Below are 55,952 nucleotides of genomic sequence, written 5' to 3'. Positions count from 1 at the left end.
TCAGGATCGGTAACCGCGAGGTGCCGGTCGCCGTAGAAACGGTGCTCGCCCTGCCCTTCGGCAAGCTGCTGCGTTTTGCCAAGGACATCGACGCCCGCCAGCCGAAGGTCATGGTGGTCGCGCCCCTGTCGGGACATTTCTCGACGCTGCTGCGCGGCACGGTGGAGACGCTGCTCGCCGACCACGAGGTCTATGTCACCGACTGGGCCAATGCCCGCGACGTGCCGCTTTCGGCCGGCAGCTTCGGCGTGGACGACTATGTCGACTACCTCATCCGTTTTCTGGAGGCGATCGGCCCGGGGGCGCATATACTGGCGGTCTGCCAGCCTTGCGTCCAGGCGCTCGCCGCCGTCGCCATCATGTCCGAGGACAGGCATCCAGCGACGCCGCGCTCGATGACGCTGATGGCGGGGCCGATCGACCCGCGCGAAAGCCCGACCGAGGTCAACGAATTCGCCGTCAGCAAGTCGCTGGCCTGGTTCCAGAGCTACGTCATCTCTCATGTGCCCCTCCGCCACCCGGGCGGCGGGCGGCGGGTGTATCCGGGCTTCCTGCAGCTTGCCGCCTTTATGGCTATGAACAGCGACCGCCATGTCACGGCGCATCGCAAGCTCCATGAGCATCTGGCGGCCGGCGAGACCGCCGAAGCCGACAAGATCAAGACTTTCTACGACGAGTATTTCGCGGTGCTCGACCTCACCGAGGAATTCTATCTCGAGACCATCGACCGGGTGTTCCAGAAGGCGGAGCTTGCTACAGGCGCGTTCACCTTCCGCGGCAGCAAGGTCGATCCCGGCGCGATCCGCAACACGGCGCTGCTCACCGTCGAGGGCGGACGCGACGACATATGCGCGCTGGGCCAGACCTCGGCGGCGCATGATCTGTGCCGCTCGCTGCGCCCACATCTGAAGCGGCATCACCTGCAGGCCAATGTCGGCCATTACGGCGTCTTCAACGGCAAGCGCTGGGAACGCGAAATCTATCCCGTGGTGCGCAACCTCATCCTGGCGATGGAATAGCCGGACGAGCGAACCGGCGCCGTGGCCGCCCGCTTCCTCGAGTCAAATCCGTAAACCGGGGATCATGCCGTCGAGCGCGATGCCGCTGCCCATCCGCTTGCAATTCGCAATCGGTCAAGCTATCAGTTGACCACTTGCAAATCACAACTGGGTCAAGAGGCCAACGATGTCCAAGCTGCGCGTCAACGCTTTCACCTTGTCGCTGGACGGTTACGGCGCCGGTCCCGATCAGAGCCTCGCCAACCCGCTCGGCGTGGGCGGCGAAAACCTGCACAAATGGATGACCAAGACCCGCTCGTTTTACCAGATGATCGGCAAGGAAGGCGGGACAACGGATACCGATGACGACTTTGCCGTGCGCAGCTTCGAGAATGTCGGCGCCTGGATCCTCGGCCGCAACATGTTCGCGCCGAGCCGCGGCCCATGGCCGGATGATAACTGGAAAGGCTGGTGGGGCCCCAACCCGCCCTACCACGTGCCGACCTTTATCTTGACGCATCACAAGCGCGCGCCGATCGAGATGGAAGGCGGGACGACGTTCTATTTCGTCACCGACGGTATCCACTCGGCGCTCGAACAGGCGAAGGCGGCCGCGGGCGGCAGGGATGTGCGTGTCGGCGGCGGCGTCTCGACCATCCGGCAGTATCTTCAGGAGAGCTTGATCGACGAGATGCATCTGGCTGTCTCGCCGCTCCTGCTCGGCTCGGGCGAGCATCTGTTCGCCGGTCTCGACATGCTGAAGCTGGGATACCGCTGCACCGGCCAGGTGGCGACCGCTGATGCGACGCATGTGATGATCGGGCGGGTGTGATTACAGCTCTTTCTCCCCGTCACTATACGGGGAGAAATGCCCGGCAGGGCAATGAGGGGCAGCGCTTCCGACCCGAGATTGGCGATAGCCTATCCATGATCTTCGGGCTTACGCTGCGAATTGAAGCTCGATCACCGACGCCGGCGCTGCCCCTCATCCGCCTTTCGGGCACCTTCTCCCCGTGGAACGGGGAGAAGGGAAAGCGTCTCAATACTTCTCCGGCACGTAAAGCTCGCGCGGCAGCACCTGGCGTTCGTAGGAGGGGTTGAAGACGCGCTCCGGCAGCGTGATCTCCTCATGCGGCACCTCTTCATACGGCATCTGCTGCAGCAGGTGGTCGATGCAGTTCAGCCGCGCACGCTTCTTGTCGTTGCCCTCGACGATGAACCAGGGCGCCTCCTTGATGTTGGTGCGGGCGAAGGTCTCTTCCTTGGCCTTGGTGTACTGCTCCCAGCGCACGCGCGACTGCAGGTCCATCGGCGACAGCTTCCACTGCTTCATCGGGTCGTGGATGCGCATCAGGAAGCGCATCTGCTGTTCCTCGTCGGTGATCGAGAACCAGTATTTCACCAGCGTGATGCCGGAGCGGACCAGCATGCGCTCGAATTCCGGCACGTCGCGGAAAAACTCCTCGACCTGATCCGCATTGGCAAACCCCATCACCCGCTCGACGCCGGAGCGGTTGTACCACGAGCGGTCGAAGAGCACGATCTCGCCGCCCGCGGGGAGATGCGGCACGTAGCGCTGGAAATACCATTGCGACTTTTCACGTTCGGTCGGCGCCGGCAACGCCACCACGCGGGCGATGCGGGGGTTGAGCCGCTGCGTGATGCGCTTGATGACGCCGCCCTTTCCGGCGGAGTCGCGCCCCTCGAAGATCACCACCAGCTTCTTCTTGTGGTAGGCGACCCAGGACTGCAGCTTGATCAGCTCGGACTGGAGCCTCAGCAGCTCGCGAAAGTAGGTCATCCGTTCGATGGAAGGCGGATGCGACTTCTTGTAGATCTTGGCGATCTCAAGCGACAGCGCCGGTTCGGAAATCTCGAGTTCGTAGTCCTCGTCGAGCGTGTCCTCAAGCTCGGCTTCCAGCCAGTCCTTCGCCCCGGAATTCGGTTTCACTTCATTCATCGCCCAGCTCCGTCGCCTGTCAGCCATCATCGCTTCGGAATGCGCCGCGGCACCGGCCGGGCACGCCACTCCGTAAGCCGACTGAGATACAGAGGCGCAATGACGGTTTTATTGCAAGGCGACCCCAGCCCGGGATCGATAGAAGATATGTGATCGGGCCGTATCGATAGCGGGGCGACAAGCGACTGGAATTGTCCTACAAATCCCCTCGCCTCTTTCCCGCGCCCGCCACGGCGCCTCCCCAAAACAAATCGCGAGGACCCGACATGGAATACCGCACCCTTGGCCGTTCCGGCCTGAAGGTTTCGACATTGACCCTCGGCACGATGACCTTCGGGGGCACAGGCCCGTTCGCCGCCGTCGGCAACTCCGATCTTTCGGAAGCCAGGCGCATCATCGATACCTGCATCGATGCCGGCATCAACCTCATCGACACCGCCAATGTCTATTCGAGCGGCCTGTCAGAGGAGATCATCGGCGAGGCGCTCGGCGGCAAGCGCAAGAACGATGTGCTGATCGCGTCCAAGGCGCGCATGCGGATCGGCACAGGCCCGAATGACGAGGGCCTGTCGCGGCACCATCTCATTCGTGAGTGCGAAAAGAGCCTGAAGCGGCTCAAGACCGATGTCATCGACATTTATTTCGTCCATCAGTGGGACGGGCTCACCCCGGTTGAGGAGACGATCGCGGCACTCGACACTTTGGTCAACCAGGGCAAGATCCGCTATATCGGCTGCTCCAATTGGTCCGGCTGGCAGGTGATGAAGGCTCTTGCCGTCAGCGACAGCCGACATCAGGCCCGTTTCGTCACCCAGCAGATCCACTACACGCTGGAAGCCCGTGAGGCCGAATACGAATTGCTGCCGATCTCGGTCGACCAGGGACTCGGCGTGCTGGTCTGGAGTCCGCTGGCTGGCGGCCTGCTCTCCGGCAAATATCATCGCGACAGCCCGACCGCGCGCCAGATCGGCGGCTGGACCGAGCCGCCGATCCGCGACGAGGACCGTCTATGGCGCATCGTCGACGTGCTCAACGAGATCGGCAAGGCGCGCGGCATCTCAGGGGCGCAGGTGGCGCTGGCCTGGCTGCTCGCCCGTCCGGCCGTAAGCTCACTGGTGATCGGCGCCCGCAACGAGGCGCAGCTCAAGGACAATCTGGCCGCGGCAAGCCTTTCGCTCACCGAAGACGAGCGGCAGCGCCTCGACGCCGTCAGCCGGCCGCCGGTGCTTTATCCCTACTGGCACCAGCAGTTCACCGCCAGGGACCGTTTCGGGCCGGCCGACAAGGTGCTCGACCGCTCCCACGCCTAGAGCGCGGCGGGACCTAGCCGGCGATAAAGCGCCAGACTTCCGCGTCGGGCTTTATCTGCCCGCTCAGCACGAAATACTTGTAAAGGACGAGCAGCGAGATCGCCTGCTCGTCCTGCTCGTTGTCGAATTTGCGGCAATAGGCATTGGCCGCGGCGGTTATCCGTTCCGCTTCGGCCGGGTGTTTCTCGAAATAAGCCACCTTGTCGACAAGGTCGGAGAAGTCCTGCTCGATCGGCACGTAATGGACGTTGGGCTCGACCTTGGCTTCCGCAAACCAGGTTTCGTAGGTCGGTTTCGGCATCAGGCAGAGCGAATTGGAGCTCATGATCCATTTCAGGTTCGTCGCCACGTCATTGCCTTCGAGCGAGACTATGTAGCGGTAGCGCCGCTGCTGCTCGATGTTCAGGAACGGCTTGCGGTATCCGTCCGGCGCATCGGCCCTGTGGGAGCCGGCATCGCAGATCGGCAGGTTGGCGGCCTTTTCCACGAAGCGGGTGCGGATCGGATTGTTGAGATGACCGCGCCAGACCACCATCGGGCGCTTGGCGGCGAAAGGCAGGTTGTCGGGCGGCATGTAGAAGTGACGGAACTTGTTCAGCTTCATCAGCACGCCATTGGCGTTGTCGTCGCCGATGGGCCGGTCCTTGACGATCCTCGGAATCTCCGGGACGCCGACGACATCGCCGAATTCGAAATCGATCAGCAGGCCGGAATCGAAGTAGCGGGCGAACTCCTTGAGGTCGTAGTAATACATGCTGGAAGCGGTCGGCAGCTTGCCGACGGCCACGGCGTCCGGACTGGGCGCGAACGGCTGTTCCAGCTTGTTGTAGTAGTTCAGCCGCTCGCGAACCGCCTTGCCTGAAAGCCTGGCCTGCTCGAGCCGGCCGGCCAGGCGATCGCGAAACAGCGATTGCGGTGCGCGGTCACGCGCGAAATTGCGCGCATAGTAGAACAGCTTCGAGGCGGTTCGAGAGAGTGTGGCCATGCGTCCGAGAATTCAGCGAAGTGGTCAGTGGTGGTCGGCCTTCATCCCCCTGACCTCCTACAGCATTCTCCCGGCCATGTTGCAAGCCTGCTAATGCGATTGACCACACGACAACTTACGCCGCGACGACAGCGAAGCCTCTGGCGCGCAAGCCGCGCCGGTCGTCATGCAGCGAAGTGACCAGCCGATCGCGACTGCCGGCGATGTGATTGGAAAGCAGCCGCGCCGCTTTTTCGGCATCGCCGCCCTTCACGGCGTCAAGGATGGCGTGATGTTCGGCCCAGGCGCGGCCGAGCGCTGCTTCATCGCGCACTTCCAGCCAGCGTGCCCGCGACAGCCTCGTCATCGCATCGCGCACGGCCCTCAACAGGAACTCATTGCCGGAAAGCCTTGCCAGCTCGATGTGGAAATCCATCCCGACGCGATGCCACTCCTCGCGCGGCGTCTCCGCATCGCAGGAATCAAGCATCGCCGCGATCACATCGATACCGCTGCGGTCTTCAAGCGCCGCCGTCAGGCGGACCGCCGCGACTTCGACCGCCTCGCGGTAGACAGCGATCTGGCCGAGTTCGGCGAGGTTGATCGGCGCCACCGCCCAGCCGCGGCCGTCGCGACCGATCAACCCTTCGGTTTCGAGGCGCAGCAGCGCTGCCCGCACCGGCGTTCGCGAGGCGCCGAAACGGCTCTCGATCCAGCGCTCGGTCAGCCTTTCGCCCGGGCCGATCTCCAGGCCGAGGATCATTTCGCGAAGCTGCCTTTCGACATTTTGCATCTGCGACATTTGTCGTCCCGCTTTTTCAAAGCCGCATTGACAGCGGCAAGCTTGAGGCTCATGACGGATACCAGTTTGGTATACCAAAATGGTATCCACGACAACCCAGACCACCGATAGGCAAGACATGGGCGAGAAATCCTCCGAAAAGGGCGGCTACAACATCCACTGGCGGCGCAACCTTGCCGTCTGCTTCGCCGGCTCGTTCAGCACGCTGATCGCCATGACGTTGCTTCTTCCGTTCCTCCCGCTTTATGTCGAGCAGCTCGGCGCCGAAGGCCACGCGGCAATCGTGCAGTGGTCGGGCATCGCCTATGGCGCCACCTTCCTCGCGGCGGCGCTGGTCGCGCCCTTGTGGGGCCGACTGGGCGACCGCTACGGCCGCAAGCTGATGCTGGTGCGCGCGTCTTTCGGCATGGCGATCTGCATGTCGCTGACCGGCATGGTCCAGAGCGTGTGGCAACTGGTGCTGCTTCGGCTGCTGATCGGCTTTGCCGGCGGCTATTCGTCGGGTTCCACGATCCTGGTGGCGATGCAGACGCCGAAGGAGCGTTCGGGCTGGGCGTTGGGCGTGCTGGCGGCGGGCATCACCGCCGGCTCGCTGGTCGGACCGCTGCTGGGCGGCCTGCTGCCGCCGCTGATCGGCATTCGCGCGACTTTCCTGCTTTCGGGTGCGGTCATCTTCCTGGCGTTCCTGGCGACGACTTTCCTGATCAAGGAGAACCCGCCGGCGCCCAAGCCCGCCTCGGCGGCGAAACCGAAAAGCGGCTGGTCGCAGATCCCCGACAAGCGGCCGATCGTCGCCATGCTGGCCACGGGCATGCTGCTCGCCTTCGCCACCATGTCCATCGAGCCGATCATCACCGTCTACGTGCAGCAGCTCGTCGGGGACCAGAGCAAGGTGACAATGGTCGCCGGCGTCGTCATGTCTGCGGCCGCGCTCGGCACCATCCTGTCTTCGTCATGGCTGGGCAAGCTTGCCGACCGCGTCGGCCACTGGAACGTCGTGGTCGGCGCCCTTGCCGTCTCGGCCTTGCTGCTCATTCCGCAAGCCTTCGTAACCAATGGCTGGCAGTTGATCGGGCTGCGCTTCCTGATGGGTCTTGCGCTCGGCGGCCTCTTGCCCTGCATCACCAGCGTCATCCGCCATAACATCCCGGATGGCGTCGGCGGCAACGTGCTTGGGCTGGCGATCTCGGCACAATATGTCGGCCAGGTCGCGGGGCCGCTGTCGGGCGGTTTCGCCGGCGGCCATTTCGGCATGCGGTCGGTCTTTCTGGGCACAGCGATGCTGATGGCGCTGGGTGCCGCCTACAACTGGATTGTCCAATCGAGGCGCGCGCGGCATATGCTGATGGAGGTCGGCGAATCCTGATCGGACCCTTTCGCCCAACCGCCATGGAGCATTCAAGATGAGCCTCACCAGGCAAGCATCGGACGGCGGGAGCCGCGTCCTCGTGCTGGCAGCAGGCCTCGTCGGCGCGGCGGGCGTGGCGCTGTCGGCCGCCGCCGCGCATCGCGGCGGCGCCTTTACCGGCACTGCCGCCAATTTCCTGCTGATGCATGCGCCGGCTTTTCTTGCCATCGGCCTTGCCGGCGGCAACCGTTGCCTCAGGATCGCCAGCCTTGCGCTGCTTGCCGGCCTGCTGCTGTTCTGCGGCGATCTGCTCGCCCGCGACTTTCTGGGCTCGCGGCTGTTTCCGATGTCGGCGCCGATCGGCGGCACCCTGCTGATCGCAGGCTGGGTGGCGATCGCCGTGTCGGCGCTGTGGCCCCCGCGGCCATAGATTATTCCGGCGACTACTTTCCGTTCGCACGCCGCTTACGCTTGCGCGCGGGCGGTTCGCCGGCGCGGCGCCGTTCGGGCTGCTCGGCTCCGGGCGTGATGCCCCAGTAGTTGCGATAGATGTCCTGAAACAGGTGGCCGATCGGATGCATGGCCGTTTCTCCTTGATTTGAATCGATCCAATCCGTGGATGCAGAAAATGGCTGCGGCTCAGCCGCGTTTACGCTCCACAAGGAAGCGCGGCTCGCGGCGCCAGGGACTCAAACTGCCACGCCGCTTCTCGCGGATCGCGATGGAGGCAATGCCCCAATCGTCGCGGTAGATATCTTCGAACAAGTAGCTCACCGGATGCATGGCACCCTCCTATTGAAAAGCCGCTCCACCGTGAGAATGAAGCTTGGATCGATTCAAATGATAGGACTCAATCGCGTGTCGTCAAGCGAAAATTTGAATCGATCCAACAAAAATGTTAGATGACCGGCAACAATTCAGCGGTCATGGTCTTCCCGTGACCGGATTCGGAGGAACGACATGGCTTCACTCCTCGAAGGCCAGGCAAGGCCGATCAGGCTGGCAGACATCGCCAGGGCCGCCGGCGTCTCGCATGGCACCGCCTCCAATGTTTTCAGCCGTCCCGAGATCGTGCGCGCCGAAGTGCGCGAACGGGTCAAGGCGGTGGCGGAGCAGATGGGCTATGCCGGCCCTGATCCGAAAGGCCGGCTGCTGCGCGCCGGTAAGGTCAACGCCATCGGCGTCGCCACCACCGAGCCCCTCTCCTACTTCTTCGACGATCCGTTCGCGCGCGTCATGATGGCCGGCATTTCCGAAGCCTGCGACGCCACCGGCGCGGGCATCGCGCTGGTGTCGGCCGCCAACCAGGAGAAGCTTGCCTGGAACATCCAGAGCGCGCTTGTCGACGGCTTCATCCTGTTCTGCATCGAAGGCGGGTCGCGCCTTGTCGACCTCACCCGCGAGCGAAGGCTGCCCTTCGTGGCGCTGGAACTCGGCTTCCAGGACGAGACCGTCTCGGCCATCGGCGTCGACAACGTCGCGGGCGCAAGGCTCGCGGCGCGCCATCTCGCCGAGCTCGGCCATCGCCGGTTCGCGGTGCTGTCGCTGGCCTTCGCCGACAACCGCACCGGCTTCGCCACGCCGGAAATCGTGCGCGGCGCGCTCTACACCGGAACACGTGATCGCCTTGCCGGCTATTTCGAGGAGCTTGCCCGCTTCGGCGTCGATACGACGAAAATCCCGGTCTACGAGACCGAGAATGAGGAAAAAAGCACCAGGGCCGGCCTCGAGGCGATCTTCGACAGGGATGAACCGCCGACCGCCATCCTGGCGATGTCGGACCGCATGGCCCTGATCGCGATCGACTGGCTGAAAGCGCGGGGCCTCAAGGTCCCGCAGGACGTCTCTATCGTCGGTTTCGACGGCGTGCCGGACGGCGCGCTGTGCACGCCCGCGCTGACCACGATTGCCCAGCCGATCACCGAGATCGGCCGCCGCGCCGCGCGCATGATCCTCGATCATGACGGTGCGGTGCGGCGTGAGACGATGGGTGTCGAGCTGATCGTCAGAGCCTCGACCGGCCCGGCCGGCAAAAGTTGAGCGAAACTCAATATCCTCCCGCCCTCGCCGTCACCGGCCGCGCACCGAACGACGGGCGTTCCTCGCGCACCGACTTGGCGCGGGACGGGCCGAGACCGGCAAGCCATTCCAGATAGAGCGCGAGCGCGAGTTGCATGGCAATGCCGGCTGAGATCAGCAGCGTGTCGTAGGCCGGGCCGCCAGGATTGATCAGCTTGAGCACCTGCGCCGCCATGGCCAGCAGCGTGCCGGCGATGAACACCGGCAGCGATCGCTTGCCCAGGATCGCCAGCGGATTGTCGGGCCGGACGCGGAAGATATTCGAGACAACCGGCAGCGCGACGATCAGGTAGCTGACCGACAGGATGTGCAACAGCCTTGGCAGCGACAGGAACGTCTTGTCGAAGCCGCCGATCACCACCGGCAGGTTGAACCAGGTGATCTGGCCCCAGAGCGGGCTGTGCACCCAGATCGCCGCACAGACCACGTAGATGCCGGCGGCGCCAAGCAGCCACGGATTGGCCGGGATCCGCCCGCCGCGCTTCACATGCAACATGGCTGCTAGGCCGATGTTGAACAGGAACTGCCAGGACAGCGGATTGAGGAACCAAAGGCCGGGCTCAGGATAGTTCGGCGGCGCGATCTGCCAGATGCCGGCGGCGAGCCACAGCAGGCCGGACACGATCAGCGCCGGCACCGGCCGATAGCTGACGAACAGCACGAAAGCCGGGGCCGCCAGAAGCAGCGCCGCATAGACCGGCAGGATGTTGTTGTAGCCGAGCTGATGGCCGAGCGCGACGATGCCGAGCAGCACCTGCGGCGTGTTCTTCATCAAGGGCTCGATGTTGATCATGGTCAGCATTTCCGGACGGTGCGCGAACACCGCGGCGGCGCAGAACAGCGCGATCACCACCATCGTGACGACGATGTGGGAGATGTAGAGCACGCCGGCGCGCCGCCACATCTTCAGGGTCGCGAGCAATCGACCGCCCGGCTTGAATTTCGTGCCGTAGGCCAGCGCGACCGAGATGCCGGAGATCAGCACGAAGGCTTCGGCCGCGTCGGAAAAGCCGAAATTCTTGTAGGTCCAGTTCTCGAACACCGTGCCCGGCACATGGTCGACGAAGATGGTGAGCAACGCCATCGCGCGCAGCACGTCGATACGCGTGTCACGATCTTTGATAGGCGTATCGCGATTATTGGAAACAGGGGTGGTCATCGACAAAAGGCCTCAAAGCTGGTTGTTCATAGCCAGCAATGCGACCCCCGGGGCGCACCGCTTCGATTCCTCCCAAGCGGAGGTGTATCGGCGCTGAAACGGACTGAAATGCGCCGGGTTCAATCAACTTTCGCGGAGCGCGAAAATATTCCGTTTTGAAGCCGGCAAATCAACAAATCTCTCATGGAATCAAATGGATGTGAGCGTGTCCGAATATAGCGACGAAAACAGTATCCTGCACGACGATCTTGGCTTTCGCTATCGGGTGGTGACGCCGGCGAAGTCGACCGGCAAATGCCTTTTTGTGCTGCACGGATCGGGTGTGGACGAAACGACGCTCATCCCGCTCGCAAGCAAGATCTCGCCTGACGCAACGCTGGTTGCGGCGCGTGGGCGCATCCCCCAGGATGACGGCTTCCGCTGGTTCGAACGAATCACGCCGACAAGTTTCGAGCAGACCAGCATCCGCGAGGAGACCGCCGCCTATGCTGAATTCGCCGTGGAGGCGTCGGAGCGTCATGGCCTCGATCTGCGGCGCGCGACCTTCCTTGGTTATTCGAACGGCGCCAACGTCGTCTCCAGCCTGATGCTGCTCCATCCCGGCCTGACCCGGCAGGCTGCACTTCTACGAGCTATGCCGGTGCTCGACACTTCGCCGATGACCGATCTCGGCGGCAGCCGCGTTCTGATCATCGCCGGCGCCGCCGACCAGACCTATGGCCCGTTCGCGCCGGCTCTGGTGACGCTGTTCAGCGAGCGCCGCGCCGAGGTCGACGCGCGCATCGTTGCCTCGGGCCATGAATTCGGCGATGCGGACGCGGTGATCGCGCGGCAGTGGCTGACAGGTCCTATGCTGGCGGCCTGACCGCGCCCGCCAGCCGTGCTTCGCTGCCCTCGGAAGGCAGGCTCGGCACGTGGGGGCCCAAGGAATTCTACCCCCGTCCCATGCGGTTCCAGGCATCCAGGCCCGCGATCTTGTACGCTTCGGCCAGCGTCGGATAGTTGAAGGTGTTGTTGACAAAGAAGTCGACCGTGCCGCCTAGATTGATGACCGCCTGGCCGATATGAATGAGCTCGGTGGCGCCCTCGCCGACGATGTGGGCGCCAAGCAAACGGCGCGTCTCGACCGAGAACAACAGCTTCAGGAAACCGCTTGAGACGCCCATGATATGGCCGCGCGATGTCTCGCGAAAACGCGCCAAGCCGACCTCATAGGCGGCGCCGCTCTCGCGCACCTGCTCCTCCGACAGGCCGACCGTCGAGATTTCCGGCACGGCATAGATGCCATAGGGAAAGCTCTCCGGCGGCGGCGGCAGGTTGACGCCGAAGGCGTGGCAAGCCGCCACCCGGCCCTGCTCCATCGAGGTCGAGGCGAGGCTCGGGAAGCCAATGACGTCGCCGGAGGCGTAGATGTTCGGCACGCTGGTCTGGAAGGTTTGAGGATCGACCTTGATGCGGCCCCTGGAATCCGCCTCGATGCCAATCTGGTCGAGGCCGAGGCTGGCGACGTTGCCGGTGCGGCCGGCGGCATAGAGCACCATCTCCGAGCGTATGGTGCGGCCGTCGGCCAGCGTTACCTCGGCATGGTCGGGCTTGGAGGCGATCTCCTTCACCGTGCTGCCGAGCCGGATGGTCATGCCGCGGTCGCGCATCTGGTGGATGAAGTCGTCGACGATCTCTCGGTCGATGAAATCGAGAATGGTGTTGCGCGGCTCGACCAGCGTCACCGGCACATCCAGGGCCGAAAAGATGGTGGCGTATTCGACGCCGATGACGCCGGCGCCTATCACCGTTAGCGTGCGCGGCAGATGGTGGAGTTCCAGCATCTCGTCGCTGTCGAAGATCCGCTTCCTGTCGAAGGGCACGTCGGCCGGCCGGTGCGGCCTTGTGCCGACGGCAATCAGCGCATTGGCAAAGCCAACCTCGCTGTAATCGCCATTGTCGGTGGTCAGGCCGGCCTTGTTCGGGGTGAGAAATTTGACCGCAGCGCGCGCACTCTTCACGGTGTTGCGCATGAACTGGTGCTGCAACACCTCGACCTCGTGGTCGAGGGTCTTGTGCAGCCGCTCGACCAGATCGCCGATCGAAATGTCCTGCTTCACCCGGTAGCCGCGGCCGTAGAAGCCGCGCTCGCGCCAGCCCGAGAGATTGAGCACGGTCTCGCGCAACGTCTTCGACGGAATGGTGCCGGTATGCACGGAGACGCCGCCCAGACGCCTGCCCCGGTCGACCACCAGGACAGACTTGCCGAGCTTGGCCGATTGCACGGCGGCGCGGCGCCCCGAAGGGCCGCTGCCGATGACCAACATGTCGTAGTCCATGCTCCCGTCCCCTTGTGCGCCGCAGCAAGCTAAACTGACGGCGGTGTCATGTTCAACTGCCTATCGCGCCCGCCAGTCGCCGAAAATTCGAGAACTTAACCATGTGCGCCGTGAAACTTAACCCGACGGCAACGCTTGCGTGCAATGGTCACAATCGAGGGGAACCATGGGGTGGCTGAGTGTTCATGTCCAAAAGCGATACCTTGCCCGGCACAGCGACTGGATTCCTGTCCGACCTACAGTCCCACCCGGTCTTCCTGGACCTGCGCGAAGGCCTGTTCCGTTTCATCGCGCTCGCGGTCGCGGCAATCTTCATCTATCGCGGCGTGCACAATCTCGTCATCGACAGCGGCCGGCTCAACGTCCTGATGCTGCTGATCTCCGAGACGCTCACCTTTGTCTGGCTGCTCCTGGCGCGCCGGCCGCTGGTGCGTGACTGGAGCCCTTTCACCGTCTTCATCTCGCTGACCGCGGGCTTCGGCTCCGGTCTGGTTTCGCTGCAGGAAGGCGTCGAAATCGTCCCGCTCTACATTGCGGCGCCACTGCAGTTCCTGGCCCTGTGGCTGGTCATCTGGGGCAAGATGTCGCTCGGCCGCTCCTTCGCTATCCTGCCCGCCAATCGCGGCGTCGTCACCGGAGGGGCCTACCGGTTCGTGCGGCACCCGATCTATGCGGGCTACCTGGCGGGGCACATCCTGTTCCTGCTGTCGAGCTTTTCCGTCTACAATTTCACCATCTACGCGATCATCACCCTGTTCCAGGTCCATCGCATCCTGCGCGAGGAACGCATCCTGGCGCTGACGGAGGAATATCGCGACTATCTCGGGCGCGTTCGCTACAGGCTCTGTCCCGGCATTTTCTGAGATCACGCCGGCCGCCGGTGGGCACGTTCCTTGAATTCCGGGCCATTCTCACCATTTGAGAAGGCGGCAGGCATCCTTGAGCGGATGCGGCGATCGAGGAACGGGCATGAACGCACGCGTGTTGGATGGTGAGATCATTACGACCAGGTTCGAGGACACCCGCGCCTATCGCGGAGTGCGGACAAGGCGTATCTTTGCCTTCCTGCTCGACTATTTCTTCGTCGCGCTGCTGACCATTCCCTTTGCCATACTGGTGGCCATTCTCGGGCTTTTGACCTTCGGCCTCGGCTGGGCGCTGTTTTCGGTGCTGGTGCCGATGGTCGCCATCCTCTACATCTGGAACACGCTGGGCAGCCGCGACCAGGCGACGACCGGCATGAAGATCATGGGCATCCGCCTGGAAAAGCTCGACGGCAGCCGCATCGACGGCATGACGGCGGTGGTGCATTCCGTTCTGTTCTGGGCGGGCAACGTCATCCTGACGCCGCTGGTGTTGCTGGTCACGCTGTTTTCCGACCGCAAGCGCACGCTGCATGACCTTTTGCTCGGTACCGTGGTTACCCGCACCGACATCTGACGGTGTCCAGGGTCGCGTCCATCGAACCGTTGCGCCTCCTGTGGCCAAATATGAACAGGCTTGGGCCAGCGCGGCCGCACAATCCTGTTGAATTTTTCGCCGGCCGGGCCAAAGGTAGGGCGATTCGCAGGAGCGTTTCCAAGATTAGATGACGCAGCATCCGACCCAGTCGCCGCAGTTCTTCCTGACCGCGCCGTCACCGTGCCCCTATCTGGAGGGACAGTTCGAGCGCAAGGTGTTCACGCACCTTGTCGGCGACAAGGCGCCGGAGATGAACGACCTGTTGACGCAAGGCGGCTTCCGGCGCTCGCAGAACATCGCCTACCGCCCGGCTTGCGAGTCCTGCCGCGCCTGCGTGTCGGTGCGCATCCTGGCGCAGGAATTCGACCCCAGCCGCAACATGCGCCGCGTCATCCAGCACAATGCCGATCTCGTCGGCGCCATGCATGACGCGCAGCCCTCGACCGAGCAGTACTCGCTCTTCCGCAGCTATCTCGACGCCCGCCATCGCCGTGGCGGCATGTCGGACATGACCGTGCTCGATTATGCGATGATGGTGGAAGACACGCATGTCGACACCAAGATCATCGAATACCGGCGTCGTGGCCCCGATACTTTCATAACCGGCAAAGGCCAGGGCGAATTGATCGCCGTGGCGCTGACCGACAAGATGGCCGACGGCCTGTCGATGGTCTATTCCTACTTCAATCCCGACCTCGAGGACCGCTCGCTCGGCACCTTCATGATCCTCGACCACATTGCCCGCGCCAAGGCGATGGGCCTGCCCCACGTCTATCTCGGCTACTGGGTCAACGGCTCGCGCAAGATGAACTATAAGATGCGTTTCATGCCGCAGGAGCATCTCGGCCCGAAAGGCTGGGAACGCTACGATCACGAAGCGGTCAGTCGCTGAACCGCCCTACGCTTCATCCTTAACAGTTTCAAGGAGGAGGACGCTGTCTTTCGGCCGTCAGGCTGGAACGGCCGCGACACGGCCGCTTTGCGTCCCCTCGAGTTGCTTTGCGAGATCGCCCACGTGTCCACCCATACCGACCACCAAAAAGGTCTCCTGATGACCGCCATCGGCGGCCTGACACTGACCATCGACATACCGCTGATCCGCCTCGCCGACGGCACACCCTGGACGATCATGATGCTGCGCACCGGCACCACCTTGCTGGCGGGGCTGGTGATCTGGGCGATCTGGAGGTCGCTGGACAGGAACGCGCCGAAGCTCATCCCGGGCTGGTCGGGGCTTGCAGTGGCTTTCTGCTACGGTTTGACCGGAATAACCTTCGTCACGGCCGTCTATCACACCTCGACCGCCGACCTTGTCTTCATCCTGGCCTTCAACACGGTGTTCGCGGCGGCGCTGTCGTGGCTCTTCCTCAAGGAAAGACCCCGGCTCGCGACCGTGATCGCAATGCTGGCGATGATCCTCGGCGTTCTGATCATCGTCGGCGGCTCGGTCGGAACCGGGCATCTGTTCGGCGATTTCATGGCGCTTTGCTCGGCCTTCTTCGTTGCTCTCGCCATCACCATCTCACGCGCCAGCGGCAAGGACATGGGCTTCACCGGTCTGGTCGGCGTCATCCTGCCGCTGGCGCTCGCCGCCTTCATGGTCTCGGGCGAAGGTTTTCACGTGAACGCGCCGTGGTGGATCATCCTCAACGGCGCCGTGATCATGCCGATCTCGTTCTTCTGCCTGGCAAACGGACCGAAATACATTTCAGGGCCGGAAGTGGCGATGTTCTACCTGCTGGAAACCGTGTTCGCCCCAATCTGGGTCTGGTTGATCTTCGCCGAGGCGCCCACGCGCAACAGCCTGATCGGCGGCACGATCCTGATCGCGACGCTGGTGGCGCATTCGCTGTGGCAATTGCATGAGGGCCGTAAGCGCCGGGCGGCGCTTGCCGTGGTTCACCCGGCCTGAATCTTCCTCGGCTCGGCAGCCGCCTCTATCTGGGGCTGGGACGGCGCGCCAGTTTCGTCCACGACCGGCGCGGCATCGTCCATAAGTTCGACCTCGCGCAGCCACTCGCGCCAGATGGCAACCAGCAGCGCCATAAGCACCGGGCCGATGAACAGACCGAGGAAGCCCATCGTCTTGACGCCGCCGATCAGGCCGAAAAAGGTCGGCAGGAACGGCAGCTTGATCGGCCCGCCGACGAGCTTGGGCCGCAAGGTCTTGTCGACGATGAAGAGCTCGACCGCGCCCCAGGTGAAGAGCGCCAACCCGGCGAACAGCTTGCCGCTGGCGGCGAGGTAGATCGAGACCAGGGTGAAGGAGAGCGGCGCGCCGCCCGGGATCAGCGCCATGATGCCGGTGAGCGCGCCGAGCGTGACCGGCGACGGCACGCCGGCCAGCCAATAGGCGATGCCCAGCACCAGGCCTTCGCCGATGGCGATGATGGTCATGCCGGTGACGGTCGACGAGATGGTCGCCGGCACGACGCGCGAAATCCGCTCCCAGCGCGTCGGCAGGATGCGTTCGCCGAGGCGATCGACCTGGGCCGCGAAAGACTCGCCGTCGCGATAGGCGAAGAACAGCGCGATCATCATGAACAGAAGCGTCAGCAGCAGGCCGAAGGCGCTGCCGCCGGCGGCCAGCGCGCCGCGATAGATGGTGCCGATGTTGGAGCCGCTGATCAGCTGGATCAACTCACCGATGCCGCCGGGATGGCCGAGATAGGCCGTCCACTGCTCGTCCAGCCACTCGCCGACCACCGGCATGGTGGCGATCCAACCTGGTGTCACCGCGCCGTGCCGGTTGGTCTCGATCGCCCAGACGACCCACTCGCGCAGTTCGTTGATGGCATAGGTGCCGGCAAGCGCGATCGGGACCACCAGGAAGGTGAGGATGAAGACGATGGCCAAAGTCGCACCGATGGTGCGGTTGCCGCCGACGGCGACGAGCAGCCGGCGGTAGAGCGGCCAGCTGGCGAAGGCGATGACGAGGGCCGCCAGAACCGGGAACAGGAAACCGTGGAAGAAATAGACGCCGGCGGCGACAATCAGCACCAGGAGCCAGCGCGCCGCCGACAGCGGCGGAATGACGGCAGCCCTGAGCGGCGTCGACAGGCCGAACAGGCGTTGCCCCGGCTTCTGAATCTCAGCCCGCTTCAAGCGCGCGTTTCTCCCTGCCCTTTGGTTTTCGATGGATGCCTATGCACCATCATAGTGCAGCAATCGTGACGATAGTCCAAATGATTGGGTGTCTCCCGCCTTGAGGGGGAGATGGCCGGCAGGCCAGAGGGGGTCGCCGCGCGTGGAGCGCCAGCGCCCTTCGCCAACAGAGGAGGTTGGCGCTTCACGCGGAGCGACTCTCTGTCGCCTACGGCGACATCTCCCCGTCAAGAGGGGAGATTTGGCGCTACCCGAATTTCCCCGTCCGCGGGAAACCCTTGGGCACCATGCGGCCGGCGGCGGCCCGGGTGCCGATCCACTCGGCCAGATCCTCGCGCGATTTGGTGAAGGTGCGGTCGGCCGAATCCTGCCAGGAGAGACCGGTTTCCAGCGTGAAGGTCTTGAGATCCAGCACGCCGCCATCCTTGTATTTCTGCAGGCGCACGCCCTTGCCGCGCGCCATTTCCGGGATCTCAGAGAGCGGGAAGACCAGCATCTTGCGGTTCTCGCCGACAATGGCGAGGTGGTCGCCCGACACCGGAATGCAGCGCTTGGCTTCATCCGGCGCCTTGACGTTCATCACCTGCTTGCCCTTGCGGGTGTTGGCGACGACCTCTTCCTCCGAAACGACGAAGCCGTTGGCGTCGTATGACACCAGCAGCAGCTTGCGCTTCGGATCATGGACGAAGGCGGTGACGATGTCCTGGTCGTTCTCCATGTCGACGATGATGCGGATCGGTTCGCCATGGCCGCGCCCGCCCGGCAGCCGGTCGGCGCCGATGGTGTAGAACTTACCGCCGGTGGTGAAGACCAGGATCTTGTCCGTGGTCTGGGCATGGAAGGCAAGCTTCAGGCTGTCGCCTTCCTTGAAGGCGAGCTGCGAATAATCGGTCAGGTGGCCCTTCATGGCGCGCAGCCAGCCCTTTTCCGAGACGACGACCGTGACCGGCTCGCGTTCGATCATCGCATGCGCGATGTCGGTCAGGTCATGCTCGGGCGCGTCGGCGAACTGGGTGCGGCGCTTGCCGAGTTCGGTCTCGGGGCCGAACTTTTCACGAAGCTGCGTGACTTCCCACTTGATGGTCGCCCATTGCTTGGCGTCGGACGCGAGCAGCGCCTCGATCTGCTTCTTCTCCGCAGTGAGCCCCTCGAACTCCTTGCGGATCTCGATCTCCTCTAGCTTGCGCAACGCGCGCAGGCGCATGTTGAGGATGGCTTCGGCCTGGTTGTCGGTGAGTGACCAGCGGGCCATCATCACCTGCTTGGGCTCATCCTCCTCGCGGATGATCCTGATGACCTCATCGATGTTGAGATAGGCGATCAGGTAGCCGGCAAGGATTTCCAGCCGCTTCTCGATCTCGCCCAGCCGGTATCTCGAGCGGCGGATCAGAACCTCGCGGCGGTGGTCGAGCCACTCCTTCAGCACGCCTTTCAGCGAGAGCACGTTCGGCACCTTGCCGCGCGACAAGACGTTCATGTTGAGCGGGAAGCGGCTTTCGAGCTCGGTGAGCTTGAACAGCGATTCCATCAGGATGCCAGGATCCACGGTGCGGCTCTTCGGCACCAGCACGATGCGGATATCCTCGGCGCTCTCGTCGCGGATGTCTTCCAGCAGCGGCAGCTTGCGCGCCATCAAGAGCTCGGCGATCTTTTCGATCAGCCTGGCCTTCTGGACGCCGTAGGGGATTTCGGTGACGACGATGCTCCAGGTGCCCCTGCCCTGATCCTCCTGACCCCATTTCGAGCGCACGCGAAAACCGCCGCGGCCCGTCTCATAGGCCTCGAGGATCGAAGCGCGGCTGTCGACGATGATGCCGCCGGTCGGGAAATCCGGTCCCTGGACGAAATCCATCAGCTTCGCCACCGGCGCTTCCGGATGCTCGATCAGATGGAGAGCGGCGTCGCAAAGCTCGGCAGCATTGTGCGGCGGGATCGAGGTCGCCATGCCGACGGCGATGCCGGAGGAGCCGTTGGCGAGCAGGTTCGGGAAGGCGCCCGGCAGGACGGACGGCTCCTCGTCCTCTTCATTGTAGGTCGGGCGGAAGTCGACCGCGTCTTCATTGATGCCGGCAAGCAGCTCGCTCGCCACCTCGGTCATGCGCGCTTCGGTGTAGCGCATGGCGGCGGCGTTATCGCCGTCGATGTTGCCGAAATTGCCCTGCCCGTCGACCAGCGGGTAGCGCATCGAGAAATCCTGCGCGAGGCGCACCAGCGCGTCGTAGATCGACTGGTCGCCATGCGGATGGAACTTGCCCATCACGTCGCCGACAATGCGGGCGCATTTGGCAAAGCCCTGATCGGGGTTGAGCCTGAGCAGCCGCATGGCATGCATGATGCGGCGGTGGACCGGCTTCAGTCCGTCGCGCACATCCGGCAGTGCCCGGTGCATGATGGTCGACAGCGCATAAGCGAGATAGCGTCGCTCGAGCGCTTCCTTCAGATCGACCGGTTCGATTTTGTCGCCGCCGCCATTGTCATCGGGCGGCAAAAGCCTCTTTCCCATGGATTTGGACTAGCCGAGCGGGTGATTCGCGGCAAGCGTCGCGTGAACATCGGCGCATTTCGCCGCGGCCGGCAAGCGCGACCGGCGATGTGAAGGATTTCACGGAAGCGGCAGGGCCGCGGCGGCAATTTGCCACCGATCTGCAACAGGCCGCGGCGGCACCATGACGCCGGCCAACATCAATTCGTTACACGCGGCCTCTATCTGGCATGCAACGCGCTGGCGGAGGAAAGCCGCGATCTTCATGACAAATTCACCGCATCGCACAATGGCTGCCGGCCGGCGTTTGCTTTTCGCCGCCATTTTCGACACATGTGCCGGGAAACGCCTTTTTCCCGTCCCGTTCGTCACGGAATGGTGATGGAGCAGCTTTCAAAACAATTTTCATCATAGCCAAATCAGGACAGGGAACTCGCCATGACAATCCAACGCTCAACGCTCAAGAAACTGGCTTTTTCGACCTTTCTGCTGACGCTGCCTCTCAATGCGGCCTTCGCCGCCGATCCGGCGGTGGCCGAGCGCATCAAGGCAGCCCTTGCCGCCCAGGGCGTCGATATTTCCTGGACCGGCGTCTCCGGTGACGATTCCAACGCCGTGCTGCAGGGTGTTTCCATCAAGCCGGCCGCCGAGACGGAAGCGCTGCCGATCGGCGACGTGAAGCTGGAAGGGGTCACCGAAGCCAATGGCGGCTTCGAGATCGCCACCGTCTCGACCTCGCCTTTCGAACACAGCAAGGACGGCGTGACGCTCGACCTCAGCCCGGTGGTCATCCACGGCATGAAGGTCCCGGCCGAAGGCAGCGCCGACCCGCTCGGCTCGCTGATGATGTACAAGTCGGCGGAACTTTCCAACATGACGGTCAAGGTCGGCGACAAGACGGCCTTCGCGATGGACGGGCTTGCCGTCCAGATCACCCCGCCGGCGGACGGCAAGGCGATGGACTTCACCGCCAACACCGAAAAATTCACCGCCGACCTGTCGCTGATCGACGACCCCAAGTCGAAGGAAGCGATCGAGGCGCTCGGCTACCAGAACATCTCGGGCAACATTGCCATGGCCGGCACATGGCAGCCGAGCGACGGCAAGATGGAGCTGTCCAAATATGACATCTCGGTCGAGAATGCCGGCACGCTCGGCATGACCTTCAACCTTGGCGGCTACACGGTCGACTTCATCAAGTCGATGCAGGCGATGCAGAAGCAGTTGGCCTCGCAGCCGGAAGGCTCCGACAAATCGGCACAGGGCATGGCCATGCTCGGCCTCATGCAGCAGCTTTCCTTCAACGGCGCATCGGTGCGCTTCGAAGACGATTCGCTCACCGGCAAGGTGCTCGACTATGTCGGCAAACAGCAGGGCATGTCGGGCAAGGACGTCGCCAACCAGGCCAAGGCAATCGTGCCGTTCGGCATGGCGCAGCTCAACAATCCCGAACTGACGGCGGAAGTCTCGTCGGCGGTCAACACCTTCCTCGACAATCCGAAGAGCCTGGAAATCTCGGCCGAGCCGCCGTCCTCGGTGCCGTTTGCACTGATCATGGCTGGCGCCATGTCCAACCCGCTCGACCTGCCGAAGACGCTGGGCGTCAAGGTCAAGGCGAACCAGGACTGATCGAACACGTCAGATCCAAACGAAAAAGCCCGGCAGCGATGCCGGGCTTTTTCGTCGAGTCGATTCGTCAAGAAGAAAGAAAGGCTTAGCTCTGATTCCTAGCCTTCCTTCTTCGTCACTGCGACGCGCAGCGACAGCTCGCGCAGCTGCTGCGGGGTTGCTTCCGACGGCGCGTTCATCAAAAGGTCATAGGCCTGCTGATTCATCGGGAACATGGTGATCTCGCGCAGGTTCTTGGCACCGACCAGCAACATGACGATGCGGTCGACGCCGGCCGCCATGCCGCCATGCGGCGGCGCGCCATACTGGAAGGCGCGATAGAGGCCGCCGAAGCGCTCTTCCACCGTCGCGCGGTCGAGACCGACCATCTCGAAGGCCTTGACCATGGTCTCCGGCAGATGGTTGCGGATGCCGCCCGATGCGATCTCGAAGCCGTTGCAGACCATGTCGTACTGGAACGCCTTGATGCCGAGCGGCTCCTGGCCGTTCAGCGCATCGATGCCGCCCTGCGGCATGGAGAACGGGTTGTGGGCGAAGTCGATCTTCTTCTCGTCTTCGTTCCATTCGAAGAACGGGAAGTCGACGATCCAGCACAGCTCGAAACGCTCGCGGTCGACAAGGTTCAGCTCCTCGCCGGCCCGGGTGCGCGCGGCGCCCGCGAAGGTGACGAACTTCTTCGGGTCGCCGGCGACGAAGAAGGCGGCATCGCCATCGGCAAGGCCGAGTTGCTGGCGGATCGCCTCGGTGCGCTCCTCGCCGATGTTCTTGGCGATCGGACCGGCGCCTTCGAGTTTTTCACCCTCCTTGCGCCAGAAGATATAGCCCAACCCCGGCTGTCCCTCGCCCTGCGCCCAGGAATTCATGCGGTCGCAGAACGCGCGGCTGCCGCCGGTCTTGGCGGGAATCGCCCACACCTCTGCCTTCGGATCGTTGGCAAGGATGTTGGCAAAGACCTTGAAGCCGGAGTCGCGGAAATGATCCGAGACTGCCTGCATCTCGATCGGGTTGCGCAGGTCCGGCTTGTCGGAGCCGTAGGTTCGCATCGCCTCGTCATACGGAATGCGGCGGAACTTTTGCGTCACCGGCTTGCCATTGGCAAAGGTCTCGAACACGCCGCGAAGCACCGGCTCCATGGTGGAGAGCACGTCGTCCTGCTCGACGAAACTCATTTCGAGGTCGAGCTGATAGAATTCACCAGGCAGGCGATCGGCGCGCGGGTCCTCGTCGCGGAAGCAGGGCGCGATCTGGAAATAGCGGTCGAAGCCGGAGACCATGATCAGCTGCTTGTACTGCTGCGGCGCCTGCGGCAGGGCGTAGAAGGTGCCGGGGTGGATGCGCGAAGGCACCAGGAAGTCGCGCGCGCCTTCCGGCGACGAGGCGGTCAGGATCGGCGTCGAGAATTCTGTGAAGCCGACCTCGCCCATGCGCTTGCGCATCTCGGCGATGATTTTTGTCCGCGCCACGATATTCCGGTGCAGCGTCTCGCGGCGCAGGTCGAGGAAGCGGTATTTGAGGCGGATGTCCTCGGGGTACTCCGGCTCGCCGAAAACCGGCAGCGGCAGTTCCTTGGCGGCCGACAGCACCTCGATCTCGCGCGCGAAAATCTCGATCTCGCCGGTCGGCAGGTTGGCGTTCACCGTCTCCGGCAGCCGCGCCTTGACCTCGCCGTCGACGCGGATCACCCATTCGCCGCGCACGGTCTCGGCGACCTTGAAGGCCGGCGAATCCGGATCGGCGACGATCTGGGTCAGACCATAGTGGTCGCGCAAATCGATGAAGAGCAGCCCGCCATGGTCGCGCACGCGATGCACCCAGCCCGACAGGCGGACGGAATTGCCGACGTCGCTCTTTCTCAACTGGGCACAGGTATGGCTGCGGTAACGATGCGTGGTCATGGGTAAAGTCCGGAAATTGCGGGCACCAGCCCGGCTCGAAATTGGCGCGAAAAGCGCATGAGAGGCCGGCTTTGTCAAGGCAAGCGGTCACACAAGCGCGCTTCGGCTGCCCAGGCAAAGTGGATTTGCGCGCCCTGGCTTTGGAAATCGGCGAGCGTGGCGGGAGGCGCGGTCTTTTCCATCGCGAGATGACGGTCGCATCCGCACGCGCCATGCGATAGGGCGCCGTGGTCGAGGCGTCGGCTGGCTAGGCCCGAACCGCCCTGCCCGGGTCATCGGGAATTGCGCCTTCGCGAAAGTTAGCGGTGCGCGGCGGCGTTGCGGCGCTTGACGAAAGCGCGCGCGGCTGAAATTGAAAGAGGCCTAATATTGTGCCAAAGCGATTTGATGCGCGTCATCACCACACAAGAAGAACTCGAGAGCGTTATCGCGGCGTTCGAAAAGTCGGAATTCGTTACCGTCGATACCGAATTCATCCGCGAGACGACCTTCTGGCCGATCCTTTGCCTGATCCAGATCGCCGCGCCTGGGATCGAGGCGCTTATCGATCCGCTGGCGCCCGGCATCGACCTGAAGCCGTTTTTCCGGCTGATGTCCAACGAAGCGGTGCTGAAGGTCTTCCACGCGGCGCGCCAGGACATTGAAATCATCGTCCATCTCGGCAATCTCGTGCCGCATCCGGTGTTCGACACCCAGGTGGCGGCCATGGTCTGCGGCTTTGGCGACAGCGTTTCCTACGATCAGCTGGTGCAGAAGGTCACGGGAGCCCGGCTGGACAAATCCTCGCGCTTCACCGACTGGCGGCATAGGCCGCTCTCCGACAAGCAGCTCGAATACGCGCTGGCCGACGTCACCCATCTGATCAAGGTCTACCAGCATCTCAGCGCCGAGCTGAAGCGCGAGGATCGCGGCCATTGGCTCAACGAGGAGATGGATATCCTCACCTCGCGCGATACCTACGATCCGCATCCCGAGGATGCCTGGAAACGGCTGAAGATGCGGTTGCGCAAGCCGCAGGAGCTGGCGATCGTGCAGGCGGTGGCCGCCTGGCGCGAGCGCGAGGCGCGCGAGCGCGATGTGCCGCGCGGCCGCGTGCTGAAGGACGACGCGATCTACGAGATCGCGCAGCAGGCGCCGCGCGACGCGGCGGCGCTCGGCAAGCTGCGCACCATCCCGAAAGGCTGGGAACGGTCCGCCACGGCGAGCGCGCTGCTCGGCGCGGTCAACACCGCCCTTGCCTTGCCCAAGGACGCGATGCCGAAACTGCCGAAAAGCGTGCAGCCGCCGGAGGGATCGAGCGCGGCGGCGGAACTGCTCAAGGTGCTTCTCAGGATCGTCGCCGAAAAGGAAGGCGTCGCTACCAAGGTGCTCGCTTCCAGCGACGATATCGACCGTATCGCGGCGGAAGGCGACGAAGCGGACGTGCCGGCGCTGCAGGGCTGGCGGCGCGCCGTTTTCGGCGATCAGGCGCTGAGGCTGGTGCGCGGCGAGATCGGCATCAAATTCGACAAGCGCAGGATCGCGGTGTTCGATCTCTAAATCAGACCACCCCGAGCAGGTGCAGCGCGAACCAGATCCAGGCGACGAGAAGTATTCCCGCGCCGAGAAAGAAGAGGCCGGTGCGGTGCGGCACATAGTTTCTGTTGAGATGCACCCAGGCGTGGACATAGCGCGTGACGATGAACAGCCACATCAGCGCCAGCGTGAGATAGTTCACGCCGTTGGTGACGAACAGCGCCAGGCAGAGCACGTGGAACAGAACCGGCAGCTCGAACTGGTTAATCAGATTGTTGGCAACAGTGACGCTCGAGGCCGGCTCGGTTGAGCGGAGCTTGTACTGGCTGACCCTGGCCTCGCCCGATCTCACGGCACCGTAGCGCCGCATCAGCATCACCAGATAGACGATATAGACGAGGAGCACATGCGCCAGCATCGGCCAGAAAATGGCGGTCTGGCGCATTGTTCCCTCCTCTTTTCTAACGCAATTCCGGACGGAAAACCGCTTTACACTTTTCCTGGAATTGCTTTAGCGCCGTCGCTGTCCGGCCAGCGCGAAGACGGCGATAACGAAGACCGGGATCGCCAGCAAGGCGAATTTGGTGACGGTCAGCGAGGAAGCGAAGGCGAGCGAATCGGGATTGGCCGACTGGAAATCGGACAACAGCCGCGCCACGGCAAGATTCTGGGCGTAGTCGGCCGCCGCGTAGGGAAGCACCAGCACCAGCGAGAACAGTGCCTGCAACTGCGCCGACATGGCGCGGAAAGTACTGAGGCGCCGTCCGAAAACGAGGATGAGGCTGACCAGCGTCAGCGACAGCAGTGCCGGGAACAGGAGATCGAAGGTCAAATAGTGCCAGACGATGATGATCTCGCCGCCGCGCCGGCCGAGCGCCGTGAGCCAGGCCATGCCTTCGTCGGGGGTGAAGCCGGCGACGCGGATGTCGAGCGAGGCCAGGCCGCCGCTCAAGCGCTGGAAGTAGAGAAACTCCAGCGCGGTCATGGCGAGGAAGAGCGCAATCGATGCGACGGAGAGCGCCGCCGCGTGCCGCGACAGCCGCAGCACCGCCACGCTCACGCCATGCCACAGCCCCTGGCGGTCGGACCGGCCGGCCTCCCGATCAAATTCCGCCCGGGTAATTGGGGCTTTCGCGGGTGATCGTGACGTCATGGGCGTGGCTTTCACGAAGTCCGGCATTGGATATGCGCACGAAGGTGGCGCGCTCGCGGAAGTCTGCAAGGTCACGTCCACCCACATAACCCATAGCGGCTTTCAGGCCGCCCGCAAGCTGGTGCAGCACGCCAGCCACAGGTCCTTTATAGGGAACCTGCCCTTCAATGCCTTCCGGAACCAGTTTCAGCGTATCGCGGACCTCCGCCTGGAAGTAGCGATCGGCCGAGCCGCGCGCCATTGCGCCGACCGAGCCCATGCCGCGGTAAGCCTTGAAGGAGCGGCCCTGGTGCAGATAGACCTCGCCCGGGCTCTCGTCCGTGCCGGCAAGCAGCGAGCCGATCATGGCGGCACTCGCGCCCGCGGCCAGTGCCTTGGCCAGATCGCCCGAATATTTGATGCCGCCATCGGCAATCACGCTCACGCCGGCCTTGCTGGCCGTCTCGACCGCCGACATGATCGCCGAAAGCTGCGGCACGCCGACACCGGCAACGATTCGGGTGGTGCAGATCGAGCCCGGGCCGATGCCGACCTTGACGGCGTCGGCGCCGGCATCGATCAGCGCCTGCGTGCCGTCGGCGGTGGCGACATTGCCGGCCAGGATGCGCACCGAGTTGGAGAGCTTCTTCGCCCGCGCCACTGCATCCAGCACGCGCTGCGAGTGGCCGTGCGCGGTGTCGATGACAAGCAGGTCGACGCCGGCGTCGATCAGGCGCTCGGCGCGCTCGAAACCATCGTCGCCGACGCTGGTGGCGGCGGCGGCGCGCAGCCTCCCCTGCGCGTCCTTGGTGGCATGCGGGTTGAGCTGCGACTTCTCAATGTCCTTGACGGTGATCAGGCCGACGCAATTGCCGTTCCTGTCGACCACCACCAGCTTCTCGATGCGGTGCTTGTGCAGCAGGCGCTTGGCCTCGTCCTGGTCGACATTCTCCTTGACCGTGATGAGGTTCTCACGGGTCATCAGCTCGTAGACCTTCTGCGCCGGATCGGAGGCGAAGCGCACATCACGGTTGGTGAGGATGCCAACCAGGCGGCCGACCGTGTGGCCGCCGGTGCCGCCATTCTCCACCACCGGAATGCCGGAAATGCCGTTGGAGCGCATCAGCGCCAGCGCGTCGGCAAGCGTGGCGTCCGGACCGATGGTGACCGGGTTCACCACCATGCCGGATTCGAATTTTTTCACCTGCCGCACCTGCTCGGCCTGCTCGGCCGGCGTCAGGTTGCGGTGAATGACGCCGATGCCGCCGGCCTGCGCCATGGCGATCGCCAGCCGCGCCTCGGTGACGGTGTCCATGGCCGCCGACAGGATCGGCACGTTGAGGTCGATGTCGCCTGCGATGCGGGTGCGGATGTCGGTTTCGCCGGGCATGACCTCGGAATGGCCGGGCTGCAAGAGCACGTCGTCGAAGGTTAGCGCCAGGGCGCCGGTGGACGTTTCGATGATTTTTCCCATGGCCAGTCCTTTTGAATGCGGAAAAGGCGCTGGACCGATTGGCCAGCGCCGACTCTCATCTTCCCTTTCAGGATTGGCGCTGGCTGGTAACACGTCCTGGGAAGGAAGAAAAGCCGGTCGTTGCGCCGATCGCAAAGTGTTGCGCTCGGCCACTTTTTAGCCACCAGTGGTTGCGGTCGCACAAAAGTGACAGCAATTTAATGCGACACCCGGGCCAATGCGTGATAACCGCCGGGGCGTGCCGGCTCGCCCCCAGCCTGGCTCCAGATTGGTGAAGACAAGTCAGGGCACTCTCTTGAACCGCATCATCCCGCTTATCCTGGCGGTCGCTCTTTTCATGGAGAACATGGATTCGACCGTGATCGCGACGTCGCTGCCGGCCATCGCCGTCGACATCCACACCAGTCCGATCGCGCTGAAGCTGGCGCTGACGGCCTATCTGGTTTCGCTGGCGATCTTCATTCCGATCAGCGGCTGGATGGCGGACCGGTTCGGCGCCAAGACCGTTTTTCGCGCGGCGATCGGCGTCTTCATCGCCGGCTCGGTCGCCTGCGCCTTTTCCAACTCGCTGCCGGCTTTCGTGGTGTCGCGCTTCCTGCAAGGCATCGGCGGCGCGATGATGACGCCGGTCGGCCGCCTGGTGCTGGTGCGCGCCACGCCGAAGAGCGAGCTGGTCGCGGCAATGTCCTGGCTGACCGTGCCGGCGCTGGTCGGCCCGCTTGTCGGCCCGCCGATCGGCGGCTTCATCACCACCTATCTGACCTGGCACTGGATCTTCCTGATCAACGTGCCGATCGGATTGCTGGGCATATGGCTTGCCACGCGGTTCCTGCCGGAAACCGAGCCTGCGGAGACACCGCCGCTCGATTTCCCGGGATTTGTGCTCAGCGGTCTCGCAGCGTCCGGCGTAGTCTTCGGCCTTTCCGTCGTCAGCCTGCCGGCGCTGCCGCCGATGGCCGGCTTCATCACGGTGACCGTCGGGGTGATCTCCGGCGTGCTCTATCTGATCCACGCCCGCCGCGCCAAGAACCCGCTGCTGGCGCTGGAGCTGTTCCGCAACCAGGTGTTCCGATCCTCGGTGCTCGGCGGCTCGCTGTTTCGCATCGGCATCGGCGCGGTGCCGTTCCTTCTGCCGCTGATGTTCCAGATCGGTTTCGGGCTGACACCCTTCCAGTCGGGCATGATCACCTTCGTCTCGGCGATCGGCGCCATCGGCATGAAGTTCGTCACCGCGCTGCTCTTTCGGCTCGCCGGCTTCCGGCGTGTGCTGATCTGGGGCTCGCTGGTCGCGGCCGCCTCGATCGCCATCTACGGCCTGTTCACGCCCGACACGCCCTATGTGCTGATGCTGGCGATCCTTCTGGTCGGCGGCTTCATCCGCTCGATGTTCTTCACCGGCGTCAATGCGCTCTCCTATGCCGAGATCACGCCCGCCGACACCAGCAAGGCGACGCCGATCACCGCGGTCTTCCAGCAATTGTCGATCGCGCTCGGCGTGGCGCTGGCCGGCGGCATCCTCGAAGTCTCGACCTCGATCCATGGCGGGCCGCTGACGCTCAGCGACTTCCACATCGCCTTCTTCATCGTGGCGGCCGTCTCGGCGGCGGCATCGATCACCTTCATGCGGCTCGCGCCGGAAGCCGGCAGTGCAGTCTCCGGCCATGGCCGGCTGACCACGCCGAAAACGCTGGAATCAGTGGGGACCGCGGGGAAGTGAGCGCGGCTTCTCCTTCTCCCCCTGTGGGAGAAGGAGAAGCGCTACCCCTTAAACTCCTTCGCCAGCAAATAAAGCTCCACCGATTCATCGCGCGAGGCTGGCGGCTTCACATGATGGACGGACCGAAAATTCTGCTTCAGCAGCGACAAGAGCTCGTTTTCGGCGCCGCCCTGAAAGGTCTTGGCGAGGAAATGCCCGCCGGGCTTGAGCACGTGCAGCGCGAAATCGGCCGCGACTTCGCACAGATGCATGGTGCGCAGATGATCCGTGCGGCGGTGGCCCGTGGTCGGCGCGGCCATGTCGGACAGCACCACGTCCGGCTGGCCGCCCAGCGCCTCGGCAAGCTTGTGCGGCGCATCGGGGTCGAGGAAATCCATCTGCAGGATGACGGCGCCCGGAACCGCGTCCATTTCGAGATAGTCGATGCCGACGACATGCGGATTTTCCGCCGTCGACTTCGTCCGCGCAGCCGCCACCTGGCACCAGCCGCCAGGCGCGGCGCCCAGGTCGATCACCTTCATGCCGGGCTTCAGCAAATGGTGCTTGTCGTCGATCTCGATCAGCTTGTAGGCGGCGCGGGAACGATAGCCGTCGGCCTTGGAGCGCTGCACATAAGGATCGTTCATGTGGCGCTCGAGCCAGCGGCGCGACGATTCCTTGAGGCCGCTCTTCTTCTTGATGCGGGTCTTGAGCACGCGCAGGCTGGCCGAGCCCGGCTTTTCGGGTTTCTTCGTCATCGGCGCCCGCCGTCGCGCCAGACGCCGTCATCGGCCATCAGCTCGCTCAGGATTCCCTCGCGCAGGCCGCGGTCGGCGACACGCAGCCGCTCCGATGGCCACACGCCGCGGATCGCTTCCAGGATGGCGCAGCCGGCGAGCACGAGGTCGGCGCGGTCGGCGCCGATGCAGGGGTTGGCGCAACGCTGCTGGAAATCCCAGCCGATCAGCCGCTCGATCATGCGATCGACGCTGTCGCGGTCCATCCACAGCCCATCGACGCGGCGGCGGTCATAGCGCTCGAGATCGAGATGCACGCCGGCGAGCGTCGTTACCGTGCCGGACGTGCCAAGCAAATGGAAGTTGGGGCTGGCCAGCACATGCGCGAGCCGGTCGCGGCCGTCGAAGGCCTTCAGCCGCGCGGCCACGTCGTCGACCATGGCGGCAAAGGTCTCGCGCGTGACAGTGCGGCCGCCGAAGCGTTCGGCAAGCGAGACGACGCCGACGGGCAGCGACGTCCAGGAGACGATGTGATTGGCCAGACGCGGCGAACGCCGTCCGGTCAGGTCGATCAGCGCGATTTCCGACGAGCCGCCGCCGATATCGAAAAGCACCACGCCCTGCGTGTCGCGCTCGACCAGCGAGCCGCAGCCGGAAACGGCAAGGCGGGCTTCGGTCTGGCGGTCGATGATCTCGAGTTTCAGCCCGGCCTCGCGCTCGACGCGATCCAGAAACTCGACGCCGTTGGCGGCAGAGCGGCAGGCCTCGGTGGCGATCAGCCTGGCTTTCCTGATCTTGCGGTTGCGCAGCTTATCGCCGCAGACCTTCAGCGCTTCTACAGCACGGTCCATCGCGGCCTGGCCCAGCCGGCCGCTCGCCGTCAGCCCCTCGCCCAGCCTGACGATACGCGAGAAAGCGTCGATGACGCGGAATTGACCGTGACGGCCCGGCACCGCGACCAGCAGCCGGCAATTGTTGGTGCCGAGGTCGAGCGCGGCGAAGACAGGCAATTCCTGCTGGGGCGGACGTGGCGGAGACTGGAGCGGCGGCCTTCGCTCGGCCTGCACGGGCGGGGTCGGACGCTGGCTTGCCGTCGTGCTGGCAGGCGCGGGCTGCGGCACGGCGCCGTTCTCGTCGCGCGCGAACACTTTGCGACCGCGCTTGCGCTTGCGACGTTTGCGCGTCTTGCCTTTCGGCTGATCGCCATGCTGATCGGCCTGACCGGCGCCATTCTGTCTCTGGCCGGCATGTTTGGGGCCGGCATGTCTGGGGTCAGCATGCCTTTGGTGCGCACCCGCGTGGCGGCTGAACCGCGCCGGCTGCGGGCTCGCCGACTGCGTCGGCGATGCCCCGGACATGCCCACTGCCGACGCGCCCGCGCCGGTATCGTGGTCTTCCACTTCAGTTCCTTCCGGCGCCGCGCGAACCGAGAACGGACGCAGCAGGCACCTCGATTTGTTTCAAGTTGGCAGCAGAGTAGCAGTGCCGTTCGCAATCACCAAGAGCGCGGGGCTCGAATTTTGGCAGGGTCACGTTGAGGCAATGTCTTGCCGGTTGAATAGCCGGCTTCAATCAGGCATGTCTCAAATGCGGGTTCGAAGAGGTTGGGCACCATCAAACAATGAGCTGCAACGCGTGATGACGACGCCATGAATTGGAGGCGCTATTTCTGGCCGGTCATAGGCATCGCGGCCGTCGCGTTCTCGCTGTGGCTGCTCATCCACGAACTGCGCGGCGTATCGCTCGACGATGTCTGGGCCGGCATCGCCGCCATCCCGCCGCGCGGCTGGGTGCTGGCGGCGCTAAGCTCGGTCGTCGCCTATGCCTCGCTCGCCGGCTACGACCACATTGCGCTCTTGCATATCGGCAAGAAAGTATCGTGGCTGTTCGTCACGCTGTGCTCCTTCACCACCTACGCGGTGTCGCACAATATCGGCGGGTCAGTGTTTTCCGGCGCGGTGATCCGCTATCGCGCCTATGGTACAAGGGGGCTGACCGGCCAGGAGATCGGCGTGCTGGTGGCGATCTGCTGGTTCACCTTCATCCTGTCCAGCGTCTTCCTCGGCGGCCTCGTTCTGCTGTTCGAGCCACAGATCATCGACCGTTTCACCGGCGCGCCGCATCATGGCGCCGCCTTCGCCGCGGGGCTCGCCATGTTCATCCTCGTCGGCGCCTATGCCTTCGGCAGTTGGCTGGGGCTGAGACCGTTGAAGATCGGCAGTTTCCAGCTGCACTACCCGGCGCTGCCGATCGTGGCGCGACAGTTGTTGATCGGGCCTGTCGAGCTGCTGGCAGCCGCCGCGATCATCTACTTTGCTCTGCCCGAGGCGGGCAACCCCGGCTATTTCGTGGTGCTCGGCGTGTTCATGGTGTCGTTCTCGATCGGGCTCCTGTCGCACGCGCCGGGCGCGCTCGGCGTGTTCGAGGTCGTCTTCCTCACCGGCCTGTCCGACATGGACCCTGTGGGCGTGCTTGCCGCGCTTCTGGTGTTCCGCCTGTTCTATCTCATCATTCCGCTTCTGATCGGCCTTTGCATGGTGCTCTATTTCGAGCATTCGCAATACAGCAAAGGCGGCAGTTGAACCCTCCTGCCCGACTCCGCGGGGGGCATCCGCAAAAAGGCTGCAATTGATCTCAGTTGCGGGCTTGACTATTTTCCGATGGCGGCTACAAGGCAGCGCTCGCGGCACATGAGCCGCTTGGCCAGCGCGATACCAGACGCGCGTGCTGGGGAATAGGTTAACGGTAGACCCACGGACTCTGACTCCGTTAGTCCTGGTTCGAATCCAGGTTCCCCAGCCAAGCCTTTTCAAGCACTTAGCAGGAAATACCCAAGCCAGATCGGCTTCCATGTCGCGTTTTTGTCGCGTCACGCTCCCAAGAGCGCCTTTTCGGCCGCTGCCAAAGCCTCTTGATCGTTGGTGCTCGGCAACAGATGGCCATAGGTATCGGCCGTCATCACAATGCTCGAATGCCCCATGAGCGCCTGCACGGTCTTGATGTCCTTCCCGCCCGCTTCCTTCGGATTGATCAGCCCGCTTGCATAGAAATGCCGCAGGGCATGGAGGCCTGTGTATTTCGCCACCAGCATCGGCTTGCCTTCTTTGTCGAGCTTCGGGTTGCCGCTCCTATCCACCGCTGGCACGGTGAGACCCGCCGCGATTTGTGGAGGCTGCAGGCCACGCGTAACGATGTTGGCGACTTTGGAGGTTCGCTTTGGAAAAAAAGAGGTTCTGCGGTATTCAGCCAAGCCATTTTGGGCTCTACAGCCCAAGCGTCCAGCCGAGCCTTGTCGGTCTGATCGGCCGGTCAGGCTCGACCAGTGCGGCCTCAACCAACTCTGCCGCAGCCTTCAGGACAAGCTCGGCCCTGTCGTCGATTTGGTCGAGCCGTTTGATGACGCGATGGTGCAAGAGCAAAAGGCGCGCGGCTCGGTGAACAGCCGCTCGCCTTTCGCCGTCGCTATCCAACTGTGCAAATCGCATAGCATCCACTCAAAATGCGATAATGCTGACGGCCACTGTCGCTCAAACGGCCCGTGTCAACGAGATCGCCATACGGCTGTTGGCCGCCTACCAAAGGCGTACGGCATCCCCATCGTTCGCGGTAAAGTTGTTCCGGCTGGGGTGCTGCCATTGAGCACCGCGCGGCAATGCCAAAAGTGCGGCAGGAGCCATCAGGGCAAGAGGAGCGACGCTCGCTTTTGCTCGGCTTCGTGCAGGGTGAATGCCCATCGTCACGAAGTCGGCCGGATCGAGGCCATCAGTTCCGGTTTCATTATCGACAAGACAATGCGTGACGCCTTGATCGAGGACGATCGGCTTAACCCGCAAGACGAGCATGATCCCGTCAAAGTGCGCGCGGCCTTCGCTGAGGTGTGCCGGTAGTTCGCAGAGAAATTCGCCCAAGCGGCAGCCTGTGATGCTTCCCGGTAACACTTCCGGGCGCCGGCTAGAATGCATGCAGTTCGAATTTCGTTGTCGACCGTCACGGTGTCATCGTCGACGCGTGTGACCTCGCCGGTCAGCTCGATCTTCTGCCCGCTGCTGATGTGTGGCGTCCGATCAACGATCGAATGTGGCTGGCTGTAGGTAGGGATCAATACGCTGACCCTGTGCTCAGTCACGCGCTTGCGCACGGTCGCGGTGATGGCGACCGTATCGCCTACCTTAATGCTGCCCTTCGGAGACCGGGAGCGGCCCGGCAGGCTGGCGGGGTAGGCCAGCAAGCGCCGGGCCTAGCCGGCGCGGACTCGGAAACGAAACATGGCGCCGGCTGGCGTAAAAATACGCCTTTGCCGAGATGATCGGCACGCATCCTTTGGTGGTAGGAGCGGCCCGGCGGTTTCCGTTGGGTAGCGTTGCCTGGATGACCGCCGGGCCTAACCGGCATTGGGTGTCGGGGACGAACGCCGCGCCGGCTAGTGGAACAATACGCTCGTGCCGAAATAGTAGGCACGTATCCAAAAGGACGAACGTGGGAGTAACCGCTTTCGAGCAACCCTCGATCTCGATTCTCGGTCATGCCGCGCAGCGTCTGGTGTGGAAACGCGCGCTAGCGAGCTTCCTAGAAGCCGGTGACGTAGATGGATATGCTGGCGCCGATTGGCGGCAATGCCGACAATGATCGACAGGCCGAACCAAAAAAGAATTATCATTTGCCCCTCGGGAATTCCCGCCGAATTCTTGCGATAACGGCTCTCACTTGGCGGCGTGGCGCCCAGTGCCGGCGTCCAAATGTATCTTCAAAACCAACGTCAGCGATGTCGTCGTCTCTCAAGCTCTCATGCCGGAAGCCGAGCCGAGCGCTGAAAGTCTCCCCCACTTCCAATTTCTTCGGTAGCCCTCCGCTAAATGGCGCTTCGGTGAAGTCCAGTTGGTTTGGAAAGTTTGCGAGGGATTTAGGAGTCCATAGCGGCTGCCAATTCCAAGTAGCAAGCGCTGCAGCACAGGACCGTGACGGAAGTCACATGCAGAGGTTGCACCCACCAGCAACGTTCCCGCCGGGCCAACTCCCTATGTCGGCCAAATATATTAGCAATCAACGATATATTAATGCCTGGGGTGCAGGCTGTTCGGATCGGGAGTTTCCCGATCGGCGATCCAGCACCAGGTGTGCCGAGACGCTCGACCGATGCGGAGCAAACGCATGAGTGTCGAAACAGCATTGGCGCAGCTATTGCGCATGATCCACCGTCGCGCGCTGAATTTGGCGGCACTGCCGGACGATGAGAGAGATCCATATTACGACAGCATCCGCCGATCCTGCTGCGGAGCGGCCGAGCACATCGGTCAATCCCCCGACAACGCCGCCATCACCGCAAACAGCATGGTGGAATTTACCCGGGCGATGGTCGGTATCATCGAGGCGGGGCGCGGGTAAGCCGCAACCTCGATAGGCTCGCGACGCGCTCGGAAGGCGCCGAGAAGCGGGGTAACCACGTATTGCAGGAAGCTCGCGAGGTGATTGCCAGCCGGGCAGTTGGACGATCAAGCTTCTTGCGATGGTTATCTCGGACCATCACACATATTCGACGACAGATGCCTGGTTATCGGCATCACCGGGAAACCAACATCCATACGCGCGCCGGACGGCAGCCCCTTCAGCGCCCCCGATGTCCTGCGGCCGTCCTGCGCGTATTTCAAGGCCATACCCATGCGATTCAATGTCTTCAATATCGACATAGACCTTATCCCTGGTTCGCAAAGGCTATGGCGGAGACAATCCCCGCAGCCTTCATTGTGGCGGTCTAAATGATCGATCATTGTTTCCGTCGCATTGCACCGAAGCGAGAGGCCGGTAACATCTGCATGCAAACGAACTCGTCGCTGTCTGCAGAGTGCCGGCCGGCTTGGCCAGTTGCCGGGATAACAGTTTCCATTTCGAAACAAATACACGCTCAAGCGCCATCAAGTCGAAACAAAATCGCAGGAAAACCGTCATCGACCGGCACGACCGGAGTTCAAATAAAGGAACATCGAGATGACCAAGATCCTTCGCAATGCAGTTATCGCAGTTGTTGCTTTCGCCGGCCTGGCGACTTCGGCTTACGCCCAGCAGACGACCATCTATTCGTGCAGCAACCACAACGATTACTATAGCGTGTGCCTGGGTGCCAACAACGGCGGCCACCATGACAGCCGCGGCGATCGCCGCTAATCGGAAAGCAGCGCCCAAAAAGGCCTCGCGGGCATCTCGCCGGCGAGGCCTTTTGTGTTTCGAGGTGGCGCGGCGGCTGCCGCTCGCCCTCGTACACTCTTCCCACAAGCGGCACCAGCCACCTGGATTCGAGCCCCTGCCGCCTAGTTCCTCTGTGACGCCGCCGTGCACGGGATTGTCTCCAGGCCAAAGCGGCATCGACCGAAATGAGAAAGGCGCGGCCGAGACCGCGCCCCTATCCAAGTTGCTTCTGAGTCGTCGTTTTCTGGCTGCGGACCCGCGAGCCCCCTACTCTGCAGCCTCGTACCCCGCGATGCCCTTGATCTCGAGGAAATCCTCCAGGCCGTATTCGGCATATTCGCGGCCATTGCCGGACTGCTTGTAGCCGCCGAAGGGCAGGCCTGCGTCCCAGGTGGGGTAGTTAATGTAGACATTGCCGGAGCGCATGCGCGCAGCGACGTCGCGCGCCTTCTCAATGTCCTTGGCCTGGATGTAGGACGCAAGGCCATAAACCGTGTCGTTGGCCTGCTCGACCGCCTGCTCGACCGTGTCGTAAGGCATGATCGACAGCACCGGCCCGAAGATCTCCTCCCTGGCGATGCGCATGTCATGCGTGACGTTGGCGAAAACGGTCGGGCGGACGTAGTAGCCGCGGTTAAGCTCGGCCGGACGGCCGGGGCCGCCGGCGACCAGCGTGGCGCCTTCGTCGATGCCGCTCTGGATCAAACCTTGAATCTTGTCGAACTGGATCTGGCTGACCACCGGGCCGAGTTTGGACGCGGGCGCGTCGGCCGGGCCGACGGTGAACTTCTCCGCCGCCTTCTTCGCATAGCCGGCCGCCTCGTCATGCCGGTCGCGCGGCACGAACATGCGGGTCGGCGCGTTGCATGACTGGCCGCTGTTGCCGAAGCAGCCGGCGACGCCCTTGGTGACGGCCCGCTCCAGATCGACATCGGGGAACAGGATGTTGGCCGACTTGCCGCCGAGTTCCTGGTGCACGCGCTTGACCGTATCGGCGGCCGCCTTGGCGACCAGGATGCCGGCGCGGGTCGAGCCGGTGAAGGACATCATGTCGACATCGGGATGGCTGGCCAGAGCCTGGCCGACGCCCGGACCGTCGCCGTTGACGAGGTTGAACACGCCCTTTGGCACGCCGGCCTCGTCGATGATCTCGGCGAAGATGATGGCGTCGAGCGGCGCGATCTCGGACGGCTTGAGCACCATGGTGCAGCCGGCGGCAAGCGCCGGGCCGACCTTGCAGGTGATCTGGTTGAGCGGCCAGTTCCATGGTGTGATCAGGCCGACGACACCGATCGGCTCTTTCACGATCAGGGACGATCCCTTGATGTGGCGGAATTGGAAGCTCTTCAGCACCTCGGCCATCTTTTCCAGATGCGCCTGGCCGACGCCAACCTGGCTGTCCAGCGCCATCTGGCGCGGCGCGCCCATCTCGCGCGAGACGGCGAGCGCAAGGTCCTTGCTGCGCTTCTTGTAGATATCGATGACGCGGTTGAGGATATCGAGCCGCTCCTCGACCGAGGTGAAGCCGAACGTGGCGAAGGCGCGTTTGGCGGCGGCCACGGCCTTGTCGACATCGGCCTTGGAACCCAGCGAAATCTGCGCGAAAGCGTCTTCGTTCGACGGGTCGATGACGTCGAGCGTCTTCGGCACGACCGGATCGACCCAGGCGCCGTCGATATAGAACTGCAGATTATGGGACATGATTTTCCTCTTCGGCCAGCCGTGGGTGCTCGATTGTGGTGGATTGGGTCGTCGTATACCGCCAGAGATAACGATGCCGCAAGCGCCCTGTCAAACGCAAGCGCGGGCGATTGAGCCAGTCGTCCGTTGAGCCTGAGGGATTGGCCGAAGCCGACCGGGACGGACTATAGCAGCGTATGTCCAGCGTCACCCAGCAGCCGCACCGCCGCAGCCTGATCAGTAGCCTTCACCAGCAGGTGGTCGCCATCGAAGGTGGACACCACGAAGATGCCCAGGCCGTTCTCCGACAGTGGCCGAATGACCGACAGCACGATGCCGGTTTCGCCAAACGCGAAAGGCCCTTCGAATTTGAAGGCAACCCAGTCGCGATCCTGCCTGACGGTATCCGCAACGCGGTCCTGCAGGCAGGTGATCGAAAGCTCGTCCTCGGTTCTGGTGATGCTGACGAAGCCCGGCCCGTCCGCCCAATCGGGAATGCCGTGTCCGGCTTCCAGCCGCGCAATCGCGTATAGGCCGTGTAGCTGCTTCAGCCTGATCCTGGCAGCGATTGTCACACTTCGATTGCCGGTCATCCCGCGATCCTCTTGCTCATATAAACGGTCGTGCCGTTCATGAACGGCTCTTCCCGGTCGACCGAATAGCCCTGTCTCTTGTAGAGCGACACATTCGCCTCGAACGCGCCGTTGGTCAGCAGGCGAAGCTCATGGCGCCCGGCCTCGCGCGCCTTGCCCTCCGCCCGCTGCAGCAACAGCCGGCCGATCCCTTTGCCCTGCGCCTCCGGCGCGACGCAGACATTCTCGATCCAGAGATGGTCGTCATGCGCGATGGTTTCGATCAGGCCGACGATGCGTTTGTCCTCGATGGCGAGGTCGAATGGATGCTCGGCGACAGCCTTGTCGTAGTCGGCGCGCATCGGCAGCGGCTCGCGGCCGATCACCGGCACCCACTTGGCATAGGCGGCGCGCACGATGTCGCGGATGGCGGCGGCATCCGCCGCATCGGCCGCCCGAAACCGGATGGAAGAATCTATGGTCATTGCAAGGCTCCAGACATGAAAAATCCCGCCGGCTGAAGTCGCGGGCGGGGCAGGAAACGAACGAACCGGATCTATCGTGTCGGGTTTTATCGTCGCGCTATCAGCCTGCCGCTCCGCACTCGGCGAAGGCGGCGTCGCTTGGCACTGGCGAGCGCGAAGGTGGACATCGCGGCAAGCTGGAGGAGGAACCGGCAAGCGTCAAGTCTCGGCCGGTGTCGGTCATTAGGCCAACGCATTGGCTGGCCAACCCGTTGGCACATCGCTGATCGTTCGTAAAAATCGATCATTATAACTTGAATAATTCGTTGGAAAGATTGGTTCTGGAATGGCATTCCGGCGACAGAATTGCCTGGAGAATTCGATTGTCTTTCCTGCCTGCCACCGCGAACGATCTTCCAAGTCGCCTGAACTCGATTGCAGCAGAGCGCAAGCGCCCTGCCCTGACCGCGATCCCGGCCGGCATCATGCCGGGAATCGTGCTGGTGGCGATGATCACCAGCGTCGCCTACTCGGCGCGCGGCTTCTCCGGCCTCACCTTGTTCAGCCCGATGATCCTCGCCGTCGTGGCCGGCATGATCTATTCCAACGTGCTCGGCATGCCGGCCCATGCCAAGGCCGGCATCGCCTTCTCGCAAAAGCGCCTGCTGCGCTTCGCCATCGTGCTGCTCGGCTTCCAGCTCACGCTCGGCCAGGTGGCGGGCATCGGCCTTGGCGGCGTCGGCATCGTCGCCGGCACGCTCGGCGCCACCTTCCTTTTCACCGTCACGCTCGGCCGGCTGATCGGCGTGGACGCCAAGCTCGCGCAACTCATCGCCGCCGGCACCTCGATCTGCGGCGCCTCGGCAATCGTCGCCACCAACATCGTCACCGACGCGCGCGACGAGGACGTCACCTATGCGGTTGCCGCGATCACGCTGTTCGGCACCATCGCCATGCTCGGCTTCCCGCTGCTGGCACCCGTGTTTGCGCTCGACCAGCATGCTTTCGGCCTGTGGGCAGGCGCCTCGATCCACGAGGTGGCGCAGGTGATCGGCGCCGGCTTCCAGAACGGCACGCTCTCCGGCGAGACCGCCACGGTCGCCAAGCTGACCCGCGTCGCCATGCTGGCGCCGATGGTGGTCGCGCTCGGCCTGATGGCGCGCCGCGGCGGCGCCGATGCTTCCGGCGCAAAGCCGCCGATGCCCTGGTTCGTCGCGGCCTTTGTGGCCGTCGTGGCGCTGAACAGCCTGGTCGCGATCCCGGCACAGATCCATTCGGCAATCGCTTTGGCCGCGCAGATCATGTTGACCATGGGCCTCGCCGCCATGGGCCTGCAGGCCGATATTTCGGAGCTTCGCTCGCGCGGCCTGCGGCCTCTGCTACTGGCCTTCTCGGCCTTCATCTTCATCGGCTGCTTCAGCCTGATGCTGGTGAAGTTCGCATAAGCCAGGCCGGGTCGGCCTCACATCTCAGTGCCCGTCGTCGTCCTCGAACTCGCACGCCGCGACATAGATCGCGGCGAGCTTCTCGATACCGGCCTGGTCCTCCTTGTCAAAGCGGCCGGGCAGCGGGCTGTCGAGGTCGAGCACGCCGAAGGCGCCTTCGGCATCGCGCAACAGCACCACCAGTTCCGAACGTGAATCGGCATCGCAGGCGATGTGGCCGGGAAATTCGTTGACGTCCTTGACCAGCATCGACATGTCGAGTTCGATGGCCTTGCCGCAGACGCCCTTGCCGACGGCGATGCGCACGCAGGCCGGCTTGCCCTGGAAGGGGCCTAGCACCAGCTCGTCCTCGGAGGCGAGGAAATAAAAGCCCGCCCAGTTGAGGTCGGGCACCATCTGGTAGATCAGCGCCGCCGTGTTGGCGGCATTGGCGACGGAATCGCCCTCGCCTTCCAACAGCGCTTTCAGTTGCGCTGCCAACTCCTTGTAGAAGGCCGGCTTGTCCTTGGTGTCGATGGCGGTTGCCGCGAACATCGTATTGTCTCTCCGTTGCAAGCCGGCGGCGCGGCCAGCTACAGTTCATCTCTCTCTGCCACCAAAACCGCCGCCGGGAAACAGCCTATCGTGACTTGCAGCCATTCCAGAACAGTGACGGCCAGGACGATCCGTATCGCCGCCGCCATCATCCGCGACGACGGCGGCAGGTTGCTGCTGGTGCGCAAGCGCGGCACAAAAGCCTTCATGCAGGCCGGCGGCAAGATCGAGCCGGGTGAGTTGCCGGCCGCAGCCCTGGCGCGCGAATTGCGCGAGGAGTTGGGCATCGTCGTTGACGCGGGCGCTGCCTCGCATCTCGGCTCGTTTTCCGCGCCCGCCGCCAACGAGCCGGACGCCCATGTCGAGGCCGAACTGTTCGAACTCTCCATCACCGGCGAGCCGATCCCGGCGGCCGAGATCGAGGAGATGATCTGGTTCAACCCGGAGACGGAGGCCGGCATCGAACTCGCGCCGCTGACCGCAACTTTCGTCTTGCCGCGTTACGGCCGCCAGCCATGAATTCACGCAACGTGGAAAAACAGGCGGCGGGCGGAGCGCCCCTCACCTTCGCCGTGCTGGTCTTTCCCGGCTTTCCGATGATGGCGTTTTCCTCCGTCATCGAACCATTGCGCGCCGTCAACATCCTTGCGAAGCGCGAGTGCTATCGCTGGGTGATCGTCGGCGCCAATCCGGGCACGGTCGAAGCTTCGAACGGCGTCTTCATCCAGCCAGGCTTTTCCGCGGCGGACGCGCCGAAGGTCGACCGCATCGTGGTGTGCTCCGGCGGCGATGCCGATCATGTCGTGGCCGATGAGGCGATGAGCTGGATCCGCAGAAGCCTGCGCGCCGGCGCGCATATCGGCGCTGTCGCGGACGCCGCCTTCTTCCTCGCCCGCGCGGGCTTGCTCGACGGCCATGCCTGCACCTTGCATTGGACCAGCCAGGCCGCCTTCACCGAGGCTTTTCCCGATATCGAGCTTCGGCGCGATCTCTTCGTCATCGACCGCAAGCGGTTCACCTCCGCGGGCGGCGTTGGCAGTCTCGACATGATGCTGGAGATCATCACGCGCGACTACGGCGCCGAACTCGCGGCGGGGGTGGCGGAATGGTTCGTGCACTCGCCGCTGCGGTCGAGCGTCGACCGCAAGCTGATGCCGCTCAGGCTGCGCACCGGCGTTCAAAACGAACTGGTGCTGTCGGCCATCGCCATCATGGAGGACGCGGTCGAGGAAAGGCTCGGCATGACCGAACTGGCGGAACAGCTCGGTGTGTCGCCCGACAAGCTCGAGCGCAATTTCCGCGCCGAGCTGGATATCTCACCCAACGGCTACTACCGGCGGCTCAGGCTCAAGCGCGCCGCCGACCTCTTGGCGCATTCGACGCTGATGGTGCGCGATGTCGCGCTCGCTTGCGGCTTTGCCTCGATGTCGAGCTTTGCCCGGGCGTTTCGCGAGGAGCATGGGCACGCGCCGAAGGCGATGAGGAGGCATTAGGTAATGGAATCGCACAGGCCCCTCTCCTTCGTCATCCCAGGGCGTAGCGACGCGCGATGCAGAACTGGCAGCGGCCACGCCAGCGAGGATCTTCTGCACCGCTGCGTTCTCTGGCCGACATAACGGCATAGATTCTAGCGTCTGCGCGCGTCGCTTCGCTCGTTGCTCCGCCCTAGAATGACGAAGTCGTTAGTGCGGTGCCCAGCATAACATCTGCGGAATTCCGCACAGCGATCCTGCGGCGCCCGGCTATGTTCTCCGCAACAGGAGATCCCCATGAGCATCGTGGTATTCGACCCGGACAGCACCGAGGATGTGGACTTCAAGGACCGGATGCGCCATCCGGCCGCGGCCGATCCTGCCGGCGGCATGTGGTTGTCCGACACCGAGCCGTCCTTCATCGATGCGGATGCGCTGCGTAAGGGGCGCCTTACCAAGCTGCGCTCCTGGATGCGCGAGGCGGGCTATGGCGGCGTCGTGCTGTTCGATCCCTACAACCAGCGCTACGCCACCGGCTCGCGCAATATGTTCGGCTATTTCCTGCGCAACTCGACCCGCTATTTCTTCATCCCGACCGAAGGGCCGATCGTGCTGTTCGAATATCCGCAGAGCTACCATGTCTCGATGGTGCTCGACACGATCGACGAGGCGCGGCCGTCGAAGCTGGTCTGGTCATCGGTCTCCGGCCGCGACGACGAGACCGCCGGGCCGTTCGCCGATGAGATCACCGAGCTTCTGAAAAAACATGGCGGCGGGTCGATGAAGCTTGGGCTCGACCGCTGCAGCCACCTGCAGGCGCTGGCGCTCGAAAAGCGCGGCTGCGAGGTGAAGGACTGCCAAGGCGAGATCCTGGCCGTGCGCGCGGTGAAGACGCCCGAGGAAGTGAAATGCCTGCAGGCTTCGATGGCCGGCGCCGAGGCCGCTGTGGCGGCGGTGCGTGAGGCCATCAAGCCGGGCGTTTCCGAAAACGAGCTCTTCGCCATCATGTATCACGAGGTGATCCGCCAAGGCGGCGAGTTTATCGAGACCCGGCTGCTCACCTCCGGACAGCGCACCAATCCGTGGTTCAACGAGGCGAGCGGACGCAAGATCAGGCCGGGCGAGTTGGTCGCGCTCGATACCGATACGATCGGCTGCTACGGCTACTATTCCGACTTCTCGCGCACCTTCCGCTGCGGGCCGGGCAAACCGACGCCCTACCAGAAGTCGCTCTACCGCATGGCGCATGACCAGGTGCAGCACAATATCGGCATCGTGAAGCCCGGCATGGCTTTCCGTGAGATCGCCGAGAAGGCGTGGAAAATCCCGGACCGTTTTGTGGACCAGCGCTACACCTCGGTCATGCACGGCGTCGGCATGCATGGCGAGACGCCCTTCATCGCCCACTCGATGGACTACGAGACCTATGGCCGCGACGGCATCATCGTGCCCGGCATGGTGGTGAGCGTGGAGAGTTATATCGGCGAGAAGGGCGGCCGCGAGGGCGTCAAGCTGGAGGACGAGATTCTGATCACCGAGACCGGGACGGAGCTGCTTTCGCGGTTTCCGTATGAGGACGAGTTTCTTGACAAGTAGCGCCCACGTACCGACAGCACATTCCGCATGAAAACGCCTATCTCCATCCGGCGCGGCACCGTTGCCGCGGTGTTCATCGATCTCCAGGAGGAGCATCGCAAGGACAGACGCTATCTGGTCGAAGGCTTTGGCGACATCCTCGCCAACGTCCAGCGCCTGCAGGAGGCGGCGCGGCGCAATTTCGTGCCGCTTTACCACTGGGCCTATATCGTCGATCTCGCGGCGGCGCGGCCGTTCCATCCCGTCGATAGGAGCGGCAAGTCGGCTTTCTCCGACAAGGACGATCCGCTGACGGCGATCTGCCATGAGGTGGCGCCGCAAACCGGCGAAGCCACCCTGGTCAAGCAGGAAGCCAGCGCCTTCGGCAAGAACGATTTTGCCGACAAGCTCAAGGCGTCCGGCATCGAATGGCTGGTGATTGCCGGCGTCTGGACCGAGGCCTGCATCGACGCCACGGTGAAGGATGCGGTGGCGCTTGGGTTTCGCGTGCTTTTGGTCAAGGATGCCTGCGGCAGCGCCAGTGCAGCCATGCACCAGACCGGCATCCTCAACCTCGCCAACCGGCTCTATGGCGGCGCAGTCACCAACACGCTCGACGCCTGCCGGCTGATGGCCGGCGACACGGTCAGTGTCTGGCAGGTCGAGGGTTCGGTGCCGCTGCGCTTCACCTTCGAGAACGCGGCGCAGCTCTACGCCGAGCTCTGACGGCGATGACCAGCGCCCCAGCCGATCTGGCGGCGAGCCGCGGCAAATATGCCGACCGGCTCGACCCGGAGCTCTGGGACTATATCGACAAGGTCAACAGCTGGTACCCGCCGGAGATCGTTGCCGCACCCATACCCGAGCAGCGCGCCGTCTATGACCGGATGTGCGTGGCGTTTCACCAGGGCCGTCCTGAAGGTGTGACCACCAGCGACGGCATCGTCGCCACGGCGCATCCGATTCCGGTCCGCCGCTATCGGATGGCGCGCAAGGCGGTGGCGGTCGTCGTCTACTATCACGGCGGCGGCTTCGTCCTCGGCGACCTCGACAGCCATGACGACATCTGCGCCGAAATCTGCGCCGGCACCGGTTTCGAAGTGGTCTCGGCCGACTACCGTCTGGCGCCGGAGTATCTGCATCCGGCCTCCTTCAACGATGCGCTGGCCGTGTTCGAATGGGTCGCTGCGACCAGCGCGTTGCCGATCGTGCTTTGCGGCGAAAGCGCCGGCGGCAACCTGGCCGCGGCGGTGGCGCAGGCGACCCGCCGCCATCCCCGGCACGCGAACGGGCAGATGTTGATCTACCCCGGCCTCGGCGGCGACGAGAGCGGGCGCTCTTATGTTGAGCATGCCGATGCGCCGCTGCTCAGCGTAAGCGACATCGAGTTCTACCGGCATATCCGCTCCTCGTCCGGGCAGTCGCCTGACGATCCCACCTTTTTGCCGCTCAGAGATCGCGACTTTTCTGGTCTGCCACCAACGATCATCGTCACCGCCGAATGCGACCCGCTGTCGTCGGACGGGGAGGCCTATCGCGACCGCATCCTTGCCGCCGGCGGACAAGCGTGGTGGCGCGAGGAGAGGCGGCTGGTGCACTCCTTCCTGCGCGCCCGCGCGGCGGTGCCGCGAGCGGCGGAGGCGTTTGCGAGGATCATCGAAGACATCAAAAGGCTGGGCGCCATCTCCCCTTTGGTGGGGGAGAAAGCGATTTCAACATCTTAGCAAAGCTAAGTGTTGGAAATCGCAAGAGAGGGGGCACTGCGCCCCACGAGGAAAGGCTGGGGCCCTATGAAAAGGCGGCTTCTGCGCCCTACGAAATCCCCTCTCTTGGATTTTCTATGACTTAGCCTTCGCAAGAGCTCCGGCTAAGACCGTGAAAATTCATTCTCCCCCACAGGGGGGGAGACAGGCGCGCTGCGCCCTGCGGAACGGCGCACAAGAACTGCGGAAAACCAAACATTTCACTGCCGAAAGCAGACCTATCATCGCCCAGCAGGCAATGGCGCCCCGGCGGTCGCATCCGCCCCCGCGCCTGGCGATCCCGGGGCGCCCAACAACAGAGGGAACGACGATGAAATTCATGCTGACCGATAGGAAACTGCACCCGCGTGCCAAGCCGGTCGCCGACGACTTCAAGAAGGGCGAAATCAGCCGGCGCGAATATCTGGCGCTGATGGCCGGCTTTGGCGTCAGCGCCGCCGGCGCGATGGCGCTGGGCGGCATTACCCCCTCGCCTGCCCGGGCCGCCGAGCCGAAAAAGGGCGGCGTGCTGCGCGTCGCCATGAACGTCAAAGGTTTCAAGGATCCGCGCACCTTCGACGGCGTCGAGATGTCGAATGTCGCCCGCCAGTGCAACGAATATCTGGTGCGCTGGAACACCGACTTCTCCTTCGAGCCGTGGCTGCTGGAAAGCTGGGAAACCAGCGACGACGCCAAGACGATCACGCTGCATGTGCGCAAGGGCATCACCTGGTCGAATGGCGACACATTCAACGCCGACGACGTGATCCACAACCTCAACCGCTGGTGCGATGCCTCGGTCGCCGGCAATTCGGTCGCGGCGCGCATGGGCGCGCTGGTCAATGCCGACACCAAGAAGCCGGTCGATGGCGGCATCCAGAAGGTTGACGATTACACCGTCAAGCTCAACCTGCCCAAGCCAGACATCTCGCTGATTGCCGGCATGGCGGACTATCCGGCGCTGATCATGCACCGCTCGTATGAGGGCGATGCCGACCCGAAGAAGGCTTTGGCCATCACCACCGGCCCGTGCGAGCTGGTGAGCTGGGACGCCGAGACGGGCGCGGAGGTGAAGCGCAAGGACAAGCCCTGGTGGAAGGGCGAGTTCCATCTCGACGGCATCAAATGGGTCGACTACGGCTCCGATCCCAACGCCATGCTGTCGGCCTTCGAATCCGGCGAGATCGACACCGACCATGAGACCGCGTCGGACGCCGTCTCGCAGACCGAAAAAATGGGCCTGCAGAATTCCGAGATCGCCACCGGCTCGACCATCGTGGCGCGCTTCAATGTCTCCAACGCGCCCTATGACGACGTCAAGGTGCGTCGCGCGGCCCAACTTGCCGTCGACAATGCGGCGGTGCTGAAGCTCGGTCTCGACGGTCGCGGCAAGCCCGCGGACAACCACCATGTCGGCCCCATGCATCCGGAATTCGCCGATATCGGCCCGGCCAAGCGCGATGTCGAACAGGCCAAGAAGCTGATCGCGGAAGCCGGCAAAGCCGATCATGAATATGAGCTGATCTCGGTCGACATCGAATGGCAGAAGAGCACCGCCGACGCGATCGCGGCGCAGATCCGGGAGGCGGGCCTCAAGATCAAGCGCACCGTGCTGCCGGCCGCGACCTTCTGGAATGACTGGAGCAAATTCCCCTATTCCTGCACCGAATGGCTCGGCCGCCCCCTCGGCGTCCAGGTGCTGGCGTTGGCCTATAAGTCGGGCGCGGCCTGGAACGAAAGCGCCTATGCGAACAAGGAGTTCGACGAGCTTCTCGACAAGGCGCTGGCAATGCCGAACGCCGCGCAGCGCAAGGAGATCATGGCCAAGATCGAGACCAATTTGCGCGATAGCGGCATCATCATCCAGCCCTACTGGCGCTCGGTCTACCGCACCTATCGCAAGGGCGTGCAGGGCTGCGAACAGCACCAGGCGCTCGAGCAGCATTTCGAAAAGGTTTGGCTGGAGAGCTGATCTTCCCAGGACCGAGCGGCCGGCGCGGCGCTCAAAGCCGCGCCGGCCGCCGCTTTTCAGCGCTCAAGCCTCTGACGGGCCGACCGACATCCGTTCGATGATCGTCGTGGGCAGCACGATCCTTTCGGGCGGACGGTCGTCGCCTTTCAGGCGGCGTATCAGCAGTTCAGCGACAGACTTTCCCAGCGCATAGACCGGCTGGTCGATGACGGTGATCGGCGGCGTGGTCACGCTTGTCCAGTCGGCATCGTGGAAGGTGATCAGCGATATGTCTTGAGGGATGCGGAGGCCGCATTCGCGGATCGCCTTGAACAACTCCAGCGCCACGACGCTGTCGGAGGCGAGGATCGCCGTCGGCCGCTCCGCACTTTTGAGCAGGCGCTGCATGAGGGCGTGCGCGCTTTCCGATCGCCCGCTGCCGAAATGGATATTGCGCTCCGCCCCTTCGATGTCCGCCTCGCGGCAACCCTCGATAAAGCCGAGGATGCGCTCGCGCACCGTGGAGGTGTTAATCCTGGACGCAGCGCCGCGAAAGTCCCCCGACAACACCGCCGCGGTGACATAGGCGATCCTTCGATGCCCGGCCTCAGTTAGGATGCGCGTGGCCCGCAGCGCCGCATTGCGGTCGTCGACCGTGACTGTGTCGACGGCAAGCTCCGGCAGGGCGCGGTCGAGCAGCGCCAGCGGGCAAGCGATCTCCTTGAGATGCGCGATCTCGCTGGATTGGGCCGGCGTCACGATCAAGCCGTCGACCTGCTTTGCCAGGAGGACGCGGATCGCATTCTTCTCCGCCTCGACGTCTTCGCCTGAATTGGCGAGTATGACGTTGATGCCCGACAAGCGCGCCACGTCGCTGATGCCGCGCACGGCAAGCGAGAAGAACGGGTTCTCGATATCGCCGACGACCACACCGATGCTGCCGGAACGCCCCGTCGTCATGCTGCGCGCGAGCTCGTTCGGCCGGTAGTCGAGCGCCCTGGCGGCTTCCAGCACGGCCGCGCGGACCATCTCGCTCACGGTGCCGTAACCGCCCAGCACGCGCGCCGCCGTCGCCTTCGAAACCTTGGCTTCGCGGGCGACGTCGCTGACGGTGACGGAGGGAGCCTTGGATGGGCGCTTCATTTCTTGGAAATCGCTTTCAAATTCGTTGACGGATGGTCGTCGCTGTGCCTACAAATGTCAAGAGACCGGTCTCATCCACAATTGAGACCGGTCTCATATGAAAAAGAGCGCCAAGAGGCGCCGCATCGGAAACCGTGTCGAATTGACCGCCGGGCCTTCTCGAAAGCCAGGCTTGAACCGATCTTCGGAGTGGAGAACAACCGATGAGCATAAGAGGTCTTTTTACAGTGAGCTGCCGGCAGCGCATCGGCTCGGTCTTCTTCGCCATCGCGCTGGCTGCGCTTTCGCTCGCCAAGGCCTGGGCAGCGGACAATCCCTACAATCTCATCGACCCAAAGACGATCAGCGTGGGCACGATGGGCGACGCCAAGCCCTATGCCTTCACCACCGCCGACGGCAAGTTCACTGGGTTCGATCTCGAATTCTTCCTCAACGTGGTGGGCCGGATGGGCTTCAAGCCGGACCAGGTGACCTTCACTGGCCAGGAGTTCTCGGCGCTGATGCCGTCCGTCGCCAACCAGCGCTTCGATGTGGCCGTCGCGGCGATCGGGACGACCGAGAAGCGCAAGCAAACGGTCGACTTTTCCGACGGCTATCTTGCCGGGTATCTGTCCGTGCTGACGTCCGACCCCAAGATCACCAGCGCCGAAGGCCTTGCCGGCAAGCGCCTCGGCGTCGTCCAGGGCACGCTGCAGGAAATCTACGCCACCAAGAACTTTACCCATACCGACCTGGTGAAATTCCCCGACAACAACTCGGCTATCGCCGCGCTCAACAACGGCACGATCGACGGACACTTCCTCGATTATGAGGCGGCCAAACAATATGGCGAGCGCTATCCTTCGCTTAAGATCGCCATCAACATTCCGTCTTTCGACGCGCCGGCTGGTTTCGTTATCCGCAAGGGCAACGACGCTTTTCGCGAGGCGCTGAACAAGGGCATCCACGAAGCCATGCAGGACGGCACCTGGCGCGAGCTCTACCAGAAATGGTTCCCCGGATCGCCCATGCCGGAGCAATATCTCCCCAAGAAGAACTGACCTGCAAACTGCCGCCGGCGCGAATGCCGACGGCCTTCCAGGCAGGCCATGAGCGATCGCGCGACGGGCGATTCCGTCGCCGAGCAAGGCAGGTTGGCGAATGAATTGGTTAGAGAACCTTCAGCGCAGCTTCTTCGATTGGGACGCGATGGCATCGGTGCTGCCGTCGTTGCTCATGGTCGGCTTGAAGAACACGCTGATCCTGGCCGCGGCTTCGACCGTGCTCGGCATCGTCATAGGCATGATCCTTGCGGTCATGGGCATCTCGCGCTCTGCCTGGCTGCGGATTCCGGCGCGCGTCTATACCGACATCTTTCGCGGGCTGCCGGCGATCCTCACCATCCTTTTGATCGGCCAGGGTTTTGCCCGCATCGGCCGCGAGCTGTTCGGCCCCTCGCCTTACCCGCTCGGCGTCGTGGCGCTGAGCCTGATTGCCGGTGCCTATATCGGCGAGATTTTTCGCTCGGGGATCCAGAGCGTCGAGAGCGGTCAGATGGAAGCGTGCCGCGCGCTCTCCATGAGCTATGGCCAGGGCATGCGGCTGATCGTCATTCCGCAGGGCATACGTCGCGTGCTTCCCGCTTTGGTCAATCAGTTCATCGGCAACGTCAAGGATTCCAGCCTCGTCTATTTCCTCGGCCTGCTTGCCTCCGAGCGTGAGATTTTCCGCATCGGCCAAGACCAGGCAGTGGTCACCGGCAATCTGTCGCCGCTGCTTCTGGCCGGCATGTTCTATCTGATCATCACGGTGCCGCTGACCCACGTGGTCAACCACATCGACAACCGTCTGCGGCTAGGCAGGCAGAAACCGGGCGCCGCCGTCAGCGGCCTGGTCGAGGTCGGCGAGTTGAGGGACATGTCGGGCAAGGCCCCGGCAACGGCACGGCCGGCCATCAAGGCCGGCAGCCTCGAGGTGCGCGACCTCGACATGGCCTATGGCGAACTGCAGGTGCTGAAAGAAATAAGGCTCAAGGTCGAGCCGGGGACGGTCACCTGCGTGATCGGTCCATCGGGATCAGGGAAATCGACACTGCTGCGCTGCCTCAACCGGCTGGTCGAGCCCAAGGCCGGTGACGTCCTGCTCGACGGCGAAAGCATTCTGGCGATGCAACCGGAGCAGCTTCGCCGCCGCGTCGGCATGGTGTTCCAGCATTTCAACCTGTTCCCGAACCACACGGCGATCGAGAACGTCATGCTTGCGCTGACCAAGATCAAGGGCATGGCGGGAAGCCAGGCACGGCGTTTGGCCGAAGCGCAGCTTGCCGAAGTGGGCCTTGCCGCCCGCGCGGACTACCGGCCGAGCCGTCTCTCCGGCGGCCAGCAGCAGCGCGTGGCGATCGCCCGCGCGCTGGCCATGGACCCCGAAGTCATCCTCTTCGACGAGGTGACCAGCGCGCTCGACCCCGAACTGGTCAAAGGCGTGCTCAACCTTATGGCCGACCTCGGCCGGCGCGGCATGACGATGATCGTCGTCACCCATGAGATGGGGTTCGCGCGCAAGGTGGCCGACCAGGTCGCCTTCATGGACGAGGGTCGCATCGTCGAGGTCGGCCCGCCGGCGGAGATATTCGACCGGCCGAAAAGCCCAAGACTCCGGCAATTTCTCGCCGAGGTGCTGTGAGCGATGCCGCCTCGCCCTCTCCCAAGCCAAAGCCCGATCATCGAAAGCTGCAGTCATGACTGAAAAATCCGCCCTCAAGGTCGCCGTCATCGGCGCCGGCATCTTCGGCGTCTCAACCGCCGTTCATCTCGCCCGGCTCGGCGCGCAAGTGACGATCGTTAGCGACGGGCCGGTCGCCAGCGGCGCGTCGTCGCGCTCACTCGCCTGGCTCAACTCCGCGCGAAAACGCTCGGCCGCCTACCATGCGCTGCGCATCGCGGGCCTCGACCGCTACCGGAAGTTCGCGGCCGGGCAGGATTGCCGCGCCTGGCTGCGGCTTGACGGCGGGCTCACCTGGGACGCCGACAATGCGGCCAACCAGATCGAGGAAATCTTCCGCCACGAACAGGCGATCGGTTACGAGACGCGGCTGCTCGCACCCGCCGAGATCGCCGCCGTCACGCCAGGCATCGACGCAAAGGCTGTTTCTCGCCAAGGCGCCATCTTCAATGCCGGCGAAGGCTGGGTCGATCTGCCATCGCTCATCGGCCTGCTGCTGCGGGAGTTCGGCGAACGCGGCGGGCGGATTGTCACCGATGCCGGCGCTGCCGATGTTGTTCTTGCCAATGGCCGGGCGACCGGCGTGAGGACCTCCTCCGGCCTGGCTATCGATGCCGACGCCGTCGTGGTCGCGACCGGCCCGGCGGTGCCGGCCATGGCGGCAAAAGCAGGCCGGCGCATTGGTGACGGCACGACGCGCGCGCTGCTCCTCTTCAGCAAGCCAGTCCGCCATCCGCTGCGCGCCGTGCTCAACACGCCGCGTGTCGCCATCCGGCCGACCCCCAACGGCGGTTTCGCGCTCGACTCGGCCTGGTCCGAGGAAGAAGTCATTGTGCGCGGCGACGGCAGCTACGAGGCCAAGCCATCGACGATCGCGGGCCTGCTCGAAGAGGCCTCCAAGGTGCTGGAAGGCAATCCGAAACTGGCGCTGGAAAGCCATCACATGGGACCGAAGCCGATACCGGCCGATGGCGAACCGGTGATCGGCCAGCTGGCCGGCATTCCCGGCTACAACGTCGTCTTCAGCCATAGCGGCGCCACGCTCGGTCTCATCGCGGGCGAATTGCTGGCGGACGAGATCGTCAGCGGCGAGCCCAGTCCGTTGCTTGAGCCGTTTCGTCCCGCGCGGTTCGACGGTTGAGAAGCCGTTTGCCAAGCCCGCGTCTTTCGGCACAGATTGTGCGTGGCCGGTTTTCGCCGGCTCGAATGCGAGAAACGATCGGGCATGGATCACTTCGACCTCGGCACCTATCGCCGTCCCATCTCCACCTCCTCGCCCGAAACGCAGCGCTGGTTCGATATCGGGCTGAACTGGTGCTACGGCTTCAACCATGAGGAAGGCGTCAAATGCTTCGAGAAGGCGCTGGAGAGCGATCCGGGCTGCGCTTTCGTCCATTGGGGCATCGCCTATGCCGCCGGGCCTTTCTACAATCTGACCTGGAAGGAGCATGGCAAGGCCGAAGCCGACCGTGTCGCCAGGCGCTGTTTCGAGCATGTGCGGCTGGCGCAAGCCAATGCGGCGAGCGCGAGCCCTATCGAGCGGCGGCTGATCGAGGCGCTCAGCGCCCGCTTCCAGCAGCCGCAGGGCGTGAGCGCCGCCGAGTTCGAAAAATGGGACGACGCCTATGCCGCCGCCATGCGCGAGGTTTATCGCGACCATCCCGACGACCATGACGTGATGGCGCTGACGGTCGAGGCGCTGATGATGCGAACGGTGCGGCGGCTGTGGAACCTCAAGACCGGCGCGCCGGCGCCGAACTCCGATGTGCTCGAAGCGCTGGAGATCTGCGAGCGCTCGATCCGGCTTTCGGACGAAGCCGGCACTGCGCCACACCCGGCGGCGCTGCATCTCCACATCCATCTGCTTGAAATGTCGACACAGCCCGAGCGCGGCATGCGCTCGGCGGAGCGGCTGGGCACGATGTGCCCGGATGCCGGCCATATGAACCATATGCCTGGGCATATTTACGTGCTGTGTGGCAAGTATGAGAAGGCCAGGATTGCCAGCGAGAAGGCGGTGCGCGCCAACGACCTCTACCTCGCCTATGCGGGCGAGCCGACCTATTACCTGCTCGGCTGCTGCCACGACCTGCATCTGATGATGTTCACCTGCATGTTCCTTGGCCAATATCGTCCGGCGCTGTGGGCGGCCGACAAGGTGCGCAGCCTGGTGACGCGCGAGGTCGTCAGCATTCCTGAGCGGCCGAAGCTGACGCAGACGGTCGAGGGCTATCATGCGATGAAATCGCATGTTCAGGTGCGCTTCGGACGCTGGCGCGAGATTATCGACGAGCCGATGAACGGCGAACCCGACCTCTATGTGGTGACCACCGCGCTCCAGCACTACGCCAAGGGCGTGGCGCATGCGACGCTGCGCGAATTCGCGTCCGCTGAGCGCGAACGCGAGTTGTTTAGCCGGCAAATGGAAAACATTCCGCCGGAGCGCCGCTTCCTCAGCAACCCCACAAAAGCCTCGCTCGCGGTGGGGGCGGGCCTGCTCGACGGTGAGCTCGCCTATCATCAGGGGCGGCATGACGAGGCCTACGGGCATCTGCGCCGCGCGGTCGAGCTCGACGACAATCTCTCCTACACCGAGCCATGGGCCTGGATGCATCCGCCGCGCCACGCGCTGGCCGCGCTCCTGCTCGATCAGGGCCACGCGGCCGAGGCCGAGCAGGTCTATCGCGACGATCTGGGCTTGAGCGGCGCCGTGCAGCGTTGCGCCCAGCACCCGGACAATGTCTGGGCGCTGCATGGGCTGGTCGAATGCCTGAGGCGGCGCGGCGAGAAAGACGAGCTGCCAGGGTTGCAGGCGAAGCTGGCGGCAGCGCTTGTCAAGGCGGATGTGGCGATCACCTCGTCATGCCTGTGCCGGACGAGCGTGACGGCGGACCATTGCTGTTGTCATTAGGCGAGGCCTCCCTCCTCCCATGGCGACGGCGGGGCACCTACGCAAAGATTTTCGCCAAGTCCTCGACGCTTGTGCCTTCCTTGACTCGCCGTAGTTCGACGTAGCAGACGGCGGGCGCAATTGCCGTCAGCGTGTAGACGAGCGCGCTGACCACCGCGTCCAGCGCGATGGCCGCGACGGCCCCGAGATGCGGGATGATGGCGACCAGGGCCAGTTGAATGGCCATGGCGGCAACGATCAGGATTATCCACAGCCAAAACAGTGACCAACGGCTGCCTTTGGTCAGGTCGCGGCTGCGCGCCATGGAACCCAACACGCCACGCCGTTCCTGCACCAGCACCGGAACCGCCACCGACCAGCGCAGGAACAGGATCACGCCCGGCACGATCAGCAGCAGCAAAGCCAAGGCTGCGCCGAAAGTGGCCAGGAGCGCGATGCCAATCGTCGGCAGCAAAAGCAGGAAGGCGGTGCCCATGCAATCGCCGAAGGCCGGCTTCTTGCCGTTGAGGTCCTCAATCGCGACGCGCACCAGAGCGGCCTGCAGGACGGACGCCAATATCATCGCGACCAATCCGGCCGTAACCGCGAAGGCAATGTGCTGGGACGAATAACGCGTGAACCTGACGATCGACTTCAGCACCAGGAACTGGATGGCGAAGCGCGGCAAGGCGGAAAAAAGCAGGGCCAGCCCGGCACAGAGCACGAAATTGCGGCCGATGACCGCGAAGCTGTCATGAAACACACGGCCGATCCGGAATCGATCGGCCGTGTTCAACCCAACCGAGGCCATGGGCGTCCTTTCAAAGCCGCGACCGGCCTACGAGAAGATCTCAGCCAATTCGTCGACGCTGGCGCCTTCCTTGACCTGGCGCAATTCGACATAGGTGACCGCGATGGCCACCGAGATCAGCGTTGAGAAGATGCTCGAAACCAGGCTGCTCGCGATGGCTCCGGCTGCCACCCCGGAGGATGAGATGCCGCCGGCGGAGGCGACCATGAACCCGATCACCAAGGAGAAGCCGCCCTGGATGACGACCGCCATGATGCCGATGATCAGGAACAGCCCAAAGATCGACCAGCGGCTTCCCTTGGTCAGATGCCGGCTGCGCGAAATCGAGCCGAACACGCCCTCCCTTTCCTGAACCACCACCGGGATCGCGACGGAAATGCTCAGCACCCACATCGCGGTGGCGACGACTATCGCGAGCGCGATCAGCCATCCGAGAAACGGTATGAGCGCAGCTATGAAGGCCGCTATGAGGCCTGCCACCACCATGGCCAGAAAGACCACGATGCCGATGCCGAAGGTCGGCAAGAGACTGCGCAAGGCTATTTGTACACAGTCCCCGATCGTCGGATGCTTGCCGTTCATACTCTCGACCGTTGCCCGAACCAGCGCCGCCTGGGCAAGGAAAGCCAGCACGAAAATCACCAGGGCGGCGATCATCGAGACAAATCCGTAGTTCGCCAGGGCTGCCTGCTCCATGCCGGCGACGCCCTCTGGTCCGAAGCTGGC

General features: G+C 63.7%; 52 protein-coding genes and 1 tRNA gene (2 of these 53 running past the window's edge). 29 read left to right on the top strand and 24 right to left on the bottom strand.

From position 1 onward, the window contains the following. Positions 1–1,019, top strand: the 3' portion of a protein-coding gene (locus DPM35_RS25150) for a polyhydroxyalkanoate depolymerase (RefSeq protein WP_112129907.1). It extends 190 nt beyond the left edge of the window; 1,019 of the gene's 1,209 nt are visible here — the last part of the coding sequence; its start codon lies off the left edge, out of view; its stop codon occupies positions 1,017–1,019. A gap of 166 nt (positions 1,020–1,185) precedes the next feature. Beyond that, entirely contained in the window at positions 1,186–1,830 is a 645-nt protein-coding gene (locus DPM35_RS25145; RefSeq protein ID WP_112129906.1) for a dihydrofolate reductase family protein, read from the top strand. Between the two features lie 207 nt (positions 1,831–2,037). Here the strand turns inward: DPM35_RS25145 and ppk2 are convergent, their stop codons facing one another. Next, the gene (gene ppk2 / locus DPM35_RS25140) at positions 2,038–2,958 is read right to left on the bottom strand and encodes a polyphosphate kinase 2 (protein WP_112129905.1); all 921 of its coding nucleotides are present in this window, start codon (positions 2,956–2,958) and stop codon (positions 2,038–2,040) included. A gap of 266 nt (positions 2,959–3,224) precedes the next feature. Here ppk2 and DPM35_RS25135 point away from each other — a divergent pair, with 266 nt between their 5' ends. Further along, positions 3,225–4,268, top strand: coding sequence for an aldo/keto reductase (locus DPM35_RS25135; RefSeq protein WP_112129904.1), 1,044 nt, complete (start codon positions 3,225–3,227; stop codon positions 4,266–4,268). Between the two features lie 13 nt (positions 4,269–4,281). Here DPM35_RS25135 and DPM35_RS25130 read toward each other — a convergent pair whose 3' ends face one another. Then, the gene (locus DPM35_RS25130; RefSeq protein WP_112129903.1) at positions 4,282–5,253 is read right to left on the bottom strand and encodes a glycosyl transferase family 90; all 972 of its coding nucleotides are present in this window, start codon (positions 5,251–5,253) and stop codon (positions 4,282–4,284) included. Between the two features lie 115 nt (positions 5,254–5,368). Continuing rightward, positions 5,369–6,034 (bottom strand): GntR family transcriptional regulator, encoded by a 666-nt coding sequence (locus tag DPM35_RS25125; RefSeq protein WP_112129902.1) that lies wholly within the window; start codon positions 6,032–6,034, stop codon positions 5,369–5,371. Between the two features lie 118 nt (positions 6,035–6,152). Between DPM35_RS25125 and DPM35_RS25120 the strand changes: the two genes are divergently transcribed. Both DPM35_RS25120 and DPM35_RS25115 read left to right on the top strand, forming a co-directional pair. Continuing rightward, positions 6,153–7,400: an MFS transporter gene (locus tag DPM35_RS25120; protein WP_112129901.1), complete on the top strand. Its 1,248-nt coding sequence runs from the start codon at positions 6,153–6,155 to the stop codon at positions 7,398–7,400. A gap of 37 nt (positions 7,401–7,437) precedes the next feature. Next, the gene (locus tag DPM35_RS25115; protein ID WP_112129900.1) at positions 7,438–7,812 is read left to right on the top strand and encodes a DUF423 domain-containing protein; all 375 of its coding nucleotides are present in this window, start codon (positions 7,438–7,440) and stop codon (positions 7,810–7,812) included. A gap of 13 nt (positions 7,813–7,825) precedes the next feature. Here the strand turns inward: DPM35_RS25115 and DPM35_RS32550 are convergent, their stop codons facing one another. Continuing rightward, positions 7,826–7,963 carry a hypothetical protein gene (locus DPM35_RS32550; protein WP_181592131.1) on the bottom strand — a complete coding sequence of 46 codons (138 nt, stop codon included), beginning with the start codon at positions 7,961–7,963 and terminating at the stop codon, positions 7,826–7,828. Positions 7,964–8,021: 58 nt separating this feature from the next. Further along, positions 8,022–8,165 carry a hypothetical protein gene (locus DPM35_RS32545; protein WP_181592130.1) on the bottom strand — a complete coding sequence of 48 codons (144 nt, stop codon included), beginning with the start codon at positions 8,163–8,165 and terminating at the stop codon, positions 8,022–8,024. 177 nt (positions 8,166–8,342) lie between these two features. Here DPM35_RS32545 and DPM35_RS25110 point away from each other — a divergent pair, with 177 nt between their 5' ends. Next, a complete protein-coding gene (locus tag DPM35_RS25110; protein ID WP_112129899.1) occupies positions 8,343–9,422 on the top strand; it encodes a LacI family DNA-binding transcriptional regulator in 1,080 nt (359 codons plus the stop codon). A 7-nt stretch (positions 9,423–9,429) separates the two neighbouring features. Here DPM35_RS25110 and DPM35_RS25105 read toward each other — a convergent pair whose 3' ends face one another. Continuing rightward, complete coding sequence (locus DPM35_RS25105; RefSeq protein ID WP_112130028.1) at positions 9,430–10,620, bottom strand: OpgC family protein; 1,191 nt, start codon at positions 10,618–10,620, stop codon at positions 9,430–9,432. A gap of 205 nt (positions 10,621–10,825) precedes the next feature. Between DPM35_RS25105 and DPM35_RS25100 the strand changes: the two genes are divergently transcribed. After that, the gene (locus DPM35_RS25100; RefSeq protein ID WP_245431633.1) at positions 10,826–11,485 is read left to right on the top strand and encodes an alpha/beta hydrolase; all 660 of its coding nucleotides are present in this window, start codon (positions 10,826–10,828) and stop codon (positions 11,483–11,485) included. Between the two features lie 67 nt (positions 11,486–11,552). On the opposite strand, the gene sthA is transcribed toward DPM35_RS25100, so the two are convergent. Next, positions 11,553–12,941 carry a Si-specific NAD(P)(+) transhydrogenase gene (sthA, locus tag DPM35_RS25095; RefSeq protein ID WP_112129897.1) on the bottom strand — a complete coding sequence of 463 codons (1,389 nt, stop codon included), beginning with the start codon at positions 12,939–12,941 and terminating at the stop codon, positions 11,553–11,555. 185 nt (positions 12,942–13,126) lie between these two features. Here sthA and DPM35_RS25090 point away from each other — a divergent pair, with 185 nt between their 5' ends. The 4 genes from DPM35_RS25090 to DPM35_RS25075 all read left to right on the top strand — a co-directional run bounded on the left by DPM35_RS25090 (position 13,127) and on the right by DPM35_RS25075 (position 16,314). Then, on the top strand, positions 13,127–13,804 hold the full coding sequence (locus DPM35_RS25090) for a methyltransferase family protein (RefSeq protein ID WP_112129896.1): 678 nt from the start codon (positions 13,127–13,129) through the stop codon (positions 13,802–13,804). Between the two features lie 106 nt (positions 13,805–13,910). Continuing rightward, entirely contained in the window at positions 13,911–14,381 is a 471-nt protein-coding gene (locus tag DPM35_RS25085) for an RDD family protein (protein ID WP_073989170.1), read from the top strand. Positions 14,382–14,529: 148 nt separating this feature from the next. Then, positions 14,530–15,294, top strand: a complete 765-nt coding sequence (locus DPM35_RS25080; protein WP_042640082.1) for an arginyltransferase — start codon at positions 14,530–14,532, stop codon at positions 15,292–15,294. A 123-nt stretch (positions 15,295–15,417) separates the two neighbouring features. Continuing rightward, positions 15,418–16,314 carry a DMT family transporter gene (locus tag DPM35_RS25075; protein ID WP_112130027.1) on the top strand — a complete coding sequence of 299 codons (897 nt, stop codon included), beginning with the start codon at positions 15,418–15,420 and terminating at the stop codon, positions 16,312–16,314. Here DPM35_RS25075 and DPM35_RS25070 read toward each other — a convergent pair. Together DPM35_RS25070 and parC are read right to left on the bottom strand one after the other, a co-directional pair. Then, entirely contained in the window at positions 16,302–17,507 is a 1,206-nt protein-coding gene (locus DPM35_RS25070; RefSeq protein ID WP_112129895.1) for an AI-2E family transporter, read from the bottom strand. The genes DPM35_RS25075 and DPM35_RS25070 overlap by 13 nt on opposite strands. Positions 17,508–17,754: 247 nt before the next feature. Continuing rightward, positions 17,755–20,010 (bottom strand): DNA topoisomerase IV subunit A, encoded by a 2,256-nt coding sequence (parC, locus tag DPM35_RS25065; protein ID WP_112129894.1) that lies wholly within the window; start codon positions 20,008–20,010, stop codon positions 17,755–17,757. Positions 20,011–20,427: 417 nt separating this feature from the next. Here parC and DPM35_RS25055 point away from each other — a divergent pair, with 417 nt between their 5' ends. Then, positions 20,428–21,618: a hypothetical protein gene (locus DPM35_RS25055; RefSeq protein WP_112129892.1), complete on the top strand. Its 1,191-nt coding sequence runs from the start codon at positions 20,428–20,430 to the stop codon at positions 21,616–21,618. A 98-nt stretch (positions 21,619–21,716) separates the two neighbouring features. Here DPM35_RS25055 and aspS read toward each other — a convergent pair whose 3' ends face one another. Continuing rightward, the gene (gene aspS, locus DPM35_RS25050) at positions 21,717–23,513 is read right to left on the bottom strand and encodes an aspartate--tRNA ligase (RefSeq protein ID WP_112129891.1); all 1,797 of its coding nucleotides are present in this window, start codon (positions 23,511–23,513) and stop codon (positions 21,717–21,719) included. A 387-nt stretch (positions 23,514–23,900) separates the two neighbouring features. Here aspS and rnd point away from each other — a divergent pair, with 387 nt between their 5' ends. Then, positions 23,901–25,052, top strand: coding sequence for a ribonuclease D (rnd, locus tag DPM35_RS25045; protein ID WP_112129890.1), 1,152 nt, complete (start codon positions 23,901–23,903; stop codon positions 25,050–25,052). 1 nt (position 25,053) lies between these two features. On the opposite strand, the gene DPM35_RS25040 is transcribed toward rnd, so the two are convergent. The 3 genes from DPM35_RS25040 to guaB form a co-directional block, all read right to left on the bottom strand. Further along, positions 25,054–25,473, bottom strand: coding sequence for an MAPEG family protein (locus DPM35_RS25040; RefSeq protein WP_112129889.1), 420 nt, complete (start codon positions 25,471–25,473; stop codon positions 25,054–25,056). A gap of 66 nt (positions 25,474–25,539) precedes the next feature. Next, a complete protein-coding gene (locus DPM35_RS25035) occupies positions 25,540–26,088 on the bottom strand; it encodes a hypothetical protein (RefSeq protein WP_245431632.1) in 549 nt (182 codons plus the stop codon). A 43-nt stretch (positions 26,089–26,131) separates the two neighbouring features. Continuing rightward, a complete protein-coding gene (guaB, locus tag DPM35_RS25030; RefSeq protein ID WP_112129888.1) occupies positions 26,132–27,634 on the bottom strand; it encodes an IMP dehydrogenase in 1,503 nt (500 codons plus the stop codon). A gap of 295 nt (positions 27,635–27,929) precedes the next feature. On the opposite strand from guaB, the gene DPM35_RS25025 reads away from it, so the two are divergent. Continuing rightward, positions 27,930–29,351 (top strand): MFS transporter, encoded by a 1,422-nt coding sequence (locus DPM35_RS25025; RefSeq protein WP_112129887.1) that lies wholly within the window; start codon positions 27,930–27,932, stop codon positions 29,349–29,351. Positions 29,352–29,392: 41 nt separating this feature from the next. Here DPM35_RS25025 and DPM35_RS25020 read toward each other — a convergent pair whose 3' ends face one another. Together DPM35_RS25020 and DPM35_RS25015 are read right to left on the bottom strand one after the other, a co-directional pair. Continuing rightward, the gene (locus DPM35_RS25020) at positions 29,393–30,088 is read right to left on the bottom strand and encodes an RlmE family RNA methyltransferase (protein ID WP_112129886.1); all 696 of its coding nucleotides are present in this window, start codon (positions 30,086–30,088) and stop codon (positions 29,393–29,395) included. After that, entirely contained in the window at positions 30,085–31,425 is a 1,341-nt protein-coding gene (locus DPM35_RS25015) for a Ppx/GppA phosphatase family protein (protein ID WP_483466552.1), read from the bottom strand. The genes DPM35_RS25020 and DPM35_RS25015 overlap by 4 nt, the downstream gene beginning before the upstream one ends. Positions 31,426–31,716: 291 nt before the next feature. On the opposite strand from DPM35_RS25015, the gene DPM35_RS25010 reads away from it, so the two are divergent. Both DPM35_RS25010 and DPM35_RS25005 read left to right on the top strand, forming a co-directional pair. Then, positions 31,717–32,649, top strand: coding sequence for a lysylphosphatidylglycerol synthase transmembrane domain-containing protein (locus DPM35_RS25010; protein ID WP_112129884.1), 933 nt, complete (start codon positions 31,717–31,719; stop codon positions 32,647–32,649). Between the two features lie 146 nt (positions 32,650–32,795). Further along, positions 32,796–32,869 (top strand) — tRNA-Gln (locus DPM35_RS25005). Positions 32,870–32,936: 67 nt separating this feature from the next. Here DPM35_RS25005 and DPM35_RS25000 read toward each other — a convergent pair. Continuing rightward, on the bottom strand, positions 32,937–33,317 hold the full coding sequence (locus tag DPM35_RS25000; RefSeq protein ID WP_245431631.1) for a site-specific integrase: 381 nt from the start codon (positions 33,315–33,317) through the stop codon (positions 32,937–32,939). A 322-nt stretch (positions 33,318–33,639) separates the two neighbouring features. Beyond that, positions 33,640–33,975, bottom strand: a complete 336-nt coding sequence (locus DPM35_RS32540) for a hypothetical protein (RefSeq protein ID WP_181592129.1) — start codon at positions 33,973–33,975, stop codon at positions 33,640–33,642. Between the two features lie 1,240 nt (positions 33,976–35,215). Here DPM35_RS32540 and DPM35_RS24990 point away from each other — a divergent pair. Together DPM35_RS24990 and DPM35_RS32535 are read left to right on the top strand one after the other, a co-directional pair. Continuing rightward, a complete protein-coding gene (locus tag DPM35_RS24990) occupies positions 35,216–35,449 on the top strand; it encodes a hypothetical protein (protein WP_140633997.1) in 234 nt (77 codons plus the stop codon). Positions 35,450–36,049: 600 nt separating this feature from the next. After that, positions 36,050–36,226, top strand: a complete 177-nt coding sequence (locus DPM35_RS32535; protein ID WP_181592128.1) for a hypothetical protein — start codon at positions 36,050–36,052, stop codon at positions 36,224–36,226. A gap of 288 nt (positions 36,227–36,514) precedes the next feature. Here the strand turns inward: DPM35_RS32535 and DPM35_RS24985 are convergent, their stop codons facing one another. The 3 genes from DPM35_RS24985 to DPM35_RS24975 all read right to left on the bottom strand — a co-directional run bounded on the left by DPM35_RS24985 (position 36,515) and on the right by DPM35_RS24975 (position 38,984). Continuing rightward, positions 36,515–37,948: an aldehyde dehydrogenase family protein gene (locus tag DPM35_RS24985; protein WP_112129881.1), complete on the bottom strand. Its 1,434-nt coding sequence runs from the start codon at positions 37,946–37,948 to the stop codon at positions 36,515–36,517. Between the two features lie 164 nt (positions 37,949–38,112). Further along, complete coding sequence (locus tag DPM35_RS24980; RefSeq protein WP_112130025.1) at positions 38,113–38,496, bottom strand: ACT domain-containing protein; 384 nt, start codon at positions 38,494–38,496, stop codon at positions 38,113–38,115. Positions 38,497–38,516: 20 nt separating this feature from the next. After that, positions 38,517–38,984 (bottom strand): GNAT family N-acetyltransferase, encoded by a 468-nt coding sequence (locus tag DPM35_RS24975; protein ID WP_112129880.1) that lies wholly within the window; start codon positions 38,982–38,984, stop codon positions 38,517–38,519. A 464-nt stretch (positions 38,985–39,448) separates the two neighbouring features. Between DPM35_RS24975 and DPM35_RS24970 the strand changes: the two genes are divergently transcribed. Next, positions 39,449–40,408 carry a YeiH family protein gene (locus DPM35_RS24970; RefSeq protein WP_112130024.1) on the top strand — a complete coding sequence of 320 codons (960 nt, stop codon included), beginning with the start codon at positions 39,449–39,451 and terminating at the stop codon, positions 40,406–40,408. Between the two features lie 24 nt (positions 40,409–40,432). Here DPM35_RS24970 and DPM35_RS24965 read toward each other — a convergent pair whose 3' ends face one another. Continuing rightward, the gene (locus DPM35_RS24965; protein ID WP_112129879.1) at positions 40,433–40,942 is read right to left on the bottom strand and encodes a GAF domain-containing protein; all 510 of its coding nucleotides are present in this window, start codon (positions 40,940–40,942) and stop codon (positions 40,433–40,435) included. Between the two features lie 90 nt (positions 40,943–41,032). Here DPM35_RS24965 and DPM35_RS24960 point away from each other — a divergent pair, with 90 nt between their 5' ends. From DPM35_RS24960 to DPM35_RS24935, 6 genes are all read left to right on the top strand, one after another. Continuing rightward, positions 41,033–41,461 carry an NUDIX hydrolase gene (locus tag DPM35_RS24960; RefSeq protein WP_112130023.1) on the top strand — a complete coding sequence of 143 codons (429 nt, stop codon included), beginning with the start codon at positions 41,033–41,035 and terminating at the stop codon, positions 41,459–41,461. Next, on the top strand, positions 41,458–42,435 hold the full coding sequence (locus tag DPM35_RS24955; protein WP_112129878.1) for a GlxA family transcriptional regulator: 978 nt from the start codon (positions 41,458–41,460) through the stop codon (positions 42,433–42,435). The genes DPM35_RS24960 and DPM35_RS24955 overlap by 4 nt, the downstream gene beginning before the upstream one ends. Before the next feature lie 276 nt (positions 42,436–42,711). Further along, a complete protein-coding gene (locus DPM35_RS24950; RefSeq protein ID WP_112129877.1) occupies positions 42,712–44,010 on the top strand; it encodes a M24 family metallopeptidase in 1,299 nt (432 codons plus the stop codon). Positions 44,011–44,037: 27 nt separating this feature from the next. Next, entirely contained in the window at positions 44,038–44,715 is a 678-nt protein-coding gene (locus DPM35_RS24945) for an isochorismatase family protein (RefSeq protein ID WP_112129876.1), read from the top strand. Positions 44,716–44,720: 5 nt separating this feature from the next. After that, positions 44,721–45,713, top strand: a complete 993-nt coding sequence (locus tag DPM35_RS24940; RefSeq protein WP_112129875.1) for an alpha/beta hydrolase — start codon at positions 44,721–44,723, stop codon at positions 45,711–45,713. A gap of 349 nt (positions 45,714–46,062) precedes the next feature. Continuing rightward, positions 46,063–47,703, top strand: coding sequence for an ABC transporter substrate-binding protein (locus DPM35_RS24935; RefSeq protein ID WP_112129874.1), 1,641 nt, complete (start codon positions 46,063–46,065; stop codon positions 47,701–47,703). A gap of 63 nt (positions 47,704–47,766) precedes the next feature. On the opposite strand, the gene DPM35_RS24930 is transcribed toward DPM35_RS24935, so the two are convergent. Next, positions 47,767–48,825 carry a LacI family DNA-binding transcriptional regulator gene (locus DPM35_RS24930; protein ID WP_112129873.1) on the bottom strand — a complete coding sequence of 353 codons (1,059 nt, stop codon included), beginning with the start codon at positions 48,823–48,825 and terminating at the stop codon, positions 47,767–47,769. A gap of 203 nt (positions 48,826–49,028) precedes the next feature. Here DPM35_RS24930 and DPM35_RS24925 point away from each other — a divergent pair, with 203 nt between their 5' ends. The 4 genes from DPM35_RS24925 (at position 49,029) to DPM35_RS24910 (ending at position 54,436) form a co-directional block, all read left to right on the top strand. Continuing rightward, positions 49,029–49,865 carry an ABC transporter substrate-binding protein gene (locus DPM35_RS24925; RefSeq protein WP_112129872.1) on the top strand — a complete coding sequence of 279 codons (837 nt, stop codon included), beginning with the start codon at positions 49,029–49,031 and terminating at the stop codon, positions 49,863–49,865. A gap of 100 nt (positions 49,866–49,965) precedes the next feature. Then, positions 49,966–51,486, top strand: coding sequence for an amino acid ABC transporter permease/ATP-binding protein (locus tag DPM35_RS33140; protein ID WP_112129871.1), 1,521 nt, complete (start codon positions 49,966–49,968; stop codon positions 51,484–51,486). 55 nt (positions 51,487–51,541) lie between these two features. After that, positions 51,542–52,666, top strand: a complete 1,125-nt coding sequence (locus DPM35_RS24915; RefSeq protein ID WP_112129870.1) for an NAD(P)/FAD-dependent oxidoreductase — start codon at positions 51,542–51,544, stop codon at positions 52,664–52,666. An 84-nt stretch (positions 52,667–52,750) separates the two neighbouring features. Then, the gene (locus DPM35_RS24910) at positions 52,751–54,436 is read left to right on the top strand and encodes a tetratricopeptide repeat protein (RefSeq protein WP_112129869.1); all 1,686 of its coding nucleotides are present in this window, start codon (positions 52,751–52,753) and stop codon (positions 54,434–54,436) included. A 37-nt stretch (positions 54,437–54,473) separates the two neighbouring features. Here DPM35_RS24910 and DPM35_RS24905 read toward each other — a convergent pair whose 3' ends face one another. Continuing rightward, positions 54,474–55,103 (bottom strand): hypothetical protein, encoded by a 630-nt coding sequence (locus DPM35_RS24905; protein WP_245431630.1) that lies wholly within the window; start codon positions 55,101–55,103, stop codon positions 54,474–54,476. 150 nt (positions 55,104–55,253) lie between these two features. After that, a protein-coding gene (locus DPM35_RS24900) for a hypothetical protein (protein ID WP_112129867.1) crosses the window boundary here: on the bottom strand, positions 55,254–55,952 show its 3' portion. It continues 165 nt past the right edge of the window; only the last 699 of its 864 coding nucleotides appear in the window; its start codon lies beyond the right edge, outside the window — the gene reads right to left on this strand; the stop codon is at positions 55,254–55,256.

Source organism: Mesorhizobium atlanticum, from assembly GCF_003289965.1.
Taxonomy (GTDB): domain Bacteria; phylum Pseudomonadota; class Alphaproteobacteria; order Rhizobiales; family Rhizobiaceae; genus Mesorhizobium; species Mesorhizobium atlanticum.
The sequence above is the reverse complement of the archived record's forward strand: the minus strand, read 5'-3'. Positions and strand labels throughout refer to the sequence as shown.

What these genes read in the sequence shown, in the direction of transcription:
- DPM35_RS25040 (WP_112129889.1), bottom strand. Translation starts at nt 25,473, where the DNA reads ATGCGCCAGACCGCCATTTTCTGGCCGATGCTGGCGCATGTGCTCCTC.
- DPM35_RS24985 (WP_112129881.1), bottom strand. Translation starts at nt 37,948, where the DNA reads ATGTCCCATAATCTGCAGTTCTATATCGACGGCGCCTGGGTCGATCCG.
- DPM35_RS25125 (WP_112129902.1), bottom strand. Translation starts at nt 6,034, where the DNA reads ATGTCGCAGATGCAAAATGTCGAAAGGCAGCTTCGCGAAATGATCCTC.
- DPM35_RS25105 (WP_112130028.1), bottom strand. Translation starts at nt 10,620, where the DNA reads ATGACCACCCCTGTTTCCAATAATCGCGATACGCCTATCAAAGATCGT.
- DPM35_RS25115 (WP_112129900.1), top strand. Translation starts at nt 7,438, where the DNA reads ATGAGCCTCACCAGGCAAGCATCGGACGGCGGGAGCCGCGTCCTCGTG.
- rnd (WP_112129890.1), top strand. Translation starts at nt 23,901, where the DNA reads ATGCGCGTCATCACCACACAAGAAGAACTCGAGAGCGTTATCGCGGCG.
- DPM35_RS25110 (WP_112129899.1), top strand. Translation starts at nt 8,343, where the DNA reads ATGGCTTCACTCCTCGAAGGCCAGGCAAGGCCGATCAGGCTGGCAGAC.
- DPM35_RS24990 (WP_140633997.1), top strand. Translation starts at nt 35,216, where the DNA reads ATGAGTGTCGAAACAGCATTGGCGCAGCTATTGCGCATGATCCACCGT.
- DPM35_RS25135 (WP_112129904.1), top strand. Translation starts at nt 3,225, where the DNA reads ATGGAATACCGCACCCTTGGCCGTTCCGGCCTGAAGGTTTCGACATTG.
- DPM35_RS25120 (WP_112129901.1), top strand. Translation starts at nt 6,153, where the DNA reads ATGGGCGAGAAATCCTCCGAAAAGGGCGGCTACAACATCCACTGGCGG.
- DPM35_RS25145 (WP_112129906.1), top strand. Translation starts at nt 1,186, where the DNA reads ATGTCCAAGCTGCGCGTCAACGCTTTCACCTTGTCGCTGGACGGTTAC.
- parC (WP_112129894.1), bottom strand. Translation starts at nt 20,010, where the DNA reads ATGGGAAAGAGGCTTTTGCCGCCCGATGACAATGGCGGCGGCGACAAA.
- DPM35_RS24975 (WP_112129880.1), bottom strand. Translation starts at nt 38,984, where the DNA reads ATGACCATAGATTCTTCCATCCGGTTTCGGGCGGCCGATGCGGCGGAT.
- DPM35_RS32535 (WP_181592128.1), top strand. Translation starts at nt 36,050, where the DNA reads ATGACCAAGATCCTTCGCAATGCAGTTATCGCAGTTGTTGCTTTCGCC.
- DPM35_RS24925 (WP_112129872.1), top strand. Translation starts at nt 49,029, where the DNA reads ATGAGCATAAGAGGTCTTTTTACAGTGAGCTGCCGGCAGCGCATCGGC.
- DPM35_RS25010 (WP_112129884.1), top strand. Translation starts at nt 31,717, where the DNA reads ATGAATTGGAGGCGCTATTTCTGGCCGGTCATAGGCATCGCGGCCGTC.
- DPM35_RS25090 (WP_112129896.1), top strand. Translation starts at nt 13,127, where the DNA reads ATGTCCAAAAGCGATACCTTGCCCGGCACAGCGACTGGATTCCTGTCC.
- sthA (WP_112129897.1), bottom strand. Translation starts at nt 12,941, where the DNA reads ATGGACTACGACATGTTGGTCATCGGCAGCGGCCCTTCGGGGCGCCGC.
- DPM35_RS25080 (WP_042640082.1), top strand. Translation starts at nt 14,530, where the DNA reads ATGACGCAGCATCCGACCCAGTCGCCGCAGTTCTTCCTGACCGCGCCG.
- DPM35_RS25085 (WP_073989170.1), top strand. Translation starts at nt 13,911, where the DNA reads ATGAACGCACGCGTGTTGGATGGTGAGATCATTACGACCAGGTTCGAG.
- aspS (WP_112129891.1), bottom strand. Translation starts at nt 23,513, where the DNA reads ATGACCACGCATCGTTACCGCAGCCATACCTGTGCCCAGTTGAGAAAG.
- DPM35_RS25015 (WP_483466552.1), bottom strand. Translation starts at nt 31,425, where the DNA reads ATGTCCGGGGCATCGCCGACGCAGTCGGCGAGCCCGCAGCCGGCGCGG.
- DPM35_RS33140 (WP_112129871.1), top strand. Translation starts at nt 49,966, where the DNA reads ATGAATTGGTTAGAGAACCTTCAGCGCAGCTTCTTCGATTGGGACGCG.
- guaB (WP_112129888.1), bottom strand. Translation starts at nt 27,634, where the DNA reads ATGGGAAAAATCATCGAAACGTCCACCGGCGCCCTGGCGCTAACCTTC.
- DPM35_RS32550 (WP_181592131.1), bottom strand. Translation starts at nt 7,963, where the DNA reads ATGCATCCGATCGGCCACCTGTTTCAGGACATCTATCGCAACTACTGG.
- DPM35_RS24910 (WP_112129869.1), top strand. Translation starts at nt 52,751, where the DNA reads ATGGATCACTTCGACCTCGGCACCTATCGCCGTCCCATCTCCACCTCC.
- DPM35_RS24970 (WP_112130024.1), top strand. Translation starts at nt 39,449, where the DNA reads ATGCCGGGAATCGTGCTGGTGGCGATGATCACCAGCGTCGCCTACTCG.
- DPM35_RS24950 (WP_112129877.1), top strand. Translation starts at nt 42,712, where the DNA reads ATGAGCATCGTGGTATTCGACCCGGACAGCACCGAGGATGTGGACTTC.
- ppk2 (WP_112129905.1), bottom strand. Translation starts at nt 2,958, where the DNA reads ATGAATGAAGTGAAACCGAATTCCGGGGCGAAGGACTGGCTGGAAGCC.
- DPM35_RS24965 (WP_112129879.1), bottom strand. Translation starts at nt 40,942, where the DNA reads ATGTTCGCGGCAACCGCCATCGACACCAAGGACAAGCCGGCCTTCTAC.
- DPM35_RS24940 (WP_112129875.1), top strand. Translation starts at nt 44,721, where the DNA reads ATGACCAGCGCCCCAGCCGATCTGGCGGCGAGCCGCGGCAAATATGCC.
- DPM35_RS24915 (WP_112129870.1), top strand. Translation starts at nt 51,542, where the DNA reads ATGACTGAAAAATCCGCCCTCAAGGTCGCCGTCATCGGCGCCGGCATC.
- DPM35_RS25130 (WP_112129903.1), bottom strand. Translation starts at nt 5,253, where the DNA reads ATGGCCACACTCTCTCGAACCGCCTCGAAGCTGTTCTACTATGCGCGC.
- DPM35_RS24935 (WP_112129874.1), top strand. Translation starts at nt 46,063, where the DNA reads ATGAAATTCATGCTGACCGATAGGAAACTGCACCCGCGTGCCAAGCCG.
- DPM35_RS25020 (WP_112129886.1), bottom strand. Translation starts at nt 30,088, where the DNA reads ATGACGAAGAAACCCGAAAAGCCGGGCTCGGCCAGCCTGCGCGTGCTC.
- DPM35_RS25055 (WP_112129892.1), top strand. Translation starts at nt 20,428, where the DNA reads ATGACAATCCAACGCTCAACGCTCAAGAAACTGGCTTTTTCGACCTTT.
- DPM35_RS32545 (WP_181592130.1), bottom strand. Translation starts at nt 8,165, where the DNA reads ATGCATCCGGTGAGCTACTTGTTCGAAGATATCTACCGCGACGATTGG.
- DPM35_RS24930 (WP_112129873.1), bottom strand. Translation starts at nt 48,825, where the DNA reads ATGAAGCGCCCATCCAAGGCTCCCTCCGTCACCGTCAGCGACGTCGCC.
- DPM35_RS24955 (WP_112129878.1), top strand. Translation starts at nt 41,458, where the DNA reads ATGAATTCACGCAACGTGGAAAAACAGGCGGCGGGCGGAGCGCCCCTC.
- DPM35_RS24945 (WP_112129876.1), top strand. Translation starts at nt 44,038, where the DNA reads ATGAAAACGCCTATCTCCATCCGGCGCGGCACCGTTGCCGCGGTGTTC.